Annotated in this window: 38 protein-coding genes and 3 tRNA genes (1 of these 41 running past the window's edge); 19 read left to right on the top strand and 22 right to left on the bottom strand. The window is 69.4% G+C overall.

The annotated features are described in order from the left end of the window. The 8 genes in view from AC1DYG_RS17805 to AC1DYG_RS17770 are tightly spaced (at most 31 nt apart) and all read right to left on the bottom strand, a layout consistent with a single transcriptional unit that may run on beyond the window. Positions 1-202 carry the beginning of a D-arabinono-1,4-lactone oxidase gene (locus AC1DYG_RS17805; RefSeq protein ID WP_477641201.1) on the bottom strand. The gene continues 1100 nt to the left of window position 1, outside the view, so 202 of the gene's 1302 nt are visible here — the first part of the coding sequence; the start codon lies at positions 200-202; its stop codon lies off the left edge, out of view. Beyond that, entirely contained in the window at positions 199-1266 is a 1068-nt protein-coding gene (locus AC1DYG_RS17800) for a LacI family DNA-binding transcriptional regulator (RefSeq protein ID WP_477641200.1), read from the bottom strand. The genes AC1DYG_RS17805 and AC1DYG_RS17800 overlap by 4 nt, the downstream gene beginning before the upstream one ends. 26 nt (positions 1267-1292) lie before the next feature. After that, the gene (gene xylB, locus AC1DYG_RS17795; RefSeq protein ID WP_477641199.1) at positions 1293-2744 is read right to left on the bottom strand and encodes a xylulokinase; all 1452 of its coding nucleotides are present in this window, start codon (positions 2742-2744) and stop codon (positions 1293-1295) included. 2 nt (positions 2745-2746) lie between these two features. Further along, the gene (xylA, locus tag AC1DYG_RS17790) at positions 2747-3925 is read right to left on the bottom strand and encodes a xylose isomerase (protein ID WP_477641198.1); all 1179 of its coding nucleotides are present in this window, start codon (positions 3923-3925) and stop codon (positions 2747-2749) included. A 15-nt stretch (positions 3926-3940) separates the two neighbouring features. Next, positions 3941-6265 carry a glycoside hydrolase family 3 N-terminal domain-containing protein gene (locus AC1DYG_RS17785; protein ID WP_477641197.1) on the bottom strand — a complete coding sequence of 775 codons (2325 nt, stop codon included), beginning with the start codon at positions 6263-6265 and terminating at the stop codon, positions 3941-3943. Between the two features lie 31 nt (positions 6266-6296). Beyond that, positions 6297-7124, bottom strand: coding sequence for a carbohydrate ABC transporter permease (locus tag AC1DYG_RS17780; RefSeq protein ID WP_477641196.1), 828 nt, complete (start codon positions 7122-7124; stop codon positions 6297-6299). A gap of 1 nt (position 7125) precedes the next feature. Further along, positions 7126-8037: a carbohydrate ABC transporter permease gene (locus AC1DYG_RS17775; RefSeq protein WP_477641195.1), complete on the bottom strand. Its 912-nt coding sequence runs from the start codon at positions 8035-8037 to the stop codon at positions 7126-7128. 2 nt (positions 8038-8039) lie between these two features. Continuing rightward, positions 8040-9350: an extracellular solute-binding protein gene (locus AC1DYG_RS17770; protein ID WP_477641194.1), complete on the bottom strand. Its 1311-nt coding sequence runs from the start codon at positions 9348-9350 to the stop codon at positions 8040-8042. 155 nt (positions 9351-9505) lie between these two features. Here AC1DYG_RS17770 and AC1DYG_RS17765 point away from each other — a divergent pair, with 155 nt between their 5' ends. Further along, on the top strand, positions 9506-10573 hold the full coding sequence (locus tag AC1DYG_RS17765) for a LacI family DNA-binding transcriptional regulator (RefSeq protein WP_477641193.1): 1068 nt from the start codon (positions 9506-9508) through the stop codon (positions 10571-10573). Positions 10574-10635: 62 nt separating this feature from the next. On the opposite strand, the gene AC1DYG_RS17760 is transcribed toward AC1DYG_RS17765, so the two are convergent. After that, a complete protein-coding gene (locus tag AC1DYG_RS17760) occupies positions 10636-11649 on the bottom strand; it encodes an aldose epimerase family protein (protein ID WP_477641238.1) in 1014 nt (337 codons plus the stop codon). A gap of 633 nt (positions 11650-12282) precedes the next feature. Further along, positions 12283-12355 (bottom strand) — tRNA-Arg (locus AC1DYG_RS17755). Positions 12356-12824: 469 nt separating this feature from the next. Here AC1DYG_RS17755 and AC1DYG_RS17750 point away from each other — a divergent pair. Then, complete coding sequence (locus AC1DYG_RS17750; protein ID WP_477641192.1) at positions 12825-14573, top strand: phosphoenolpyruvate carboxykinase (GTP); 1749 nt, start codon at positions 12825-12827, stop codon at positions 14571-14573. A 29-nt stretch (positions 14574-14602) separates the two neighbouring features. Here the strand turns inward: AC1DYG_RS17750 and AC1DYG_RS17745 are convergent, their stop codons facing one another. Then, complete coding sequence (locus AC1DYG_RS17745) at positions 14603-15394, bottom strand: DinB family protein (protein WP_477641191.1); 792 nt, start codon at positions 15392-15394, stop codon at positions 14603-14605. Beyond that, the gene (locus AC1DYG_RS17740) at positions 15391-15990 is read right to left on the bottom strand and encodes a mycothiol transferase (protein ID WP_477641190.1); all 600 of its coding nucleotides are present in this window, start codon (positions 15988-15990) and stop codon (positions 15391-15393) included. The genes AC1DYG_RS17745 and AC1DYG_RS17740 overlap by 4 nt, the downstream gene beginning before the upstream one ends. Before the next feature lie 61 nt (positions 15991-16051). Between AC1DYG_RS17740 and AC1DYG_RS17735 the strand changes: the two genes are divergently transcribed. The 7 genes from AC1DYG_RS17735 (at position 16052) to AC1DYG_RS17705 (ending at position 29162) form a co-directional block, all read left to right on the top strand. Then, positions 16052-17011: a helix-turn-helix transcriptional regulator gene (locus AC1DYG_RS17735; RefSeq protein ID WP_477641189.1), complete on the top strand. Its 960-nt coding sequence runs from the start codon at positions 16052-16054 to the stop codon at positions 17009-17011. Between the two features lie 134 nt (positions 17012-17145). Continuing rightward, a complete protein-coding gene (locus tag AC1DYG_RS17730) occupies positions 17146-20838 on the top strand; it encodes a DUF4132 domain-containing protein (RefSeq protein ID WP_477641188.1) in 3693 nt (1230 codons plus the stop codon). Further along, positions 20835-21932 carry an ATP-binding protein gene (locus tag AC1DYG_RS17725; protein WP_477641187.1) on the top strand — a complete coding sequence of 366 codons (1098 nt, stop codon included), beginning with the start codon at positions 20835-20837 and terminating at the stop codon, positions 21930-21932. The genes AC1DYG_RS17730 and AC1DYG_RS17725 overlap by 4 nt, the downstream gene beginning before the upstream one ends. Positions 21933-21934: 2 nt before the next feature. Then, the gene (locus AC1DYG_RS17720) at positions 21935-24388 is read left to right on the top strand and encodes a DUF5682 family protein (RefSeq protein ID WP_477641186.1); all 2454 of its coding nucleotides are present in this window, start codon (positions 21935-21937) and stop codon (positions 24386-24388) included. Beyond that, a complete protein-coding gene (locus AC1DYG_RS17715) occupies positions 24385-25509 on the top strand; it encodes a VWA domain-containing protein (RefSeq protein WP_477641185.1) in 1125 nt (374 codons plus the stop codon). The genes AC1DYG_RS17720 and AC1DYG_RS17715 overlap by 4 nt, the downstream gene beginning before the upstream one ends. Further along, positions 25506-27638, top strand: coding sequence for a hypothetical protein (locus AC1DYG_RS17710; protein WP_477641184.1), 2133 nt, complete (start codon positions 25506-25508; stop codon positions 27636-27638). Before AC1DYG_RS17715 ends, AC1DYG_RS17710 begins: the two co-directional genes overlap by 4 nt. Before the next feature lie 24 nt (positions 27639-27662). Beyond that, on the top strand, positions 27663-29162 hold the full coding sequence (locus AC1DYG_RS17705; RefSeq protein ID WP_477641183.1) for a hypothetical protein: 1500 nt from the start codon (positions 27663-27665) through the stop codon (positions 29160-29162). On the opposite strand, the gene AC1DYG_RS17700 is transcribed toward AC1DYG_RS17705, so the two are convergent. Beyond that, on the bottom strand, positions 29148-29549 hold the full coding sequence (locus tag AC1DYG_RS17700) for a hypothetical protein (protein WP_477641182.1): 402 nt from the start codon (positions 29547-29549) through the stop codon (positions 29148-29150). The genes AC1DYG_RS17705 and AC1DYG_RS17700 overlap by 15 nt on opposite strands. A 212-nt stretch (positions 29550-29761) precedes the next feature. Between AC1DYG_RS17700 and AC1DYG_RS17695 the strand changes: the two genes are divergently transcribed. The 4 genes from AC1DYG_RS17695 to AC1DYG_RS17680 all read left to right on the top strand — a co-directional run bounded on the left by AC1DYG_RS17695 (position 29762) and on the right by AC1DYG_RS17680 (position 35721). After that, on the top strand, positions 29762-30496 hold the full coding sequence (locus AC1DYG_RS17695) for a response regulator transcription factor (RefSeq protein ID WP_477641181.1): 735 nt from the start codon (positions 29762-29764) through the stop codon (positions 30494-30496). Then, the gene (locus tag AC1DYG_RS17690) at positions 30493-31959 is read left to right on the top strand and encodes a sensor histidine kinase (RefSeq protein WP_477641180.1); all 1467 of its coding nucleotides are present in this window, start codon (positions 30493-30495) and stop codon (positions 31957-31959) included. Before AC1DYG_RS17695 ends, AC1DYG_RS17690 begins: the two co-directional genes overlap by 4 nt. Before the next feature lie 328 nt (positions 31960-32287). Next, positions 32288-34399 (top strand): glycosyltransferase family 39 protein, encoded by a 2112-nt coding sequence (locus tag AC1DYG_RS17685; protein ID WP_477641179.1) that lies wholly within the window; start codon positions 32288-32290, stop codon positions 34397-34399. Positions 34400-34410: 11 nt separating this feature from the next. Continuing rightward, positions 34411-35721 carry a bifunctional glycosyltransferase family 2/GtrA family protein gene (locus AC1DYG_RS17680; protein ID WP_477641178.1) on the top strand — a complete coding sequence of 437 codons (1311 nt, stop codon included), beginning with the start codon at positions 34411-34413 and terminating at the stop codon, positions 35719-35721. Here the strand turns inward: AC1DYG_RS17680 and AC1DYG_RS17675 are convergent. Further along, positions 35616-36170 (bottom strand): hypothetical protein, encoded by a 555-nt coding sequence (locus AC1DYG_RS17675; protein ID WP_477641177.1) that lies wholly within the window; start codon positions 36168-36170, stop codon positions 35616-35618. The two genes, AC1DYG_RS17680 and AC1DYG_RS17675, sit on opposite strands and share 106 nt — an antisense overlap. A gap of 220 nt (positions 36171-36390) precedes the next feature. Here AC1DYG_RS17675 and AC1DYG_RS17670 point away from each other — a divergent pair. Further along, positions 36391-36483 (top strand) — tRNA-Ser (locus AC1DYG_RS17670). Positions 36484-36555: 72 nt separating this feature from the next. Here AC1DYG_RS17670 and AC1DYG_RS17665 read toward each other — a convergent pair. Then, positions 36556-38148: an LCP family protein gene (locus AC1DYG_RS17665; protein ID WP_477641176.1), complete on the bottom strand. Its 1593-nt coding sequence runs from the start codon at positions 38146-38148 to the stop codon at positions 36556-36558. 193 nt (positions 38149-38341) lie between these two features. Between AC1DYG_RS17665 and AC1DYG_RS17660 the strand changes: the two genes are divergently transcribed. Then, positions 38342-40210, top strand: coding sequence for a penicillin-binding transpeptidase domain-containing protein (locus AC1DYG_RS17660; protein WP_477641175.1), 1869 nt, complete (start codon positions 38342-38344; stop codon positions 40208-40210). 111 nt (positions 40211-40321) lie between these two features. Here the strand turns inward: AC1DYG_RS17660 and AC1DYG_RS17655 are convergent, their stop codons facing one another. From AC1DYG_RS17655 to folP, 3 genes are all read right to left on the bottom strand, one after another. Then, positions 40322-40525: a cold-shock protein gene (locus tag AC1DYG_RS17655; RefSeq protein ID WP_056915917.1), complete on the bottom strand. Its 204-nt coding sequence runs from the start codon at positions 40523-40525 to the stop codon at positions 40322-40324. A 360-nt stretch (positions 40526-40885) separates the two neighbouring features. Further along, positions 40886-47788: an OmpL47-type beta-barrel domain-containing protein gene (locus tag AC1DYG_RS17650; protein ID WP_477641174.1), complete on the bottom strand. Its 6903-nt coding sequence runs from the start codon at positions 47786-47788 to the stop codon at positions 40886-40888. A 354-nt stretch (positions 47789-48142) separates the two neighbouring features. Further along, the gene (gene folP / locus AC1DYG_RS17645) at positions 48143-49060 is read right to left on the bottom strand and encodes a dihydropteroate synthase (RefSeq protein WP_477641173.1); all 918 of its coding nucleotides are present in this window, start codon (positions 49058-49060) and stop codon (positions 48143-48145) included. 120 nt (positions 49061-49180) lie between these two features. Between folP and AC1DYG_RS17640 the strand changes: the two genes are divergently transcribed. Beyond that, the gene (locus AC1DYG_RS17640; RefSeq protein WP_477641172.1) at positions 49181-49936 is read left to right on the top strand and encodes a hypothetical protein; all 756 of its coding nucleotides are present in this window, start codon (positions 49181-49183) and stop codon (positions 49934-49936) included. Here AC1DYG_RS17640 and AC1DYG_RS17635 read toward each other — a convergent pair. Genes AC1DYG_RS17635 through AC1DYG_RS17625 form a run of 3 tightly spaced genes read right to left on the bottom strand, consistent with a single transcriptional unit; the run spans position 49933 to position 54166 of the window. Then, positions 49933-51300, bottom strand: a complete 1368-nt coding sequence (locus AC1DYG_RS17635; protein ID WP_477641171.1) for an NAD(P)/FAD-dependent oxidoreductase — start codon at positions 51298-51300, stop codon at positions 49933-49935. The genes AC1DYG_RS17640 and AC1DYG_RS17635 overlap by 4 nt on opposite strands. Positions 51301-51305: 5 nt before the next feature. Next, positions 51306-52676, bottom strand: coding sequence for an aminotransferase class III-fold pyridoxal phosphate-dependent enzyme (locus AC1DYG_RS17630; RefSeq protein ID WP_477641170.1), 1371 nt, complete (start codon positions 52674-52676; stop codon positions 51306-51308). Further along, on the bottom strand, positions 52676-54166 hold the full coding sequence (locus tag AC1DYG_RS17625; protein WP_477641169.1) for a CoA-acylating methylmalonate-semialdehyde dehydrogenase: 1491 nt from the start codon (positions 54164-54166) through the stop codon (positions 52676-52678). Before AC1DYG_RS17625 ends, AC1DYG_RS17630 begins: the two co-directional genes overlap by 1 nt. A gap of 59 nt (positions 54167-54225) precedes the next feature. On the opposite strand from AC1DYG_RS17625, the gene AC1DYG_RS17620 reads away from it, so the two are divergent. Then, positions 54226-55599, top strand: coding sequence for an aminotransferase-like domain-containing protein (locus AC1DYG_RS17620; protein ID WP_477641168.1), 1374 nt, complete (start codon positions 54226-54228; stop codon positions 55597-55599). Between the two features lie 464 nt (positions 55600-56063). Here the strand turns inward: AC1DYG_RS17620 and AC1DYG_RS17615 are convergent. Next, positions 56064-56153: transfer RNA gene (locus AC1DYG_RS17615), tRNA-Ser, on the bottom strand. Positions 56154-56293: 140 nt separating this feature from the next. Between AC1DYG_RS17615 and AC1DYG_RS17610 the strand changes: the two genes are divergently transcribed. Next, on the top strand, positions 56294-57253 hold the full coding sequence (locus AC1DYG_RS17610) for a phosphotransferase enzyme family protein (RefSeq protein ID WP_477641167.1): 960 nt from the start codon (positions 56294-56296) through the stop codon (positions 57251-57253). Positions 57254-57284: 31 nt separating this feature from the next. Beyond that, positions 57285-57617 carry a YtxH domain-containing protein gene (locus AC1DYG_RS17605; RefSeq protein WP_477641166.1) on the top strand — a complete coding sequence of 111 codons (333 nt, stop codon included), beginning with the start codon at positions 57285-57287 and terminating at the stop codon, positions 57615-57617. The last annotated feature ends 54 nt before the right edge of the window (positions 57618-57671 follow it).

Raw genomic sequence — 57671 nt, 5'->3', positions numbered from 1 at the left:
CCGTGGTATCGGCGATGTCCGTGAACGAGTGCCGCGTGCCCAGGGCTCGCACGCGCACAGCCTGGGCGATGATGTCCTGGAGCTCCTCCACCGTTTCTGGGCGCACGAGCCGCTCAGCGGCATACGTGTGGTTCCCGGCCCAGTTGGTCAGCGATGCGGCGCCCACTTGGCTCCCGCCGTTCGCAGGGTGCAATGTGCTCACGGCGCACTCACAGAAGACTGCTCGATAGTCACTCGTCGAGATGGACGGGCGAGGGGAACGCGGTTTGTCGCGTGCTGGCGTTTCGGAACCTGAGTTGTGCCGCGGATCACCAACTCCGTTGGGACGGTGAGGGTTGCCTTCGGGGTCGTGGGATTCTCGAGGCTCTGTACGAGCATCTCCGCGGCTCGCCGTCCCTGCGTGTGAAGGTCTTGGCGAACCGTGGTGAGGTCCATGACCTCGGACAACTCGTGGTCGTCGATTCCAATCACCGACAGGTCCTGCGGAACCCGGAGTCCCAACCTGCGTGCGGCTTGGACGACTCCCATAGCCATCTCGTCGGATGCTGCCAGGACTGCGGTCGGGCAGTCCGAGCCCAGGAGAAGGTGCGAGACCGCGCTGGCCGCCGAGAGGGCCGTCCACTGGGCGTCGACAATGAACGACGGCGGCGGCCGGAGCCCGTGGTCGGCCATGGTTTGCTCAAAGCTGTTCAGCCGCTGAAGCGGTGTTTCGGTGTGGGCGACGTGGTCCGGAACGGAGCCCACGTAGGCAATGCGCCGGTGGCCCAGCGCGATCAGATGTTCTGTTGCGCTGCGTATTGCCAGTGCGTCGTCGACTCGAACGACAGAGCGGCCCGGAACGGGTGTCCCGACAGCAACCAGGGGAAGGTTGAGCCGGTCGATCACCTCCAGCTCAGCCTCGTCCACGGGGATGTTGAGCGTGATGATCCCGTCGACGCGTTTGCGCAACATCGCCTGGGTGAGTCGGCGGCGACGGTCGTATGTGTCTTCTTCCAGGTCTACGAGGAGGACGTGGCGGTTGTGCTCGCGCAGCGTCCGGTCGATGACACTCAGGAGGGTCGTGAAGTACCAGCGGGTTCGAAACGGCGCCACGACGGCGATGAGCTGCGTGCGACCAGAGGCGAGTGAGGCTGCGGTGGGCGACGCCACGAATTCCAGCTCTGTGGCGACCCGCAGGATCCGGTCACGCGTCTCTGGATGCACGTGGTCCAGTCCTCGCAGGGCGCGGGAGACGGTGGCGACTGAGACATTTGCAGCGTTGGCCACGTCCCTGATGGTGCTTACGGACATGGCTAGGGACACCGATCCGCGACGAGGCGTGCGCATTCGTCGTATGCCACCTGTACTTCGGGTGCGGCAGGCGCGGAGAAAGTCCGGACTCCTCGGTGTGCCCACACGGGCGGCGTGGCCGAGCCGGTGAGCACCCAGGCTGCTTGGCGCGCGGCTCCATCCGCGACGTCCTCACCGGCGTCAGGGACCTCAACCTCCAGATCCCACATTGCGGGGGCGATGAGGCGAACTGCCTCGGAGCGGGCTCCGCCCCCGACGAGGGCGACACGGGTGATGGTCACGCCTTGAGCGCGCAGCCCGTTCATGGCCGCTCCGAGTAAGCCGAGTAAGCCTTCCACCGCTGCGCGGGCCAGGTTCGCGCGGGACAGGTTGCCGACAGTCATGCCGTGCAGCTCCCCGCGCGCTTGAGGCAGGTTCGGTGTGCGTTCGCCCTCGAGGTATGGCACGTAGACCAAGCCCTCCGCTCCCGGTTTGGCGCTCAACGCCAGTTGGGACAGCTGGTCGTGATCCACGCCGAGCACTCGGGCGGTGGCGTCGAGCACGCGAGCCCCGTTGAGGGTGCACGCCAGCGGAAGGAAGCGTCCTGTGGCGTCTGCGAATCCCGCGGCGGTGCCCGTCGGGTCGGTAGTGGGGTTGTCGGAAACCGAGGCTACGACCCCTGAGGTACCGATGGAAACGGTCGTCTGACCGGGCCCCAGCCCAAGTCCGAGGGCTGCACCAGCATTGTCGCCGCAGCCAGGGCCAAGGTCGAGGTGACCGAGACCTAGGGTGGCATCGCCAGTGCCGGCCCGCTGATTTGGGCCCAGTACCCGCGGAAGCTGTATGCGGCGGATGCTGACCTCGTCGCGCCGTAGCGCCAGCGCCAGCAAGTCGCGGCGGTACCTGTTGGTCACTGAGTCGAAGTATCCGGTGCCCGAGGCGTCTGAGCGGTCGGTGACAAGCGTGTCGAGAGATGCGGCTCCAGACAGTCGCCAGGTAAGCCAGTCGTGGGGAAGCGCGATGGCGGCGATGCGGGCCGCATTGTCGGGTTCGTGATCGGCCAGCCAGCGCAACTTCGCGATGGTGAAGGCAGCAAGCGGCACGGAGCCGACCGCTTTTGCCCACCATTCAGCACCCTGAGCCGTGTCCCCATACCCAAGCTCGGCGACGAGGCTCTCGGCGGCGCCGGCGGAGCGAGTGTCGTTCCACAGCAGCGCCGGGCGGATCACCCGGCCCGCGACGTCGAGGCAGACCATGCCGTGCTGCTGGCCTGCGACGGAAAGGGCGGCGACGTCATCCAGGCCGCCGGCGTCGGTGACTGCGGCCTGCAGCGCGCGCCACCAGTGTTCGGGGTCTACCTCGGTTCCCGCTGGGTGGGTCGCGAAGCCGCGTCGGATCAGCTGACCAGACGCAGCGTCGCGGATGACGACCTTGCAGGACTGGGTGGAGGAATCGACCCCGGCGACAAGAGGCACGGTTAGCCGATGAGGTGCTGGAGGGCCAGCTGCTGCAACTTGACGAAGCCGTAGTCGCGCTCGGCGGCGTTGTCTATGTCGAAGTCGTCATCACCGGCGAGGAGGTCCTGGACCGTCTCCCCGGAAGCCAGGGTCGGCTTCGCCAGGTCGTAGACGCCTGCGTACGCCATGGCTTCCTGAACACGGGGGTCGGCGCGGAACGCGCGGGCCTTGTCGGCGAGCATCAGGTAGGTGGACATGCACGCCTTGGCGGACTCCCACACCCCATCCATGTACTCGGTGCGGGACGGCTTGTAGTCGAAGTGCCGGGGCCCCGTGTAGCGCGGTCCGTCGGGGTAGCCGGGGAACCCGTTCTCGACCAGGTCGACAGTGAAGAACGCGGACATCAGGTCGCCGTGCCCGAACACGAGGTCCTGGTCGTACTTCAGCCCGCGCTGACCGTTGAGGTCGATGTGGAACAGCTTGCCGCTCCACAGCGCTTGGCCCAGTCCGTGGGTGTAGTTCAAGTTGGCCATCTGCTCGTGCCCGGTCTCGGGGTTGAGGCCGACGATGTCGCCGTGCTCGAGCTCGGCGATGAAGGCGAGTGCGTGTCCGGCTGTGGGCAGGAAGATGTCGCCCCGTGGCTCGTTCGGCTTGGGTTCCAAGGCGATTCGCAGGTCGTAACCCTGTGACTTGATGTAGCCAGCGATGGTGTCGATGCCCTCCCGGTAGCGTTCCATGGCCGCGAACACGTCCTTGGAGCCGTCATATTCGCTGCCCTCGCGTCCGCCCCACATCACGAACGTCGTGGCGCCCATGTCATTGGCCAGGTCGACCGCGCGCAGCACCTTGCGCAGGCCGAACCGCCGAATACCGCGGTCGTTGGACGTGAGGCCGCCGTCCTTGAACACGGGGTGGCTGAACGTGTTCGTGGTGACCATCTCGATGACGAGTCCGGCCGCGTCGGCGGCCTTCTTGAACCGACCGACGATCTTCTCCTTCGTCGCCTCGTCTGCATCAAAGGGGAACACGTCGTTGTCATGGAAGGTCACGCCCCATGCGCCCAGTTCGGCGAGTTTCTCGGCGTATTCCCACGGGTCCAGGGCAGGGCGGGATGCAGACCCGAACGGGTCGACGCCGGTCCAACCGACGGTCCAGAGGCCGAACGAGAATCTGTCTTCCTTGGTGGGCTGGCGAAGCATGACGTGTCCTCGATTTCAGCTGGCGAAAGGGGTTGAGAGGGAAGAGATCTGAGCTGGTGTAGTGAGCACGCGGGCCTCGCCAACGACTCGTCGCCTGCCCACGAGCCGGAACGACTCCCGCAGCGGGAGATCCTCGCTTGACGATCCGACCATCACGGTGATCTCGCCCGGCTCGACGATCCGCTTGAGATCGAGGCCGGTGAAGGACGTGCGGTCCGCGTGGAGTTCGAACGTGACCCGCCTGCTCTCCCCTGGGTCGAGCAGCACCTTGGCGTATGCCGTGAGCTGCTTGAGCGGTCGGGTGACCTCTGCGACTGGGTCTCCGAGGTAGAGCTGGACGACATCCGCCCCAGCGCGGTCGCCAGTGTTGGTCACGGTCGCGGAGATCTCCACCGACCCATCCACCGGAACTTCGGTAGCAGACAGCGAGAGAGAGGTCACGGCAAACGTCGTGAACGACCGACCATGGCCGAAGGGGAAGAGCGGCCGAGGGTCGAGGTTCGACACGCCCTCGCTGTACCACCCGAGCGGCGCAGCGAGGTACGTGCCCGGCTGCCCTCCGACATGGTTCGGGATGCCCACAGGCAGCTTGCCACTCGGGTTGAGTCGACCTGACAGGACACCCGAGATCGCCTGACCACCCTCCACGCCCGGCATGAACGCCTGAACCATCGCGGCACACCGTCCTGCGAACGCGCCGAGCGCGTACGGGCGACCGGAGATCACCACGAGCACTGTCGGCGTACCGGTTTCGAGCACCGCTTCGACGAGCTGGGCTTGGATGCCGGGCAGGGTGAGGTCGACGGCGTCGCAACCCTCCCCGGACGTGCCCTGCCCGAAGAGCCCGGCGAGGTCACCGACGGCGACGATGGCCACGTCGGCGGCGCGGGCGACTTCAACTGCCGCGCTGATTCCGGAGCGATCCGGCTCAAGAATCGGGACACCCCTCTCGTGGGACACGCGCTGCGGGCCGAGCTCGGCCCGTAAGGCAGAGACCAGGTCGTCCATCTGGAGTCCCAGGCCGAGCTCGGGATATCGCGGTAGGACGTGGTTCGGGTAGGAGTAGCAGCCCAGGAACGTGCGTGCGTCGTCGGCGCACGGCCCCACGACAGCAACCTTGGTGCCGTCCGTGAGCGGAAGCGTGCCGTTGTTGGCCAGGAGAGTGACGCTCTCTTCGGCAAGTCGGCGCGCGATGTCCCGGTTGCGTGGACTGTCGAGGTCTACCGCCTCGCCGTCGTGCGTCACGTCGTGACCCTCGTCGAGCAGGCCCAGCTCGATCTTCTGTCGGAGCACCCGGCGCGTGGCACGGTCCACGTGGGACTCAGCCAGCGCCTCGGATTCCACGGCTTCAACCAGATGTCCGAAGGTCTGGGTGTTCGGCAGCTCGACGTCGATGCCGGCCCGAAGGGCGGTGGCACCGGCCTGGAGAGCGTCTTCGGCAACCCGGTGCATCGACTCGAGGAAGGTGACCGCCCAGTAGTCGGACACCACGGTCCCCTGGAAGCCCCAGCGATCGCGAAGCACGGTCGTGAGGAGCTCGACGCTGGCTCCCGCGGGGACGCCGTCCACATCCGAGTAGGAGTTCATGACGGAGCCCGCACCGCCCTCGCGAATGGCCATTTCGAACGGTGGCAGGATCATGTCTTCGAGCTCGCGACGTCCCATGGGGGCGGGTGCATGGTTGCGGCCTGCCTTCGACGCCGAGTACCCGGCGAAGTGCTTGAGGGTGGCGATGACCCCCGCTTGCTGCATGCCCTGGACGTAGGCGGAGCCGAGCGTGCCGACCAGGTAGGGATCTTCTCCCAAGGTCTCCTCCACGCGCCCCCAGCGGTAGTCGCGGACGACGTCCATCACCGGGGCAAGGCCTTGGTGCACACCCAGTGCACTCATGTCCCGTGCGATCGCGTCCCCCATCTCACGGATGAGCTCGGCATTGAAGGTCGCGCCCCAGGCTATGGACGCGGGGTACACGGTCGCCCCCATCGATGTGAAACCGGTCAGGCATTCCTCATGAGTGATCGCCGGGATGCCCAGTCGTGACCGTGCCACTACGGCGCGTTGGTACTCGCGCAGCTCTGCCACCCCGTTCTCCGCGCTCACCGGCTCCGTCCCGAAGGGTCGGGTCAGGTGGCCAAGCCCATGCCTGATGGATTCCTCCCAAGGGGCACCGTCCCCCATGGCGTTCGCCATGGGGGCCACGTCGCCCGACAGGCTGGAGGCAGTCCTCGGCGTGGGCCAATAACTACCAAGCTGGCCCACCTTCTCCTCCAGCGTGAGCTCCGCGAGGAGGGCCTCGACGCGCTCCTGCACCGGTGCCGAGGGGTCGTTCCAGACGTTCATCAGTGCCTTTCGATCGTGGAGGAAACGCCGTTCACTTGCTGAATCCGGCCGTGAGCCCTGAGACGAGTTGCCGTCGGCCGACCATGTAGGCCGCCAGCAGAGGCAGTACGGACAGCACGACCGCCGCGAGCACGGCGGGAATGTTGACGGAGAAGGAGCCCTGGAATGACCAGAGGGACAGAGGCAGGACACGCTTTGATGCGCTCTGGGTGAGGATCAGCGGGAACAGGAAGCCGTTCCAGACGTTGAGGGCGTCGTAGATGGCCACTGTGACGATGGCTGGCTTGCTCAAAGGCGCCACCAGGCGCCACAGGATGGTCCAGTCGCTCGCGCCGTCCATGTGCATCGACTCGAAGAGTTCGTTCGGCAGGTCGCGCAGGAAGTTCACCAGGATCAGCACCGAGATCGGGATGGCGAAGGCGATGCCGGGCAGGATGATTGCGCGAAGCGTGTCATAGAGGCCGAGCTGGACGATGAGGTAGTAGACCGGGATGATCACGCCCTGGATCGGGATGGCGATCCCCAGCAGGAACACGTCGAACAGGCGACGCGAGAACAGGCCTCTGTTCCGCACGACGACGTATGCCGTCAGCAGCGACAGGAAGACGGTGACCGCGACCGTCGTCAGGGTGACGAAGAGCGAGTTGAGGAAGTAGTGGGAGAAGTCTGCGGCGAAGACTTCCCGGTAGGCCTGGAGCGTTGGCGCATGAGGCAGCGAAAGCGGATTGGCCGAGTAGTACTCGGCCCGAGGCCGCAGGCTGGTCACCAGGATGTAGTAGATAGGCAGAATCACCAGGACCAGCCAGATCCAGCCGAACAGGCCCCCGATGGGATTGCGGTTGGCGACACGGCTGCGCATGTCAGGCCCCTTCCATCTGGCTGTCCATCTTGTTGGACCCGGACAGGCGGTTGAGCAGGTAGGACACGAGCAGTCCCGCTGCGACGAGGAGCACTCCGACCACGCTCGCCCCTCCCATGTCGTAGGCGCGGAAGCCACGGAGGTACATGTCGAGCGGCAGGATCCGCGTCGCGTTGCCGGGGCCGCCGTTCGTCATGACGAAGATCAGGTCGAAGTAGGTGAGCGAGCCCACGATCATCAGGGTCGAGGACGTGATGATCGTGTTGCGCAGCTGCGGGACGGTGATGTTGAGGAAGGTCTTCACCCGGCCCGCACCGTCGATCCGCGCCGCCTCGTACATCGTCTGCGGGATCTGTCGCACCGCACCCTGGTAGAGCAGCGAGTGGAACGGGATGAAGCACCAACCGATGACGAACACGATGGCCGGCATGGCCAACCCGGGATTCCCGAGCCAGTCCTTGGAGAGCCAGTCGACTCCGACTGCGCTGCCGAGCCCGAAGTTGGGGTCGAGGAGCGCCTTGAAGGCGATGCCGACGGCGGCGGAGGAGAACAGCAGGGGCAGGAAGTACAAGACGCTGAGCACCGCGCGGTAGCGCTCCTGCCCCGCCATGAACACCCCGAGCAGCAAGCAGATCGGGAACTGCGTGATCCACGTGGCAGCGGTCAGCAACAGGCTGAGCCACATGGCGTGGCGCACGACCGGCTCGCCCAGCATTCGCGACCAGTTGGCTGCACCGGCCCACTGAGGGGTGCCCAGTCCGTCCCAGGTCATGAAGGACAAGGCCACCACTCCCACCAACGGCACGATGGCGAAACCGATGAAGAACACCAGTGAGGGGACTGCCAGCCAGGCCGACGGCCCGGTGCGCGACGACCGCGGCGCACCGGGCTGCTGGCGAGCCTTGAGGCTCATGGTCACTTCGCCGAATTCATGGCAGCGGCGAACTTCTCGGGGCTCAGCTGGCCCAGGAAGACCTGGCTGAGACTGCTGAGGAGTGCCTGCGCCTGGCCGGAGCTGAGCGCCTGGTCCCAGGAGAGCTGGAAGTGGGGGGCCTGCTGGACCATGTCGTAGACCGACGTGAGGAACGGCGCTTGGTCCGACTTGGCCAGCTTGTCCTTGGCGTTCGTCGTCACTGGGACGTTGCCACCCTTGATGAGCTCGTCGACGTACGAGTCGTCGAACATCGCGTCGTTGAGGTACTTCAGCGCCGCTTCCTGCTGGGTCTTGGTAGCAGCGGCCGAGATGGACCAGAAGTTGGCGGGGTTGCCGACGATGTTCTTGGGGTCGCCCTGACCGCCGGCGACCGCCGGGAAGGTGCCCCAGCCGAGCTTTCCGGCGGCGACGAACTTGGGCGCGTCGGTCAGGAAGGTGGAGTAGACCCATGCGCCTTGGAGCAGCATGCCCGCTTTGCCGGTGTGGAGGAGCGCGGCGTCGGCGTTGGCGTCTGCCACGACGGAGCCGAACTTTGAGCCGAACGCTCCGGCCCTGACGAGCTGCTGGATCATGTCGAGCGCCTGGAGCATCGCCGGGCTGGACCAGGCGTTGGGCTTGCCGTCGATCACGTCTTGGAAGGTCTGCGGTCCGCCGACGCGGTCGGCGAGGTACTCGATCCACATCAGCTCCGGCCACTGGCTCTGGCCAGCGAGGGCGATGGGGGTCGAGACACCTGCAGCCTTGAGCTTGGCGACGTCACTGAGCAGTTCGTCGAACGTCTGCGGCGGCGCAGGGATGCCGGCCTTGGCCAGCACGTCCTTGTTGAAGTAGAGGACGACCGGCTGCGTGTTGTTGTTAGGAACGGCGTAGAGCTTGTCGCCCACCTTGCCGGTGTCCAGGATCGACGGAATGAGCCTCTGCTGCAGCTGCGCGGTGCTGGAGGTGAGGTCCAGGACCTTGTTCGACTTCACGTAGTCGTTGAGGGCTCCGCCGCTCCAGCTGTAGATGAGGGTGGGGGCGTTGCCCGAGCCGACAGCAGTCCGGACCTTCTCCTTGTATGCGTCGTTGGCGAAGTACTCCGCGTTGACCTGCTGCTTGGGGTTGGCCTTGTTCCACTGCTCGAAGGAAGAACGGAAAGCGGACTCCGAGCCTCCCGTGAGGGTCCAGACAGAGAAACCGCCTGCTGGTGCAGAGCCTCCGCCAGGCTGGCTGCCGCCCCCGCAAGCGGCGAGGATGAGGGCGGTCGCCGCCGAGACCGCGGTGAGGACGACGGTGCGTCGGGTGAGCTTCATTGCACTCCCTATCTTGTCCGAAACATTTCGATATTGTTTCGATGTGTCCGCACGATAGGTCCGTGCGAGGCCGCCTGGCAACCCCTAGTGCCGGAAAATTTCGAGGCGTGAACGGCAAAGTGGACGAAACATTTCGAATCGCCTAGCCTCATGCTGTGACCAAGACGGAAGCGACGCTCGAGGATGTGGCTGCTCAGGCCGGCGTCTCCAAGGCAACTGCGTCAAAGGTCTTCAACGGGCGTGCCGACGTCTCCGCCGCGACTCGAACCCGGGTGACCGCCGTGGCGGAGGAACTCGGCTACGTGTCGCCTCGTCGGGTGGCCGACGCCAGGCAAACCCAGGTCTGGGTGGTCTTCGACATGCTGGCCAGCCACTACGCGGGTCATGTGCTGGACGGCCTGCTTACCGAGTCCCGCGTCCATGACGCAGTGGTAGTTGTTGCGCAGTGGCGGCAGGCAGAAAGCCAAGACCCACCCCCCGGCTCCGCGGCTTGGATTCGTCAAGGGATAGCCAAGGGCGCGAATGCTTTCGTCCTCATCACGACGCCGGTAGGCGCCGACCATGTCCGGGCGTGCGCGGTGGGCGGCGTCCCGCTCATGATTGTGGATCCCGCGAGCCAAGCGCCTCAAGAGGTGCTGAGCGTTGGCGCGACGAACTGGCGAGGCGGAGTACAGGCGACCGAGCACCTCATCGGTCTTGGTCACCGCAGGATTGCATTCGTCGGAGCGCTCCCTTCATCAACCGCAGGACGGGAACGCCTGGCTGGATACCGCTCGGCCATGGAGTCAGCTGGACTCGTCGTAGACCCCAAACACTTGGTCCTGGGTCACTTCAGGACCGAGGACGGCATGGCATGCCGCGACATCCTCCGCGATGGCGGTCGTCCGACCGCCATCTTTGCGGCCAACGACGCGGTCGCCCTCGGCGTGCTTCAGGCCGCCCACGAGGTCGGGCTGCGCGTCCCAGAGGACTTGTCCGTGATTGGGTTTGACGACAGTCACGCCGCGGTCGGAGCGACTCCGCAACTCACCACGGTGCGCCAGCCATTGTTCGACATGGGGCGGATGGCGATGCGTTCTACCATGTCAGTCGTTCGCGGGGATCCGAAGATCACGCCGCACATCGAACTGGCGACAACGCTGGTGGAGCGGGAGTCGACGGGGCCGGCGTCCATGCTGATGAGCAACCCACGACTGGCTGCTGGGGACGTCGCGGGCCCGTAGCTGACGGCGGCGGCCGTGTCACCGCAGGGTGGCAGATGTCCGAAGCACGGCGTTGGACTGGCTCAGGGAAGCTCGTCGAATCGCCAGGAGCAATTCCAGTCGTACCGCTCCCCTGGCCGGAGGACCGCGCTGCCGAAGTCAGGGCGGTTCGGGGTGTCGGGGAAGAGTTGTGGTTCGAGGGCGATTCCCGCGTTCTGCCGGTACCAGCCTCCGTGCAACGACGGCAGGCTGCCGTCTAGGGAGTTGCCGGTGTAGACCTGTAGCCCGGGCTGGTCGGTGGACAGGGTTAGAGCCGTTCGAGTGCGTGCTGAACTTAGTCGCGCCACCTCGCGCCTTCCTTGGCCGTTGAGCACAAAGTTATGGTCGAGGCCTCGTGCGAGAGCTATCTGTTCGTGCCCTTCTCGGATCACGTCTCCGATCCGGCGCGGTTCACGAAGGTCAAACGGTGTGCCGTCGACGCGCCGCGGAGCTCCAACCGGGATCCCCGTCGGGTCGATTGGAGTAAACAGGTTGGCAGCAACCCAGAGTTCGTGGTCGTCGACCGTTCCCGCGGCCTCACCATTCAGGTTCACGTATGCGTGCTGGGTCAGGTTGACAACGGTCGGGGCGCGCGTGGTCGCAGTCATGTGGAGATTGACCGCGTCTGTCGTGACCGCAAATGTCGCTCGCACGACAAGCTCGCCGGGGAAGCCCTGGTCACCGGCAGGGCTGACTAGGTTGAGGACGAGCATGGACGACGACTGTTCCACGACATCCCAGATTCGGCGGTCGAATCCGTCGTGGCCACCGTGCAACGAGTTGCCGTCGCGGTTCCGGTCGACGTCCACCCAGTGCCCATCCAGCTCAAACCGACCTCCGCGGATCCGGTTCGCGTACCTGCCGACCGTGGCACCGACATAAGCGTCCGAGGCCAGATAGTCGGCGACGGTCGGATGTCCTAGAGCGACGTCACGCCGCACCCCGTCACCGCAGGTGACGATCAGACGGTGGACGGTCGCGCCGAGGTCGAGCACATGTAGCTCAATCCCTGTCCTATCGCCCAGCACCAGACTGCGCACTGGTCGACCGCTGGGCATCCTTCCGAATTCGCTGGTGTGTGTCACGCCTGGGCAACCGTCCCCACAAATGAGAGAAGCTTGGCGCTTGGGGCAGTTGCTCTCAAGACTTCATCGCGTCGTTTCCCGACGGGAGTATCCACGGCTGCAATCGTAAGGAACACCGTCGAGGTGATCCAACCAATCGAGATGATCAAGAACAGGGCAGGGCGAGCGCTGCCCTGACGGGGTCTGGTCTTGAAGATGCGCACGAGATGTCGCACGGCCGGCGAAAAGTACTCTCTGACCTGCGCATATGCGTATATCTGAAAGCGGAAGGTCGACGGTCCGAACAGGACCCTAGGGGGCGCGACCGCACCGAGCGGTTTCTGGTCCTCGCCCCCGCTTGAGCAACCATCTACCCCCGCGCTTGCTGACGAGTCTTTCGGGTCATGGTCGTCAGGATGTCAGCGCAGTCACGGGGAGTCGCGTCATGTCGTCCCACCGTCGAGGGGTCAGGTGGTTAGCCATACGACAGGAAACGACTACCGGCGACCCCCCACACCGTGGGCCCAAGAATGGGCCCAACAAGTCGGCTCCCGGGGGACGCAGGCAGCCCCGGCCGTGTAAAGCGGCGCGGGGCTGTGACCTGCTGGTTTCTGTCTCAACACAGAGTGCGCCCGAAGGGATTCGAACCCCTAACCTTCTGATCCGTAGTCAGATGCTCTATCCGTTGAGCTACGGGCGCGAATGTCGCCCTGAGATTCCTTGTGGGATCGCCCAGAGCAACGACGGGAAAGACTACCGGCTCGACCCCGTGCCCACGAAATCGGTATGCCGCCAGCCCCGGGCGCGCACGCGGCATACCGACGCGTCCTGGTCGAAAGGGGGGCCGGGACGGCGCCTTGGGCAGGGTCGACGGCGGCCGACACCGCCGTGAGCTGCCATCTCGAAAGGCAAGAAACGCAACGGATTTCGAGGGTTTCTTGCAACGCTTGCAAGAAGTCCGCAAGCGGCGAGGACCTACCCGTCGGTTGTGAGGCTTTTCACGAGCGATCTACGACCCTCGCGGTATCTACTGGCGCGTAGCCGGGCGTACGGTGACCAGATCAGAAGCGTTCACCATGTGGACACGGCGTCGTCGGACCCGGGTCGGTGGACGCATCACCTCATTGATCCGGGTGGCACACACCCGGGCGAAAGGGATGGCCGATCACATGACGACCGAGGCGACGCAGACTGACCAGCGCGCAGGCGGCACCACGCACGCCCGCCTGCAGGCATGGGTCGACGAGGTGGCCGCGCTGACCACCCCTGACCACATCGAGTGGGTCACCGGCTCCGACGCCGAGTGGACCCGACTGACCGAGAAGCTCGTCGAGGCCGGCACCTTCGTGCGCCTCAACGAGGAGAAGAAGGCCAACAGCTTCTACGCAGCCTCCGACCCGACCGACGTCGCCCGGGTCGAGGACCGCACCTACATCTGCTCCGTGGACGAGAAGGACTCCGGGCCCACCAACAACTGGATGGACCCGAACGAGATGAAGGACCTCATGCGCGGGCTCTACGCCGGCTGCATGAAGGGCCGCACGATGTACGTCATCCCGTTCGTGATGGGCCACGTCGAGGCGCAGAACCCGATGTTCGGGGTCGAGATCACCGACTCCGAGTACGTCGTGGTCTCCATGCGCGTGATGGCCCGCACCGGCGTCAACGTGCTGCGCCGCATCGAGGAGCTCGGCGAGAACGCCAAGTACGTCCCTGCCCTGCACTCCGTCGGCGCCCCGCTCGAGCCCGGCCAGCAGGACGTCAAGTGGCCCTGCAACCCCGAGAAGTACATCGTCCAGTTCCCCGAGGAGCGGATGATCTGGAGCTTCGGTTCCGGCTACGGCGGCAACGCGCTCCTGGGCAAGAAGTGCTACTCGCTGCGCATCGCCAGCGTCATGGCGCGCGACGAGGGCTGGCTGGCCGAGCACATGCTCATCCTCAAGCTCATCTCGCCCGAGCAGCAGGTCTACTACATCGCCGCGGCCTTCCCGAGCGCCTGTGGCAAGACCAACCTCGCCATGCTCGCGCCGACCATCCCGGGCTGGAAGGTCGAGACCCTCGGCGACGACATCGCCTGGATGCGCTTCGGCGAGGACGGCCGGCTGTATGCCGTGAACCCCGAGTTCGGGTTCTTCGGAGTCGCCCCCGGCACCAACGAGCACACCAACCCCAACGCGATGAAGACCATCAACAAGGGCAACTCGGTCTTCACCAACGTGGCGCTCACCGACGACCAGGACATCTGGTGGGAGGGCCTGGAGAACACCCCGGCCCACGCCACCAGCTGGAAGGGCCAGGACTGGACCCCCGACTCCGACGAGTTGTCCAGCCACGCCAACAGCCGCTACTGCACGCCCATCGAGCAGTGCGACATCCTCGCCGACGAGTACTACGACCCCAAGGGCGTGCCGATCTCGGCGATCTTCTTCGGTGGCCGCCGCAAGACGACCGTGCCGCTGGTGACCGAGTCGCGGGACTGGATCCACGGCACGTTCATGGGCGCCACGCTCTCGTCCGAGACGACCGCTGCCGCGACCGGTGCGGTGGGCGTCGTCCGCCGCGACCCGATGGCGATGCTGCCGTTCATCGGCTACAACGCGGGTGACTACTTCCAGCACTGGGTCAACCTGGGCAAGGACGCCGACGCCTCCAAGCTGCCGAAGATCTTCTACGTCAACTGGTTCCGCCGTGACGAGGACGGCGGCTTCCTGTGGCCGGGCTTCGGCGAGAACAGCCGCGTCCTCAAGTGGGCGATCGAGCGCATCGAGGGCAAGGCTGCCGCCGTCGAGACCCCCATCGGCCACGTGCCGACCCCCGAGTCGCTCGACACCTCCGGCCTCGACATGAGTGACGCCGACATCGCCGCGGCGCTCAAGGTCGACCCCGAGGAGTGGAAGGCCGAGATCCCCGCAACCTGAGCACCCCAGGGGGCGCTCAGGTTGCGGGGTCAGCCGGTCCGCTGCTCGAGGACGGTGAGGTCACGGATGGCGTACTGGTGGTGGTACCACTCCTCGTTGACGATGCAGCCCACCACGTCGGACACCGGGAAGTCCGCCGGCTCGGGATAGCCCGGCTCGGTGACCGGAGTGGTCCGAGCCGCGAGCTTCTCGTCCGTGAGCCCGTCCACCACGGTGCGCATGCTGGCCATCCGGTCGCGCCGCAGCTCCAGCACCTCGTCGAGCGACGGTCGCGCCGACTGGTCACGAGGCACCGCGGGGATGTCGCCCATGTCGTCGTGGGGCAGGTCCAGCGGACTCCACGGCGACGGGTCGCCGAGCAGGGCGCGGCGGATCCAGGCGTCCGTGGCGAACACGAGGTGGCGCAGCGTCTCGATGAAGGACCACTCCTCGTCGACCCGCTCGTGCAGCAGCCCGGGGTCGAGTCGGCGAGCCCGCTCGACCGTCTCGGCCCACCGGCGTTCGATGATGTCCCACGCCTCGCGGAACTCCGCGGGCGTGTGCGGCCGCATCTTCGCGCGGTCGGGCTCCAGGCGGTCGAGCTCGGCCTCGACGAACCCGGTGACGTCGACGCCATTGACCGTGAGCCGCTCCACCTCCCCGCTGATCTCCACGTCGACGAGCTGCGACCCCCTGATCCTCGCGCCCTTCAGGGCGACGTTCTTGAACCGCGCGTTGGTCAGGTAGGTGTCGTCGAAGACTGCCTCGCTGAAGTCGAACCTCCGGAACGTCGCCCCCCGGTGGGAGCTGTCGAACCCGGGCTTCTCGTCGTGGTCGGTCATCGCGTCGGCCAGGTCCAGGCACCCGACACCGGCTGCCAGCCGGGCGGTGGATCCTCGCCCACCCGGCCGTCGACGGCCTCGCGCAGCAGGTCTGCGTGACCGGTGTGGCGGCCGTACTCCTCGACCATGTCGAACAGCAGGCGACGCAGGTTGGCGTGGTTCCCCTCGTCGTCGTGTGCCTCGACCAACCGGCCCACCCCACCGTCGGCCAAGGCCCCGGCCACCCTCGACCTGGCCCGCGCGACCGCACCGTCGTAGAGCGCGTAGAGGACCTCAGGTGAGTCGCTGGCCGCCGACTCGAACTCCCAGTCGTCGCTGCCGTCCCAGCCGTTGTCGTCCCACGCAGGGTCCATCGGAGCGCCGGTCAGCTGCACCGTGAACTTGTAGTCCTCGTTGGAGGCGAGATGCTTGAGCAGCCCGCCGAGAGTGAGCGTCGAGGCGCCGATGCGTCCGCCCAGGCCTGCGGAGTCGAGCCCGTCCACCTTGAAGCGGAACGTCGCGCGGAGCCGGTCGAGGGCACCCAGCAGCGCATCGGTCTCGGTGCCGGCCAGCGGCGGCTCCCAAGGGGTGTCGGTCGCGGGGGCTGTCGTTCCCATGCCTGCACGGTAGGACTGGTTCCGGACATTCGGCTACCGCATCCAGCCCTACCCTGTCCTCATGTCGCCGTCCGACACCAGCCCGACCGCCCGGGCCCTGCTCACCCTCGAGCTCGTCCAGGGCAGTCCCGGCATCACCGCCGGGCGCCTCGCGGAGCGTCTGGGAGTGACCGAACGCGCGGCTCGCCGCTACGTCGCGATCCTGCGGGAGGCCGGCATACCCCTGGAGTCCGAACGCGGCCCCTATGGGGGCTATCGCGTTGGCCGCGGACTGCGGCTGCCCCCGCTGATGTTCGAGGCGAGTGAGGCGCTGGCCCTGGTCATGGCGGTGCTGGACGGCCACCACCAGGCCGCGGACCCCTCCGATCCCGCGGGGAGTGCGCTCGGCAAGATCATCAGGGCCCTCCCGGAACCCGTCGCCGCCCAGGCGGAGGCGGTCCGCCGCGCGACGGCGCCCGCCCCGGACCGCTCCGCCGCCCGGCCGAACCCCCAGACGACCACCGCCCTCGTGCAGGCCAGCATCGACCGGGTGCGGGTGCGGATCGGCTACCGGACCGAGGCGGGGCGCGAGTGGTCACAGGACGTCGACCCGTGGGCAGTGGTGGTCCGCCACGGCCGCTGGTACCTGCTCTGCTGGAGCCACGCGGCGACGGCCCTGCGGGCCTTCCGGATCGACCGGGTCACGGCCGTCGCCACCCTCGTGGAGAGGTTCGTGCCACCGCCGGACCTCGACCCGGTCGCCGAGCTCGAGGCCCACCTGTCGGCCGGCTGGGAGTACGCCACCGACGTCGTCGTGGAGGCGCCGCTCGAGACCGTGAGCCACATCCTCCCCCGCGGGCTCGGCCGGCTCGAGGAGACCTCCGAGGGCGGCACCCGGCTGGTGGGGAGCACGAGCAACCCCACCTGGTATGCCGAGCAGCTGGCTGTGCTGCCCGCTCCCTTCCGCATCGTGAATGGTCCCGAGCTGCGCGCTGCCGCGCAGCAGATCGCCCGGCGGATGGCAGACGCCGCCCGCGACTGACCATCGCGGCAGCGTCGGAACGGGCGCAGGCAGCACCTTCGTCCGACCTGATCGCGAACACGGCACCTCGGTCGGTGCGGTCGACTATCTTCGTGCCGTCCGCGCACGGGGCGCGTGTCGAGGAGGGGGCGCGGATGGCCGCGTGGTTCAGGAAGAAGGAGTCGGGAGTCGCGGCGGGCGTCCCGAAGGCCTGGAGCGCTGCACTGAACGAGGTGCTCAAGGGGTTGTCCAAGGGACACGAGGACCTCCCCGCCGAGGTCCGCTCCTACGTGCTCACCGGCGAACCGGCCAGCTGCCTCGGCAGGGTGGCCACCTGTCAGGACGCCCCCCACGTCCTCGGTGGGGTTCCTTGGGGGGCTATCGCGTCGGAGACGGCCAACGGCAGGCTGTATGCCGCCCTGCCGATGGTGCCGACGGAGGTGCTGCTGCGCTGGGCACGGGTGCTCGAGACCGCGGTCGTGGCCAACCTGTGGCACGTCCAGCTCGAGGAGATCAACGGTCGTCGCACGATCGAGGCGCTCCTGAGGGCGGTGGCCACGACCAACCGCGTGGCGGCCGACAGACACGTCCGCGAGGCCCTGACCCATGGGATCCTCGAGGACCTGCTCGAGGCGGACGGCAGCCCGCGTTCGGCCCTCCTGGCGCGGGCCTTCGGTCCCAGCCCGGCGACCTACCAGTCCGGCCTCGGCGATGTCCGCACCCTGCTCATGGTCCTGCCCGACTACGACGAGGCTGTGCAGCGGCACGCCGACGAGGTCCGGGCGGCGATCGGGCGGGCCAAGGCTGCCACCGTCCTGATGGTGGTGGAGCTGCTCGCAGCCCTCTCGCCCCAGACCCGTGAACTGTTCGCCGACGAGATCACCGACCTCGCCACGGCGACCAGTGCCCGGGTCCGCGACGCCGCCACCCCGATGGTCGCGAGCGGCGGTCCGGCCTTCACCGGGCCACTGCGGCAGCGGGCGACCGCGGGCAGACCGGAACAGCGACTGCATGCCCTGCGCCTGCTTCGCAGCCTCGCCACCACTGCCGAGGACCGCGCATGGACGGAGGCGACCGCAGCCGCCGACCGGGCGCCCAGCGTCCTGGCCCTCGTCGAGGAGTGGTCCAGTGCGCCCGCCCCCGACGACGCTCCTGAGGTCGTGCCCGACACCGAGCCGCGTCCGGTGATCGACTGGACGGTGTCGCTCACCCCCGCCCTCCGCGACGTGTTCGAGACCTTCCGACGGCAGACGAACGAGGCGATCGACAAGTCCAACGCCCAGATGGTGCGCCAGGCCGAGGCCTTCAAGGCCCACCACGGGACCGCACCCACCTGGCTGCAGTCGCGCCCTCACCTGGCGCGGGGCGAGGTCGACGACCTCCTGGGACGCATCGCGTCGGGCCGACCCCCGCGGACGGACGGCAAGGGCAGCGGCGGACCCCGCTCCAACACCGGTGCGGCGTTCATGCCAGAGCTGGCCCGGCACCCCGACGTCACCCTTGCCGTGCTGGCGCACGTGCTTCATCACTTCGGGCTGCTCGTCCAGCACGACGGGACGATGGACACCCAGTCCGCGGCGTGCTTCAACGCCCGCCACGCCGCCCTCGGCACTCCCACTCTCAACGAGCTGGCCGCCCTTTACGACGACATGGGTCTCGACGGAGCCCGCGCCGTCCTGCGTCGCCACTGCGCCAGCTGGGGCGAGGTCCTCGGCCGCGACTGGCCGCGGGAGGCAGTGGCCCCGTTCGTTGCGGACCACCTCGACGAGCTGTCGGCCTCCCTCGGCCGCCAGAACGACTGGTACATCGACGATGCCGCCACCTACCGGGCCATCGCGACCCTGTCCACGCTGCCCCGCGCCCTCGTGGAGCGGCTCTTCCCCGTCGCCCTGACCGGGCCCAAGGCGCACCGATCGCTGGCGCAGGAGGCCCTCGCCCGACTGCCCGAGCGCGACCAGCGCGTCACCACCGCCCTCGCCGACGGGAAGGCTGAGGTCCGGGTCGAGGCGGCCCGCTGGATCGGCCGCGTCGGCATCGCGACCGCGGTCCCCGCCCTCGAGCAGGCCCTCGCCAAGGAGAAGCAGGACGTCGCCAAGGGCGCCATCCTCGACGCCCTGGAAGCGCTGGGCCAGCCGGTGGAGAACTACCTCGACCGCGACACCCTCGCGATCGAGTCCGAGAAGGCGGTCGCCAGGGGCCTGCCCAAGGACCTCGACTGGTTCCCGTGGGGCGCCCTGCCGCAGGTGCGGTGGGCCGACAGCGGCGAACAGGTGGCCCTGACCACCCTGCAGTCGTTGTTCGCGCAGGCGGTGAAGGCGAAGTCCCCAGAGCCCAACGCGATCCTGCGTCGGTACTGCTCGATGCTCGCGCCCACCGACCGCGTGCGCCTCGGCCAGTTCGTCCTCGACACCTGGATCGCCAGGGACCTGGCGCCCGTGGACCGAGAGACCGCGGAGGCTGCCGCCCACACCCAGGCCGGGTGGACCCACCGGTGGATGCAGAACAACCCCGCCCACTTCCAGGACGACCCGCTGCTGGGCCTGACGGTGGAGCAGATCGCAGCGCACTACCTGCCGGCCCAGCTGCGCCAACCGCGGGGTTCGGCGACCACCACCAAGGGCCTGCTGGCCGTCGCGGCCGCCTGCGCTGGCGAGGGGGCTGCGGCGTCTGCCTCGCGCTACCTCCAGGAGTGGTACGGCATGCGCGCCGCCCAGGGCAAGGCGTTGATCGGGATGCTGGCCTGGGTCGACCATCCGAGCGCCACCCAGCTGATGCTGTCGGTCGGGTCCCGGTTCCGCACCAAGTCCTTCCAGGACGAGGCCACGCGTCAGGCCGAGGCGATGGCCGAACGCAAGGGCTGGACATTGAACGAGCTGGCCGACCGCACCATCCCCACGGCGGGGCTCGACGAGTCGGGAGTGCTGCAGCTGAGCTACGGCGAGCGGGTGTTCACCGCGTCCCTCCTGCCCGACCTGACCCTCGAGCTGCGCAACCCCGAGGGCACCAAGGTCGCCGCACTCCCGACCCCCCGCAAGACCGATGACGAGGAGCGGGTCAAGGAGTCCAAGAAGGCGCTGGCCACGGGGCGCAAGGAGGTCAAGGCGGTCGTCAAGCTGCAGAGTGAGCGGCTCTACGAGGCCCTGTGCACCGACCGTGACTGGGCATTCGAGGACTGGGACCGCTATCTCAACCGGCACCCGCTCATGCACCTGCTCGTCCAGCGCCTCGTCTGGGCGGCCACCGACGAGGCCGGCGAAGCCGTGCTGTTCCGACCGCTGGACGACTTCACCCTGACCGACCTCGCCGACGACGAGGTCACCCTCGCCTCGGGCGATCGCGTGCGACTGGCTCACGACACCAACCTCACCGCCGACGTCGTGGCCGCCTGGCAGGAGCACCTCGCCGACTACGAGGTCACGCCCCTCTTCCAGCAGTTCGGCAAGGGGACGTTCACGATCGGGGATGCCCGGCGCAAGGACAAGGAGATCACCGACTTCCGCGGCTGCCTCATCGAGGCGTTCAAGCTGCGAGGGCGGGCCACCCGACTGGGTTACGCCCGGGGGAGCGCCGAGGACGGCGGCTGGTTCTACTCCTACGAGAAGCGCTTCCCGACGCTCGGCATGAGCACCCGGATCGAGTTCTCCGGCAACGGCCTCCCCGAGGAGAACCGCACGGTCGCCCTGACCGGACTCGGTTTCCAGCGCCACTCCGAGAACGGGCACACCTCCGCCATGTCTCTCGGCGAGGTCCCCGCGGTGCTGCTCTCCGAGGCCTACAACGACGTGCGGGTCCTCGCCGGCGAAGGCTCTGGACCCGACCCCGACTGGGATAAGAAGGTACTCATGTGACCACCTCACCCACCATCCTGCGGGCCCCGGCCGAGCAGGTGTATGCCGGTGAGCTCGCCGGGCTCGCGGAGCGCGACCGCGGTCCGCGGCCCGAGGGCTGGAACCTCTCGCCACGCTCCGTGCGGACGTTCATCCTCGGTGACGACAAGGCTGGCGTCACGAAGAAGTACTACGGCGACGACGCCTTGGTCGACCGCTGTGTCGTGACGCTGATGAGCAACCGCGGTCTCCTGCTCGTGGGCGAACCCGGCACGGCCAAGTCGATGCTGTCCGAGCTGCTGGCCGCCGCCATCACCGGCGACTCGACGTGCACGGTGCAGGGCGCCTCGGGCACCACGAGTGACCAGATCACCTACTCCTGGAACTACGCCCTGCTGCTGGCCGAGGGACCCACTCAAAGGGCCCTCGTCAAGGGTCCGGTCTACGAGGCCATGGCAGGCGGGCGGATCTGCCGGTTCGAGGAGGTCACCCGCGTCCAGCCCGAGATCCAGGACGTCCTCATCGGCCTGATGTCCGACAAGGTCCTGCACGTTCCCGAGCTCGAGGGCGACGACGCCACGGTGTTCGCCCAGCGCGGCTTCAACCTGCTGGCCACGGCGAACCTGCGGGACCGCGGTGTCCACGAGATGTCGAGCGCCCTCAAGCGGCGGTTCAACTTCGAGACGGTCAAGCCGATCTCGGACCGCCGACTCGAAGCCCGACTGGTCCGTGAGCAGACCGACGCCCTGCTCGGCGTGGCCGGTGTGAGCACTCGCCTCGACGGCCAGGTGGTCGAGCTGCTCGTGACGGCGTTCCACGACCTCCGCGACGGAGTCACGGCCGAAGGCGTGGTGGTCGAGAAGCCCAGTGCGGTCATGTCCTCCGCGGAGGCCGTCGCCGTCGGCTACGCCTCTGCGCTCGACGCGCACTACTTCGGCGATGGCGAGGTCGGCGGCGAGCACGTGGCTAGACAGCTCATCGGCACCGTGCTCAAGGACAACCCCGAGGACGGCAAGAAGCTGCGCCACTACTTCGACGTCGTGGTCAAGGAACGCGCCCGTCGCGACCGGCAGTGGAAGCGCGTCCTCGATGCCCGTCGTGAGCTCGACCGCTGACGGTGGGTGCTGACCCGGTGGTCGACGCGGGGCTCGTGACGAGCGGGGAGGTCGACAACCTCGCGGGGTCCTTGGTGTCCGACGAGCTGGTCGTGATGCCCGTGCGCCACCACAGCCCCGCGTGCGCCCTCCAGGTCCGGCGAGCGATCGCCGACCTGGCGCCGTCGGCGGTGCTCATCGAAGGTCCCCGGGGGATGACCCCCCTCATTCCGCTGCTCGCCCACCCCCAGGCGGTCATGCCGCTGGCGATCTACACGTATGCCGTGCGCAAGACCGGCGGGGAAGCCCATCGCTGGAGCGCCTACTACCCGTTCTGCGACTACTCCCCGGAGTACGTCGCCATCGCCGACGCCGCGGCTCGCGGCATCCCCACGTCGTTCATCGACCTCGACTTCGCCGAGCAGGCCATCCTCGAGTCTGACCGCGCCACCGCGACGGCACCGACACCCGGGGGTGACTCGCTGCTCGACGAGCGGCACTACCGCCACAGCGCCCGGCTCCAGGCGCTTGCCGAACGGCTCGGCTGCCGAGACCACGAGGACCTCTGGGAGCACCTGTTCGAAGCCGACGCCGAGACCACGTCGCGAGGCGAGCACGTCGCCCGCGTCACGGCATACTGCCTGCTCGCCCGACGGGACCACACGCTGCGCGAGCTGACGGCTGACGGGACCACGGAGCGCGAGGCCGAGATGGCCTGGCACATCAAGGAGGCCCTCGACGCTCGAGATGCCGGTGCGGGTCCGGTGCTCGTCGTGGTGGGCGGGTTCCACGCCGTTGCCCTGCCGGGACTCCTCGCCGGTCCCCCGGCGCGGCCGTCGGTGCCGATGACCGGGGTGACGGCCGACTCCGCGATCATCCGCTACACCTTCGAGCGGCTGGAACGGCTGAACGGCTACGCGTCGGGCATGACGTCCCCCGCGTGGCACCAGCACCTGTGGAGCCTGATGGCCGACGGGACGCGAGCGCCGCGCACGACCGCAGCCCTGACGGCACTGCTCGACATCACGGCCGAACTCCGCCGTCGCCACCACATGCCCGTGCCCACTCCGGCCGTCGCGGCAGCCTACGAGCAGACCCTTCGGCTCGCGGAGCTCCGCGACCGGCCCGCGCCGCTGCGCAGCGACCTGCTCGACGCCGTCACGAGCTGCTTCGTGAAGGGCGACGTCGACGTCGAGGGAGCACTGGTCCGGGCGGCTGCTCGGCACGTCCTCACCGGCTCGGCCGTCGGCACCGTCCCTCCTGGCGCGGGGACCCCACCGCTCGTCAGTGACACGCTCGAACGCCTCGGACGGGCTCGGCTCGACCTCGACGGCCTCGAGCGTCGGGTCACGGCCCTCGACATCTACCGCAGACCCGAGCACCGCACCACCAGTCGGATGCTGCACGGGCTGGCGCTGCTGGCAGTGCCGTTCGCGCACCGCGTGGCCGGACCTGACTTCGCTGCCGGGGTGGGGCTCGACCGGCTCCAGGAGAAGTGGGAGTACCTCTGGTCGCCTGCGACGGAGGGGTCGCTGGTGGAGGCCTCTGCCTACGGACCCACCCTGCCAGAGGCGGTGGTCGCCCGTTTCGAGGAACACCTTGCGGCGCAACGGGATTCGGGGGCGCGACGAGACGCCCGCCAGGCGACGGGCCTCCTTGCCCAGGCCTGCGTGCTCGGCCTCCATGGTCAGGCCACCGCCATCCTCCACCTGGTGGCGGAGGCCATCGCGACCGACGCGGCCTTCGACGGGCTGGTTCACGCGACCGTGCAGCTGGCGCTGCTGTCGGAGTCGCGCGAGCCGCTGGAAGCGCGCCACCTGACCAGCCTGCCCGACGTGCTGCGCGCGACCTACGAACGAGCCATCTACCTGGGCCGTGAGCTCACCGGCGCCCAGTGCGAGCCGGCCGCGGCCGCGCAGGCCCTGGTGTCACTCCGTGAGCTGCTCGTCGGCGTCGCAGGCGAGTCCCTGGACGCCGACCTGTACTGGCAGATGGTCGAGCGGCTCCGGGCCGGGCACGACCGTCCGCTGGTGCGCGGTGCGGCCGCGGGCCTGTGCTACTCCGCGGGGCGACTCGACTCGGCCGGGCTGGCGCAGGCGGTCGCCGGGCACCTCGCCGGCACCTCGTCGGCCGCCGATGCGGTGGGGTTCCTGCGCGGCCTGCTCATCACGGCCCGCGAGTCGGCCTGGCAGGAGCTGGGCCTCCTCGAGAGGGTCGACGAGCAGCTCGCGGGATGGGATGCCGACACGTTCATCGCCCACCTGCCCGAGCTGCGGCTCGCCTTCGCGGGCATGACGCCCGCCGAGACCGACCGCATCGCGACTCTCGTGGGAAAGCTCCACGGGCTCGCTGACCTCGGCAGCCTGCTCACCCGCGACACCGACGACGAGACGGTCCGCACCCACCTCGTCGTGTCGGCAGCGGCCGTGGGCCTGCTGGAGCGCGACGGCCTGGCGGCCTGGGTGGGTGGCGCGTGAGCGGCGTGGAGCGGTGGCGCCTGGTCCTCGGCCGGTATGCCGGGCGGCGCCTCGGTCACGCCGCCCCCGGTTCGGAGGACGCCCGGATGGAGGCGGCCCTCGACTACCTGTACGGACGGGAGTACGAGGGCCGGGGTGTCAGACCGGACGGCGATCACCTCGGGGCGGGGTCCCTCGACGACTCCCACCCCACCCTGGTGACCTGGCTGGGCGAGGTGCGTGAGCTGTTCCCCCGCGAGAGCGCCGAGGTGCTCGAGCAGCACGCGCTCGACCGCTACGGCCTCACCGAGCTCGTGACCGATCCACAGACCCTCGAGCGGCTCGAGCCCAGTGAGCACCTGCTCAAGACCCTGCTCGCGCTCAAGGGACACCTGAACGGCGAGGTCCTCGAGATCGCTCGACGGATCATCCGGCAGGTCGTGGAGGAGCTGCGGGCCAGGCTGGAGCTCGACCTGCGACGGGCGATGGCCGGACGGCTCAACCAGCACCGGCACTCGCCCCTGGCGGTCGGGGCCAACTTCGACGCGCTCGGCACGATCCGCCGCAACCTCAAGCACTACGACGCCCAGCGTCAGCAGCTGGTCCTGCAGGAGCTGTTGTTCTTCGAGCGCAACACCAGGCGCCTTCCGTGGGACGTCATCGTCTGCGTCGACCAGAGCGGGAGCATGGTCGGCTCGGTGATCCACAGCGCCGTCATGGCCGGCATCCTCACCGGGCTGCCTGCCTTCCGGGTGCGGCTGGTCGTCTTCGACACCAATGTCGTCGACCTCACCAGCCAGGCGGACGATCCCGTCGAGGTGCTCATGCGCGTGCAGCTCGGCGGGGGCACCGACATCGCCAAGGCCGTGCGGTACTGCTCCCAGCTGGTGGAACACCCCGAGCGAACCGTCCTCGTGCTCGTCACCGACTTCTGCGAGGGAGCCCCACCCGGAGAGCTCGTGCGCGCCGTGCGGGGTCTCGCCGAGGCGCGCGTCACCCTCCTCGGGCTGGCGGCGCTCGACGGTGAGGCCAGCCCCTTCTACGACCGTGCGATGGCCCAGCGCCTCGTGGACTGTGGCATGAAGGTTGCCGCCCTCACCCCCTCCCAGCTGGCTACCTGGCTCGTCGAGGTGACGTCGTGAGCGCCCTTGCCCGCTTGCTCGAGCAGCTGACGCGCTACGACGACGACGCCTGGGCAGCCCTCGCCAACCGTGGCCTCGTGCGGCGCGCCCGCAAGGACCTCGAGGGGACCGCGCCCACCCTCACCGACACCGGTGACCTCGTGGTCGTGCGGCTGGGCGCCAACACCGTCACCTTCGACGCCGCAGGCCCCCAGCACGCCAGGTGCAGCTGCCCCAGTGCGGTCGCCTGCCAGCACCTCTTGGCGGCGGGCATCTGGCTGGCTCAGCAAGCTCAGCACGGCACACCGTCGGCGTCCCCCGGGGTCGGACCGTCCAGCGACGACCACGACGCCGCCTCCACGGGGGACGCACCCCAACCCTTGGTCGACGAGGACAGCCTGCATGCCGAGCTGATGGCACTCACCACGGCGGAGCTGGTGGGGCACGCCGGCAAGGCCGGCCACCGGTGGGCCCACCAGTACGCCGCTGACGCTGACCTGGTCGACGAAGTCCGCATCACCACCGGCCAGCGGACCCTGGTCGCCCTCAGCAGCCCGAGGGTGACCTTCCGCTACATGGGTGGGGGCGTCAGCAGCCTGGTGCCCGACGCGCGGCTGCCGGCACTGGAGAAGTACCAGGTCGCCGTCGTGCTCCTCTACCAACGAGCCCATGGGGTGGAGCCGCAGGCCCCGGCACCCCTGCCGGGCCGCCACACCACGGACGACTCGCTGGGCGACAGCCGGGCTCGCCTGCGCGCCACGACGTCACGGCTCCTGGCCGATGTCGTGCGCCTCGGCCTGGCCCATCTCTCGCCAGGCGTCCACGAGCGGTTCGAGACCGTGGCGGTCTGGGCCCAGGGAGCGTCCTACCCACGGCTCGCGCTCCTGCTGCGACGCCTGGCCAACCATGTCGAGCTGCTCCTGGCCCGGTCGGCCGAAGCCGACGAGCAGAGGCTGCTCGACGAGGTGGCGCTGGCCTTCGCCCTGGTGCACGCGCTCGACGTCGCCGCCGACCAGGGTGCGGCGCCGGCGCACCTCGTGGGGACTGCACGCAACCGCTACGACGCCGTCCGACGGCTCGACCTCGTGGGCCTCGGGTCTCTCCCCTGGCGCAGCGGCTCGGGCTACCACGGGCTGACGACGCTGTTCTGGTGGCCGGAGGAGCAGCGCTTCGTCTCACTCACCGACGCACGGCCCGACAACCTGCGCGGTTGGGACCCCCGGGCACGCCACTCTGCTTCCGGACCGTGGCAGGGGCTGGTGTCTCCCGCCGCGGCCGCCGGGGCGCGGCTGACGCTGACCAACGCACAGCTCAGCGCCTCTGGACGGTTGTCCGGCGTCGAGTCGACCCAGGCCGTCGTGACCGCCCTCGACGGGGCTGACCTGGTGGGATCACTACCCGTGGTCACGCAGTGGCAGTCCCTGGAGAGGCCGTTGCGTGAGCGGTCTGGCCTGCTGTCCACCCCTGACCCGCTCCGGGACTGGGTCGTCCTGCGTCCCGCGGCGTTCGACGCGACCGACTTCGACCCAGTGAGCCAGCGGCTCACCTGGACGCTGCGCGACTCCACCGGCGACACGGTGACGGTGAGGACCGGCTACACGGCATACACGGCCCCGGTCATCCGGCGGCTCGAGGCGCTCACCCTGGCCGACCTCGACGACGCGCTGGTGGTCTGCCGGCTGGGTCTGTCCCGCGACGGCCTGGTGGGCGAGCCGCTCAGCCTGGTTCGCCCCCGCCGGTTGGCACCCGAGCACCCGGTCGAGTCCCTGTACTTCACCGAGACGTCCACGTCGTCGGACGCGCGGGCGTCGAAGGGGCCGGCGTCGAAGGGGCCGGCGTCGAAGGGGCCGCCAGCGTCACCCGACAGGGCTCACGCCCCCTCAGCGCCCCCTGCTGCTGCCGGCCTGCTGCCCCCCGAGCTCCTCGATCTGCGCGGTTGGGTGGTCGCCACGGCCGAGCGCGGCACGGGTGCGACGACTGGCGCCGGGGTCGTCGCCACACTCGAGCAGCACCATGCCCGGCTCCGCGCCGTCGGTCTCTCCGCCTACCCGGCGACGCTGGCCGACACCGACGGAGTCGACCAGCTCCTGCGGTCGCACTTCCTCACCATGCAGGTCAGCGCCCTGCTCACGGGCCGCTCGGAGGAGTGACCCACGACGCGGCATACTCGCCGCATGGCGCACAGTGGTCCACAACGCAGTGACTCCCACCAACCGCACGGAGTGGTCTTTCCCGAGGTGAACGGCAAGCGCAGCACCTCCGCGCTCGGGCGATCCGTCGTCGCGGACGCGCTGCGCGGGGTGGACCCGGTCGGGGCACAGGCTGCAGAGCGTGAGACCAACTGGCGCCAGGGATACCTGACCCACTTCAAGCGCCTGGTCGAGGCAGGGCTCCTGCGCGACGGCGAGGCGGCGGTCGACGTCGCGCGCGCCGGGCTGGACTCCCTGCGCGCCCGGATGCGGGCCACCACCGCGAGCGGGGAGGTGCCCCTCGACGGGGCCTTCGCCGCGGAACGGGGCGCAGCCCTCGGCACGGCGACCGTGCGAGGCACGGGCGAGCGCGCGACCGAGCTGAGCCTCCCGATGCACGGCGAGCGGCTGCGGGGCGACGCCCTGCGCAGGCAGCTCGACGACTGGACCACGCGCGGCATCATCGAACCCTCTGCGGCCGAGGCGGTCCGGACCGTGATGGCCAACCCGGAGTGGCTCGACCTGAGCGACCAGCGGGTCGTCGTGCTCGGAGCGGGTGCCGAGATGGGTCCCCTGCGCTCGATCCTGTCGTGGGGTGGTGAGGTCGTCGGCGTCGACCTGCCCCGTCCGGAGATCTGGAAGCGCGTCCTCGACGTCGCAGCGTCGTCGGCCGGAACCCTGCACCTGCCGGTGCCGGCCGGGGCCCACTGGTCGGCCGGCGACCTCGCCACCCACGCCGGGGCCGACCTGCTGCACGGGCTGCCCGCCATCGCCGACTGGCTCACCGAGGTGGACGGACCCATGGTGCTGGGCAACTACGTCTACGCCGACGGTGCCACCAACGTCCGGGTCTCCACGGCTGTCGACGCCCTCAGCACCGAGCTGATGTCCCGTCGGGCCGATGTCGCCCTGGCCTTCCTGGCCACCCCGACCGATGTCTTCGCCGTGCCCGGCGAGGCCGTCGAGCACTCCACCCGGAGCTATCGCGGACCGTCCACACCGATGCGGCTGGTCCGCCCGGCGCTGCGGACGGTGAGCGGCGGCCGACTGTTGCGACGCAACTACGCGCCGGGCACCGCCCCGGGGCTCAACGACAGCCTCGTCCCGCAGCAGGGACCGAACTACGCCCTGGCCAAACGACTCCAGCGGTGGCGGGCCACCGTTGCCCGCCGGGACGGCCGCACCGTGTCGCTCAACGTCGCGCCTCCCACCCGGACCCGTTCGGTGCTGAAGAACCGCGCCCTGGCCAGCGCCTACGCCGGTGCGCACCGGTTCGGGATCGAGGTCTTCGAACCCGCCACGAGCAACACGCTCATGGCCGCCCTCCTCGTCCACGACCTGCGGACCGCGCCCCAGGTGCCGACCACCCCCTGGCGCGAGGAAGCTGCTGGGGCCGTGCACGGCGGGCTGTGGCGTACTGCCTACGACCCGCGCAGCGCCCTCGGGATCGCTGTCGTCCTCGGCCTGGGCTCAGCCAGGACCTGAGCCCTGGGCCCCGGGGACCTGCTGCCTGAGCCCGGGGCCACCCTGACCGACGCCGCCCTGACCGACGCCGCCCTGACCGAAGCCCGGTCGCTGACCGCCCCCGGGGCCGAAGCCGCCCTGCTGGACCTGGCCACCACCCAGCTGGGTGCCCGGCGGCACGGCGGCGGCAGCGGCTACCGCTCCCATCGACGAGATACCGATGGCTAGCGCCGCGGCGATCGCCGTCTTGCGACCGGTCCAGGTGGGCGGGTTGAGTGCCGGCGCCGTGGTCGGCGATGCCGCGCTGGGAGTCGCGGTCGGCGCGGAGGCCGGCGGCGCGGCATACGGGATGGTCTGGGTCTGGGCCCATGGGAGCTCGGTGGTTTCGTCCGTGCGCGGGGTCGTCATCGGGGTCTCCGAACGTCGATGGGTGAAGGTGATCGACTCCGAGACTCGGCCGGTCGGCTGTGGCGATCCTGTGTGTCGGGTGTCGAAGGACTGAGCCTTCGGAACAGGGGTCGCCTTGCGCGATGGAGCGACCGCACCCGGCACAGAGGGCTCACAGGATTCGCACAGGAGTTACGGGGGCGTCGCACATGGTTCCGGTGTTTCCTAGAGCCATGAACACGAAGCAGTCCGCCTCCGCCAAGCTCCAGCGCCTCGACGGCTCCCCCGTCCGCGTTCTCGTCGTCGACGACGAGAACAACCTGACCGAGCTGCTGAGCATGGCCCTGCGCTACGAGGGCTGGGAGGTCCGCACCGCGGCCACCGGCGTCGCGGCCGTCCGGGCGGCCCGCGAGTTCCAGCCCGACGCAGTCGCCCTCGACATGATGCTGCCGGACTTCGACGGACTCGAGGTGCTGCGTCGGATGCGCGGCGACAACCCCAACGTGCCGGTGCTCTTCCTGACCGCCAAGGACGCGGTCGAGGACCGCGTGGCCGGCCTGACCGCCGGCGGCGACGACTACGTCACCAAGCCGTTCAGCCTCGAGGAGGTCGTCGCCCGGTTGCGCGCCCTGATGCGGCGCACTGCCGTCGTGACCGACGACTCCGCCTCGGTGCTGGCCGTCGGCGACCTCACGATGGACGAGGACAGCCACGAGGTGATGCGCGGGGGTGAGCAGATCAACCTCACCGCCACGGAGTTCGAGCTGCTGAGGTACCTCATGCGCAACCCCAAGCGAGTGCTCTCCAAGGCCCAGATCCTCGACCGGGTCTGGAACTACGACTTCGGCGGCCAGGCCAACGTGGTCGAGCTCTACATCTCCTACCTGCGCAAGAAGGTCGACGCCGGTCGCGAGCCGATGATCCACACGATGCGCGGCGTCGGATACGTCCTCAAGCCCGCCACATGAGCCCCGCCGCTGCCGTCGGTGCGGCCCGGTCGCACCTCAACCCGGCCACCTGGACACTCAGCAGGAAGCTGATCGCCACGGTCGTCGGGCTGTTCCTCGCCATCACGCTGGTCACGTCCTCGCTGACCGTCCTGCTGCTGCACGACTTCCTCGTCGGCCGCCTGGACCAGGACCTCCAGTCGACCCTGGTCCGGGCCGGCGGTCCGCGGTCCAACGATGGCCGGGGACCCGGCCCCAGCGGTGCGGGCGGCCCCCTCCCCGGTGGCGGTGGCCAGTCCCTCGTCCTGGTGGTCCGTGACGGCATCGCCACCGTCAACAGGGTCGAGCACGACGAGACCACCGGCACACTCACCGACGCGCAGGTCAACTCGCTGCAGGCCGCGGGGATCGGCACCACCCCCAAGACCGTCGAGATCGAGGGGCTGGGCGCCTATCGCGTGGCCTCTGCTCGTGAAGCGGACGGCGACACGGTCATCTCGGGGCTTCCCACAGGGGGCGTCACGGAGACCATCAACAAGGTGATCACCCTCATGGTGGGTGGCACCATCGTCGGGTTCATCCTCGTCTCGGCCGGCGGGCTCTGGCTGGTGCGCCGCAACCTCGCTCCCCTCCAGCGCGTCGCCCACACCGCGACGAAGGTCTCCAACCTCAAGCTCGACTCCGGAGACGTCGCGCTCGCCGAGCGCCTCGCGGAGGCCGACACCGACCCTCGCACCGAGGTCGGCCAGGTCGGGCTCGCCCTCAACAACATGCTCGACAACGTCGAGGGAGCCCTCCAGTCCCGGCACGAGAGCGAGCAGCGCGTGCGTCAGTTCGTCGCCGATGCCTCGCACGAGCTGCGGACGCCGTTGGCGTCCATCCGCGGGTATGCCGAGCTGTCCCGTCGCGAGCGCGAGCCGGTGCCCGCTTCGGTCACGCACGCCTTGTCGCGCGTCGAGTCCGAAGCCTTGCGGATGCAGGGACTCGTCGAGGACCTGCTGCTGCTGGCCCGGCTCGACGCCGGTCGGCCGCTCGACCGCGAACCGGTCGACCTGTCGCTGCTGGCCATGGACGCGGTGAGCGATGCGCACGCTGCCTCTCCCGACCACCGCTGGGAGCTGGACCTGCCCGACCAGCCGGTCGAGGTGACCGGTGACCACGCGCGGTTGCACCAGGTCGTGGCCAACCTGCTCGCCAACGCCCGCACCCACACCCCCGCCGGCACGCGGGTCGTCACCTCGATCAAGCCGGATGGCCAGTGGATCCGGGTGAGCGTCTCGGACGACGGGCCAGGCGTGCCGAAGTCGTTGCAGGGCAACGTCTTCAACCGGTTCACCCGAGGGGACGACTCCCGCAACCGAGCGGCTGGGTCCACCGGGCTCGGCCTGTCCATCGTCGACGCGGTGGCCAAGTCGCACGGTGGCAACGTCGAGCTCTCCTCGACCCCCGGCGACACGACCTTCACGGTCCTGCTCCCCGCCTGACCCGGCCGACTTGTTGCGCGCTCCTTGTCACCGGGGGCCTGATTCGGGCACCGGGTGACGATCTGTCGGCAACAAGTCCGGAGCGCCTCCGACTTGTTGCGCGCTCCTTGTCACCGGGGGCCTGATTCGGGCACCGGGTGACGATCTGCGGGCAACGACTCCGGAGCGCCTCCGACTTGTTGCGCGCTCCTTGTCACCGGGGGCCTGATTCGGGCACCGGGTGACGATCTGCGGGCAACAAGACCGGAGTGTCTGGGGGGTTAAGGCTCATCACCCGGCCTCAGGAGTGCCACAGGAACCGCACAGCGGCCCACTCGACTGTAGGGACATGGACACCATGACCCTCCACCCCGACACGGTCGATGCGACCGGCGCGGCCGGCACGACCCGCGTGCCGCGCACCACGACCCCAGTGCAGGCGGACCCCGCCGCGCCGACGACGCCCAGCCGGATCCAGCGCCTGTGGCGTGGCCCGGAGGGCGACCCGACGTGGGCGCGGCCCGCGCTCCTCGGCCTGCTCCTCGCAACGGCCCTCTTCTACTTCTCCAACCTCACCTCGAGCGGCTACGCGAACTCGTTCTACTCCGCCGCGGTCCAGGCCGGCAGCGACAGCTGGAAGGCGTTCTTCTTCGGCTCCTCCGACGCCGGCAACTCGATCACCGTCGACAAGCCCCCGGCATCGCTGTGGGCGATGGCCCTGTCCGTGCGGCTGTTCGGGTTGAGCTCGTTCAGCATCCTGATGCCCGAGGTGCTGATGGGCGTCGCCACCGTCGGTGTGGTCTACACGACCGTCCGGCGCCACTTCGGCGCCGCGGCCGGGATGGTCGGCGGGGCCGTGATGGCGCTGACCCCCGTGGCCGTCCTGATGTTCCGGTTCAACAACCCCGACGCCCTCCTCGTGCTGCTCATGGCCCTGGGCGCCTGGGCCACGATGAAGTCGATCGAACAGGGCTCGGCCAAGTGGTTCGCCATCGTGGGCGTCTTCATCGGCCTCGGCTTCCTCACCAAGGCGCTCCAGGTCCTCCTCGTCGTGCCCGCGTTCGGCCTCGCCTACGTGCTCTTCGCCAACACGACCTTGCGCAGGAGGATCACCGGCGCGCTCGTCGGCGCTGCCGCCATGGTCCTGTCGGCCGGCTGGTGGGTCGCGATCGTCGAACTGGTGCCGGCCAGCATGCGCCCCTACATCGGCGGCTCGCAGGACAACTCGTTCCTCTCGGTCACCTTCGGCTACAACGGACTCGGCCGGATCAGCGGCAACGAGACCGGCTCCGTCGGTGGCGGGAACGGTTGGGGCACCACGGGACTCGGGCGCATGTTCAGCTCGAGCATCGGTGGCCAGATCTCTTGGCTGATCCCCTCCGCCCTCATCCTGCTCGCCGTAGGACTGTTCCTGCGCGGCCGCGCGCCACGCACCGACGTCCGTCGCGCGGCATACGTCGTCTGGGGTGGCTGGCTGCTCGTCACCATGGTGACGTTCTCACTGATGGCCGGCATCTTCCACGAGTACTACACCGTCGCCCTCGCCCCGGCCATCGCGGCCCTGGTCGGCATGGGTGCCGCAGAGGCCTGGGAGCACCGCGCCAAGGCCATCGGCTCGATCACGCTCTCGGCCGCCACGGCCGCCGCCGCCACCTGGTCGTTCGTCCTCCTGTCGCGGACCGACTGGCAGAACTGGCTGCGCCTCGGCGTCCTCGTCCTCGGCCTGGCGAGCGCCCTCCTGCTCCTCGCGATCAGCCAGCTGCACCGCCGCTTCGTGCCCGTCGTCATCGCCGGTGCCCTCGTGGCGGCGCTCGCCGGCCCCGCGGCCTACAGCGTCCAGACCGTGAGCACGGCCCACACCGGCTCGATCGTGACCGCGGGTCCGGCCACCGCGGGCGGTGGTCCCGGCGGTGGCGGTATGCCGGGCGGTGGGCGCGGCACGATGGGCGCACCTCCCCAGCTGGGCACCACTGGCGCCACCGGCGCCACCGGCGCCCCGGGCGGCACCCGCACCGGCGGTGGGATCGGTGGCCTGCTCAACACCTCCACCCCCGACACCGAGGTGGTCTCGGCCCTGTCGGCCGACGCGACCGGCTACCGATGGGTGGCCGCCGCCGTCGGGTCGCAGAACGCAGCGGGGCTGCAGCTCGGGACCGGGCTGCCCGTCATGGCCATCGGTGGCTTCAACGGCAGCGACCCCAGCCCGACGCTGGCGCAGTTCCAGCAGTACGTCGCCGGCGGTGACATCCACTACTTCGTCGGCAGCGCCAGCGGAAACGGCGGCGGGGCGGGTGGACCCGGCGGTGGGATGGGCGGCTCGGGAACGGGCGCGCAGATCTCGGAGTGGGTGGCGGCGAACTTCACCCAGGTCACGATCAGCGGATCGACGTTCTACGACCTGACCCAGCCGCTGTCGTCCGCCACCGGCACCACGGGCTCGGCCACGACCCAGACCACCTGAGGAGCGCCGCGATGACCACCCCCGTGCTCGACATCGTGATCCCCGTCCACAACGAGCAGCACACGGTCGCAGCCAGCGTTCGACGGCTGCACCACCACCTGGTCCAGACGTTCCCCTATCCGTTCCGGATCACGGTGGCCGACAACGCCAGCACCGACGCGACGGCAGCCGTCGCGTCGGGGCTGGTGGACGAGCTGCCGGGCGTGGCCCTCGTGGAACTGCCCCAGAAGGGCCGGGGCCGGGCGCTGAAGCAGGTGTGGTCGGCCTCGGACGCGCCGATCCTCGCCTACATGGACGTCGACCTCTCCACCGATCTCGACGCCCTGTGGCCCCTCGTGGCTCCGCTCATGTCCGGGCACTCGGACGTCGCCATCGGTTCGCGCCTCGCGCGCGGCGCGCGGGTCGTCCGCGGGGCCAGGCGCGAGGTCATCTCGCGCTGCTACAACCTGGTCCTGCGGGGCGCGTTGGGCGCCCGGTTCACCGACGCGCAGTGCGGATTCAAGGCGATCCGGGCGGATGTCGCCGCCGAGCTGCTGCCCATGGTGGAGGACCACACCTGGTTCTTCGACACCGAGCTGCTCGTCCTGGCCCAGCGTTGCGGTCTGCGGATCCACGAGGTGCCGGTCGACTGGTTCGACGACCCCGACTCCCGGGTCGACGTGGTCGCGACGGCGCTGGACGACCTGCGCGGAGTCGTCAGGCTCCGGCGCGCGCTGGCCACAGGTGGCCTCCCCGTCGCCGAGGTGGCCGCTCGCATCGGGCGGCGCTCTCCGGGACTGGCGGGCACGTGGCACCAGCTGACGCGGTTCGCCGCGGTCGGTGTCGCGTCCACGGTCCTGCACCTCGGTCTCTTCGCGGCGCTCGTGCCGGCCGTGGGATCGACCCAGGCCGCCAACCTGGTGGCCCTGCTCGTCGCCACCGTCGCCAACACGGCGCTCAACCGCCGCTGGACCTTCGGGGTGCAGGGCGCCGGCGCGGTCCGGCACCACCTGCAGGGCCTGTCGATCTTCGCGCTCACCTGGCTGCTGACCGCCGGTGCCCTGGCGATGCTGCACGCCGTCGTCGCCGCCCCCAGCACCACGGTGGCCACGGTCGTCGTCGCGAGCGCCACGGCAGCCTCGACTGCGTTGCGTTTCGTGGCCATGCGCAGCTGGATGTTCCCGAACCGGTCCTCGTCCGATGGACCGCAGCACAGCCGGTCCAGCTCCGGAGGCCCTCAGTACTCCGTCACGATGAACGAGCCCGCGTCATCCTCGAACACGACGACACCCGTCCAGTCCCAGCCGTCCACCGAACCGTGGCAGACCGTGACCAGCCCCTGACCCACCTGGGATCGCGCGGGGCACTCCAGCTCGTCGACAGACCCTCCGTCGTCCTCGATGACCTGACCCAGCGCCTCCTCGAGAGGCAGGTCTGTCACCCCCTTGTCGATCGGTGTCACCGTGCCGGAGAGCACCCAGCTCCCCGACCCGCCAGGCCCGAGGAACAGGAACGCGGCCATGGCCAGGACGCTCAGGAGCGCCAGGCCGCTGAGCACCATGGCGGTGATGGCCAGGCCGTTGCTCTGTCTCGGGGCGGGGGTGAACGGCTGGGGCGCCCACATCGGCCCGGACGCGGCATACCCGTCCTGCGGTGCGGCATAGGCGTGCTGCGGCGCGGGCTGGGCGGCCGGACCCGCGACGGGCTGGGCGGCCGGACCCGGGACGGGCGGCACATACGTGCCCTGCGAGGGGGGCGGCTGCGGGCCGGGCGGGGCGAACGGGTTGGACATCGACACTCCTTCAGAACGGTCGGGCCACAGGATCGCGCACGCGCTGGCCTCCCGCACCGCAAACGGGCCATGGGCACCCGAACCGTGACCCACGGCATACCGAGACGGCACCGGTGACCCAGTGAACCGGGGTATGCCGCGCGCACGGGCGAGCCACTTTGCTCCGGTCCGAGGGGTGCGGATACTCTGTGCGGGCTCGGTTGCTCAGTCAGTCGGGCGAGGAGGCGTCGCCTAGCCCGGTTTATGGCGCCGCACTGCTAATGCGGTTTGGGTTTAACACCCATCGAGGGTTCAAATCCCTCCGCCTCCGCCACACGAAGAAGGACTCGACCAGCTTTCGGTCGGGTCCTTCTTCGTGTTGTAAGCGGGCCCGTCGGCGCGGCGGTCAGGTGCAGATGTCCTGGGCCGCGGTGCGGGCCTTCACGGTCTCGGTGGAGCTGGGCGCGCTGGTTGCGGTGACCGTCGGCTTCGGCAGGGGCTTGGTGCCGAGACGGTTCGGGATCTCCACCGCCTTCGGCGAGGCGGTGCCCATGCTCAGCTCGATGGTCGAGCCGAGCAGGGCATCCTCGCGGAGCTCAGCGCCCGGGTAGACCGCCGCGACGGTGCGGGCAGCCTCCTTCATGTTCGGGCCGTACCGGACCACCACACCTTCGGTCGGCGTTCCGGTGCCGGTGACGTACGACGCGATCGTGAAGCCCTGCACCTCGAGTTCGCCGGCCGCCTGCTTGGCCAGGCCGGCCACCCCCGAGTTGTTGGTGACCCGCACCTTGATGTCGCCGGGGCTCACGGTCAGAGCTGGCGCGGTGGTCGGCGACGCGGTCGCCGTGGTGGTGGACGACGGCACCTTCGTGCCGGGCAGGGGTTCGTCCTTGCGGATCGCCTTCCAGATGGTCTCGGCTCCCGAGGCCCACTGGACGCGGTTGGGGTCGGGCGCGTAGGCCTCGGTCGGGAGCTTCACGAACCGAATCTGGTCCGTGCCGATCCTGGAGACGCTCCCGGCAATGTCCTTCATCTCCCCGACGTCGAGGGCCTTGTCGGTGGTCATCGCCGAGGTCGTGGCGTTGAGGAAGCGGAACAGCTTGTCCGGGCGCAGCAGGAGCGAGGACTTGGTGGCCTCCTGGATCACCGAGGAGAGGAAGGCCTGCTGGCGGTCGATCCGGCCCAGGTCGGATCCGTCGCCGATGTTGTGGCGCAACCGCACGTAGGCGAGGGCGTTCTTGCCATTGACCTTGGTCCGGCCGGCGGGGAGGTCGAGGTGGCTCTGGCGATCCTTGACGGCTTCGGGCAGGCAGACGGTCACACCGCCCAGGGCGTTGACCATGTCCTGGAACCCGCGGAAGTCGATCACCACGAAGTGGTCGATGAAGACCCCGGTCAGGCCCTCGAACGTGCGGATGGTGCAGGCCGGTCCACCCAGGGTGAAGTTCTGGTTCCACTGCCGGATGACGCCGTTCTGCACCTTGTCTGACTTGTTCTTGCAGTCCCGCGGCGCCATCGTCATGGAGTCCCGGGGGATCGACACGACGATCGCCGACTTCCGGTCCGCGGACAGGTGCACGATCAGGTTGGTGTCGGAGCGGCTGCCTTCCATGCCGTACTCCGTCTGCCCACTGCCGAGGTTGGTGCCCTCCCGGCTGTCCGAGCCCATCACGAAGATGTTGAGCGGAGCCAGGTTGGTCTGGGCGTCCGTCGTGGCCTCCTGCTTCGGACGATCGCCCAGCGCGCTACTGATGTCGAGCCGCGTGATGTTGCCGTTGAGCTTCACGTAGGCCGCGACGCCGAGGACCAGGGCCACGACCAGCACCCCGGCCACCCCGAAGGCGGCTCGTCGCATCCACGGATGGCGATGGGTCTTGCCCACGTGGCGGTCGGACCGACGGGCCGATCTGGTGTTCTGCTGCGTGCCGTCCCCCGAGGCACCCGTGCTCTGGCCGGATGCGTCATCGTCCCGCGCAGAGCCGTTGGTGGGCTCGCTCACGTGTACCTCTCTGATTCCGAAAAGCCACGCCGTGCTGGTGGCTCGGGCGACGGATCGCCTCCGTGAGTGTAAGGGCGCATCCTGAGTGTTCTGCCCGATGCGCCTCCCACCTCCCGACGCCGCAGGCGGCCCCAAGGTTGGCTCCGGACGACAAATGGGATGAACCCTGCCACGAGTGGGGTTGGATGGTCCCATGACGAAACGCGCAGTCGTGGGGGGAGTCGTCGCGGCCGTTCTCATTGCCGGAGCAGCCGGCGGGGGGTTGTGGTGGCGGCACGCTCAGCAGGAGAAGGAGCTCGACGCCGCCGCCCGGGATGAGGTGGCCGCTTTTGCCACGTCGTGGGCGAGACGCTCGTTCAGCACGCCCGGGATCCTCTTCACCGGCTCCAACAGTGACGTTGTCCAGGCCGAGTTCGTCAAGGCGACGGCCGGGCTGGGCTCGGGCCCGGTGAAGGTCACGGCCGAGGGGGTTCGACGTACGGGCGAGCGGGCCACGGCCACTGCGCACGTCACCTGGACCCTCGCCGGGGGCGTCGTCTGGTCGTATGACGTGCCGGTCACCGTCGAGCGGGCGGAGACCGGCGGGAGCCGGTGGGCCGTCACGCTCCCGAAGGACCACTCGCCGTGGCACCCCGACCTCAAGACCGGCGCCACCCTGACGGCCACCCGCACGTGGGGCGACCGAGGCACGCTGCTCGACCGCGACGGCGGCGCCCTCACGCCGATCGGCAAGGTCTACCCGGTGCAGATCGACCCGGCCCGGGTCACCGCTGCCACCGTCAGCCGGCTGGAGAAGGTCGTCGACGAGCCTGCCGGTTCCCTCGTGGCCAAGCTCGCCGCAGCCACCAAGTCCGGGAGCAAGGCACCGATCCCCGTCATCACCTACCGGCAGGCCGACTTCGACGAACGCAAGGCGGCGCTCGATGCGCTCAAGGGCGTGATCTACCCGGCCCGCGAACAGCCCCTGGCCAAGTCGCGCACGTTCGCGCAGCCGCTGCTCGGGTCGTTCGGCGCCGTCAGCGCCGAGCTCGTCGCCAAGAGCAAGGGCCGGTATGCCGCGGGCGACTACGCCGGGGTGAGTGGCCTCCAGGGGCAGTACGACGCAGTGCTCGGTGGCACGGCAGGGGTCCAGGTCACCTCGAGTGCGGCGCCGGACACGCCCTTGTTCTCCGAGGACGCGGTCGCCGGCAAGGACGTGTCGACGACCCTGTCGCCGCAGGTCCAGGACGCCGCGGAGAGCGCCCTCAAGGCCACCGGTGCGGTGCCGTCCGCCCTCGTGGCGGTCGACGTCAGGACCGGTGACGTGCTGGCTTCGGCGAACTCACCCGCGCTGGGCTTCGACCGTGCGATGACCGGCCACTACCCACCGGGGTCGGCGTTCAAGATCGCGACGACGTATGCGCTGCTCACGTCGGGCACGGTGACCCCGACGACGTCGGTGTCCTGTCCCAAGACCTTCGTGGTCGACGGCCGGTCCTACAAGAACTACGAGGGAGAGTCGCTCGGCACCCCGGACTTCACCACCGACTTCGCGCACTCCTGCAACACGGCCTTCGTCCAGCTCTCGACCCGCCTCGGCGACGACGACCTGTCCAAGGCGGCAGCCGCGCTGGGTCTGACCGGGTGGGCCAAGGACCTCGGCGTGACGAACGCCTTCGACGCGAGCGTCCCGGTCAACAACGGCAAGACCGACAAGGCGGCCGCCGCCATCGGGCAGGGCCGCAACGTCACCTCACCGCTGGCCCTGGCGGTACTCGCGGCCAACGTCGCGCGCGGCTCTGCCATTGCTCCCGCCCTGGTCACCGAGCCTGCGGTGGCAGGAGCCGACCGCACTCCGAAGCCGTTGGACACCAAGGTCATCGGCCAGCTGCGGACCCTCATGGGCGAGGTGGTCAGCCAAGGCACCGCCACGGTGCTCAGGGGCACACCGGGCGGCCCGGTCCGGGGCAAGACCGGCACGGCGGAGTTCGGCACGAAGAACCCGCCGGAGACGCATGCGTGGTTCGTCGGCTACCAGGGCGACCTCGCGTTCGGAGTTAGCGCCGCGTGGCTCCGGCGCTAACTCGCCTTTTGCATGAGTCTGCGACGGGACGGCATACCGGGAAACGCGACGAGGCCCCCACCGCGTGCGGTGAGGGCCTCGTCGGAAGACTTTTGGTCGAGCAGTCCTCGGTCAGATCGGGCGAACGGCGTCAGCCTGGGGACCCTTGGGTCCCTGGGTGACCTCGAACTCCACGCGCTGCGCCTCGTCCAGCGAGCGGTAGCCCGAGGAGTCGATCGCCGAATAGTGGACGAACACGTCCGGGCCGCCGCCGTCCTGGGCGATGAAGCCGAAGCCCTTTTCAGCGTTGAACCACTTAACGGTTCCCTGTGCCATGGGGTAACTCTTTCTTTCGTAGCCATTGGGAATCCGCACTTTGCGAAGCCCCAGGCTGCCGTACACACCCCCACCGACGAGCCATGCCCGCCCTCGGATGACCTGCCTTCGTCGGAAAACCAGCTTCGTCAGAAAACAAATGCCCGCTCTGATGGTGCTAGGGCGGGCACTTCATCGAACTTGCGAGGAACTGCTTGTTGCAACCGTGAGAAACGCTAGCACGCAGGATGCGAAACGTGGAGGTCGAGATTGTCAAAATTCCGGTATGCCGTGCGGGCACCGGCCCCCGCGGGTTCAACCCCGCGAGGGCCGGCTTCGGGGCGGCCCCTCTGCAGCCGCCCCGAGCCCCCACAAGCACCCTCAGCGCAGGGCGATGTTGACGTAGTACGTCTGCCCGTCGTCGAGGGTCACCCCGACCCTCCAGTACGAGCCCGCCTGGGACTTCTCCGTCTTCCAGTTGTACTGGTACTGCGAGGGGCTCCACGAGTAGGTGCCGCCCACGCTCGGGGTGTCGGTGTAGGCCGACTCGTTGACGGCCGCCGTGGTCGCCGACCCCTTGACCGGGGTCAGCCACTTGGGCGCGGAGCCGGCCTGGACGACCTGCCCGCTGGAGTTCCTGAGCTGGAACTTCATCGGGATGGTCTGCCCGGCATTGAAGACGCTGGTCGCCACCCCGGTCTGGTGCGCGGTGTCGTTGACCGGCTGGAGGAACAGCGTGGTGCCGAACCCGTAGACCACCTGGTAGCTGACGGTGGCCGTGCCCACGTTGCCGGCCTTGTCCGTGGCTGTGGCGCTGTACGTGAACGTGCCCACGCCGTTCACGGTGCCGCCGCTGCGCACCCCGCCGGCCGAGCCGTCGACCTTGCTCGTGGCGTCGGTCGCCGAAGCCGTGGGCGTGGGAACCGCACCCAGGGTGTAGGTCGCACCATCAGTGACTCCGCCGATCGTCACCACCGGCGCGACCGTGTCGATGTTGATGCCGCTCAACGTCGCCGACGCCGTGTTGCCCGCGTTGTCCACGGCAGTGCCCGTGACGCTGTTCGCGCCCTGGGCCGCCACCGTGGCGTCCGACTGGCAGCTGGCGATCCCGCTCACCCCGTCGGCGCACGTGAAGTGCACGGTGACGGGGGTCCGGTACCAGCCGTAGCCGTTCGGGCTCGTCGTGGCTGCACCGCTGATGCTCGGGGCGCCCTTGTCGATGAGGACCGTGACGGTCTGGCTGGCTTCGGCGTTTCCGGCCTCGTCGACGCTCCAGTAGGCCACCTGGTGGGTGCCCTCGGTGGAGACGGTGATCTCCTTGCCGACGTGCGAGGGGCCGCCGTCCAGCGAGTAGAACGTGCTGGTGACGCCTGACAGGTTGTCCGTGGCGGTGAGCGTCACCGTCACGTCCGAGTTCCGCCAGCCGCTCGGAGCGGTCGCCGTCGTGGAGGGGTCGTGGCGGTCGATCTTGATGCCGCCCACCGTGACAGCCTTGGTGTTGCCGGCGAGGTCATTGACGGAGGCGCCAGCCGAGAGTGCGCCGCCCTCGCCGGTGATGGTCGAGTCGGCAGGAACGTCGCCGTCCAGTCCGGAGAGCGCGTCACCGGCAGTCCACTTCACCGTGACATCGCCCTTGTACCAACCGTTGGCGTTGGGAGCCGTCGTCGCCGCCCCGCTCAGCGTGGGGTCGGTCTTGTCGACGTTGACGCCCGTGATGGCGAACGCGCCGCTGACGTTGTCCGCACCGTCGGTGGCGGCGCCCCCTGCACCCTGGTCCTTGCCTTCACCGAAGGTCTTGGCCGCGGGGCAGGACAGAACACCCGAGAGACCCATCTGGTCGGAGCAGGTGAACGTCGCAGTGACGTCAGCCTTGTACCAGCCGTGGGGGTTGGCGTCTGCGGAGAGGCCGCCGGTGACGGTGGGCTTGGTCTTGTCGATGCTGACCGCGGCAGCGTCGCTGGCCGTGTTTCCGGCGTTGTCCGTCGCCTTGCCCATGACCGCCTGGTTGAGGCCCTCGGTGGTGAGCCCCTGCGGGGTCGTGCAGGAGGCGATGCCGGAGCCGCTGTCGGTGCACGTGAACGTCACGGTGACGTCGGTGTTGTTCCAGCTGCGCACGTTGGGCGCGGGCGCCTGGGTGTGGGCGATCCCCGGAGCGGTCTTGTCGATCTTCACCTCGAGGTTCTTCTGCGCCTCGACGTTGCCGGCGAGGTCCACGCTCCACACCTGAAGCGTGTGCACGCCTTCGGTGTTGATCGTGACGCTGGTGCCGTGGGCCGCCGGGTCGGTGTCGAGCTGGTAGTACGTCCCTGCCACACCGGAGAGGGTGTCGTCCGCCTCCAGGATGACGGTGACGGCAGCGTTGCTCCAGTCCGAGATATGCGACACCGTGGTGACCGGCGCGGTCTGGTCGATCTTCACCGGGGCCGTCTCGGCCGAGGTCTGGTTGCCCGCCAGGTCGCGCACTGCTGCGCTGGCCGTGAGTCCCCTCCCCTCGCCACTGATCGTGCCGTCCGCGGGGGCCGAGCCGTCGAGCCCGGAGAGGGCGTCGCCGGCGGTCCACTCCACCGTCACGTCACCCCGGTACCAGCCGGCCGCATTCGGGCCAGTGGTCGGCGTACCGCTCAGCGTGGGAGCCGTCTTGTCGACGTTGATCGGTGCCACGGTGACGTCGTCGCTGTTTCCGGCGGTGTCGGTGGCCGAGCCCTTGGCGGACTGCGCCTCGCCCTCGCCCAGGCTGACCGGCGAGCTGCAGGCGGCGATCCCCGAGAGCGCGTCGTCGCAGGTGAAGCTGACGGTGACGTCTCCGGCATACCAGTGGTTGGTGTTGGGGTCGCGGTCAGGCGCACCCGTGATCGTCGGCTTCACCGTGTCGATGCTGACCTTGGCGTTGTCCGTCTGGGTGTTGCCGGCGTTGTCGACCGCAGTGCCGGGCACCGCCCGGTCCGCGCCGTCGAGGCTGACCGGGGCGTCCGGGGAGCAGCTGGCCACGCCGGACAGGGCATCGGCGCACTGGTAGGCGACGGTGACAGGGGTCTTGTTCCACCCGCTGGCGTTCGGGGCCGGGGTGACCGTGTGACCGATGGTGGGCTTGGTGAGGTCGATCTTCACCGTGGCGCTCTGCTGCGCCTGGGTGTTGCCGGCCTGGTCCACGCTCCAGTAGTGCAGCGTGTGCACCCCCTCGGTCGCGATGGTGAGGGTGGTGCCTTGGTGCTGTGTGCCACCGTCGACGGTGTAGTAGGTGGCGTCGACGCCGGACAGGCCGTCAGTCGGGTCGAGGCTGACGGTCACGGCGGTGTTGTTCCACCCGCCCGGTGCGTTGGCTCCGGTGGTCGGTGCCGTCCGGTCGATCTTGACCGCCTTGCTGTCGGCCGTGGTGCTGTTGCCGGCCTTGTCCAGGACCGTCGCGGTCTCCCTCAGGCCTTCACCCTCGCCGGTGATCGGGCTGTTGCCAGGTGTGGCGACCACACCTGAGCGGTCGTCGTCGGCAGTCCAGCCGATGACGACGTCGCCGTTGTACCAGCCATTGGCGTTGGGGGCCGTGGTCGCCTTGCCCGTCAGGGTGGGTGCGGTCTCGTCGACATTGATCCCGCCGACCGTGGTGCTGTCCGAGTTGCCGGCCAGGTCCACCGCTGTTCCGGTCAGCGACTGGGCGGTGCCCTCACCGAAGGTCTTGTCGGCGGTGACATCGTCGATGCCGGATCCACCGACGTTGTCGATCGCGTCGAAGTGCACCGTCACGTCGCTGTTGTTCCATCCGTGGCCGTTGGCCGCTGGAGCGCGGCTGCCCGTGATGGTCGGCGCCGTCTTGTCCAGGTTCACCGTCGCGTGGTCCGTGCCGATGTTCCCGGCGTTGTCCGTGGCCGTGCCGTTGACGACTCGACCGGTGACCTCCTCGGTGACGTCCACCGGAGGCGTGCAGGACTCGAGCCCTGACAGCCCCGGCTGGTCAGCGCAGGTGAAGGTCACGGTGACGTCGGAGTTGTTCCAGCTGTTGGCGTTGGGCAGCGGCGAGAGCGTGTGCGTGATGGTCGGCGCGCTCTTGTCGATCTTCACGACGAAGTTCTTCATCGCCCCGACGTTGCCGGCGCGGTCGACGGAGTAGTAGGTGACGTCGTGCGTCCCCTCCGCGCTCAGCGGCACCGTGGTCCCGGTCTGCTCGGCGCCACCGTCGACGCTGAAGTGCGTCACGTCGACACCCGACAGCACGTCGTGCGACTCGAGGACGATGTCCACGGATCCGTTGACCCATCCGGCGGGAACCGTGGCGTCGGTGGTCGGCGGCGTCCTGTCGAGGTTGACCGGTGCGCTGGTCGCAGAGGTCTCGTTGCCTGCCTGGTCGGAGACACTGGCGGCAGCGGTCCGGCCGATCCCTTCCGACGAGATGACCGAGGGTGCGGGGATCGGACCCTCGAGTCCGGACAGCACGTCGTCGGCCGCCCAGGTCTGGGTGACGGGGGCGTTGTACCAGCCGTAGTCGTTGGGCGCGGTCGTGGGTGCCGCACTCAGGTTGGGCGCCGTCTTGTCCACGTTGATGCCGTTGACCGTCGTGGACGCGGAGTTGCCCGCGTTGTCGAGGGCGGTGCCGTCTGCGTGCTGGTCGGCACCTTCGGCGAGGTGCTTCGGTCCGGTGACCGTGTCGATCCCGGAGAGCGCGTCGCTGCCGGAGAAGGAGACGGTGACGTCGTCGTCGTACCAGCCCGCGGCGTTCGCAGCGCGGTCAGGCGCACCGGTGATCGTCGGGGCGGCCTTGTCGATGTTGACAGTGGCGGAGCCGGTGACGCTGTTGCCGGCGTTGTCCGTCGCGGTGCCGGTGACCTGCTGAGCGAGGCCGTCCGACGTCACCGTCTTCGGCGCGGTGCAGTTCTTGAGACCGGACAGCTGGGTCTGGTCCTCGCAGGCGAAGCTCACGACCACGTCGGTGTTGTTCCACCCGTTGCCGTTCTGGGCCGGGGACTGGCTGGCGAGGATGCTCGGCGAGGACAGGTCGATCCTGACCGTGAAGCTCTTGGCGTCCTCGGCGTTGCCGGCGTTGTCGACCGACCAGTACCGCACGGTGTGCACGCCTTCGGCCCCGACGGTCACCGTGTTGCCATGGGTGCCTGTCACGGCGCCGTCGATGGCGTAGTAGGTGCTGTCGATGTCCGAGAGGTTGTCACTCGCGCTCAGGCCGACCGTGACGGGGGCGTTGACCCAGCTGCCGGGTACGCCGGTGGCCGACGTCGAGGGCTTGCTGCGGTCGATCTTGATGCCATCCACCGTCGCCGTCGCCGTGTGACCGGCCTTGTCGGTGACGCTGGCACTGGCCGAGCGGTCGGAACCCTCCCCGGTGACGACCGAGTCGGCCGGGCACGCCACGACTCCTGACAGGTTGTCGTCGCAGGTCCAGTGGACCGTGACGTCGCCGCTGAACCAGCCGTTCCCGTTGGGGGTGCTGACGACGGCGCCGGTGATGGAGGGAGCGGTCTTGTCCACGTTGATGGTCGGGGTGGTGACCGAGGCACTGTTGCCCGCCGCGTCCGTGGCCGTGGCCGTGTCGGACTGGTTGGCACCCTCACCGAAGGTGTGCGCCGTGTCCTGGGTCTTGACGCCCGAGAGCGCGTCTCCAGCGGTGTAGGTCGCGGTGACGTCGTCGCCGTACCAGCCGTTCGCATTCGGAGCGGGCAGCGGGTCGACCGTGATGACCGGCTTGGTCTTGTCGATGCTCACCGTCGCCGGGTCGCTGGCGGTGTTGCCCGCGTTGTCGAGGACCGTGCCGGTCACCGCCTGGCTCAGGCCCTCGGTGCTCACCGTCTGCGGGCCCGTGCAGGTCGCCACGCCCGACAACGCGTCCGAGCAGCTGAAGGTCACGGTGACGCTGGTGTTGTTCCAGCCGTCCGCGTTGGCGGCAGGCGACTGGGTGTGGCCGATGGTGGGCGACGTCTTGTCGATGCCGAACGACACCGTGTGCGGCGCCTCGACGTTGCCGGCCAGGTCCGTGCTCCAGAACGTCAGGGTGTGGTTGCCCTCAGCGGTGACCGGAACGCTGGTGCCGACCGTCTGGGTGCCACCATCGAGCTGGTAGAAGGTCTTGTCGACCCCCGACAGGCCGTCGTGGGGCACCAGCGTGAGGGTGACGTCGTTCTTGTTCCACGCCGGTGGGGCGGTGACGGTGGTGTTGGGAGCCGTGCGGTCGATCTTGACCGCGGGCGTGCTCTGCACCGAGCCGCTCGTGTTCCCGGCCCTGTCGGTGACGCTGGCCGTGGCGGTCAGCCCCGTGCCCTCCCCGCCGATCGTGCTGTTGGCGGGGTTCGTGGTGCCGGACAACGCGTCGGCGGCGGTCCAGGCGACGGTGACGTCGGACTTGTACCAGCCCGCGGCGTTGGCGCTGGTGGTCGGCGCTCCAGACAACGTCGGTGCGACCTTGTCGATGTTCACACCGCCGACCGTCGCGCTCGACGAGTTGTCGGCGTTGTCGACGGCGGTGCCGGTGACCGACTGGTTCGCGGCACTGGTCGCCAGCGTCGTCGGGCCGCTCGTGGACTTGATTCCGGCGGTCGCATCGCTGCTCGTGAACGAGACCGTGACATCGGTGTTGTTCCAACCGTTCGCGTTGGCGGCGGGCGTGCGCGAGCCGACGATCGTCGGGGCCGTCTTGTCGAGCCGGACGGTGACCGGCGCACTGGTGGCGCTGTTGCCGACGTTGTCGGTCACGGTCGTCGTCCGGGTGACGGTGCCGTCCGTGGAGACCGTCGCGGTCGAGGGTGACACGGAGGCGACGCCGGACCCTCCGGCATCGGCGCCGGTCCACGCGAGGCTGACGTCGGTCTTGTTCCACCCGGCAGCATTGGGGAGGGGGGTCAGCGTGGCCGTGGCCGTCGGGGCGGTGTTGTCGAGGGTGTAGCTGGCGGCCTGGATCCCGAAGGTCTCCCCGCCGTTCGCGGTGCACTTGCCGTTGCCGTTGACGCCCTTCCACGCCTTGGTGGTGAAGGTGACGAGCCCGGAGCCGGTGCCCGCTGTCAGCCACGAGTAGGCAGCTCCGGCGAACACCCACTGGGTCTTCGGGTTCTTGTCGGAGGACTGGGTCGCGATGGTTGTGCCCGACGCATTGATGACGTCGACACACTCCGTGTTCGCGTCGGTGGTGACCGTGAGCGTCAGGGCTGCGCCCTGCTTCGCGTACACGGTGCCACCGCCGGACGTGTACGTGCCGGCCCCTCCGGTGAACACCGCGCTCGTCACCGAGGCCGCCCACGCGACGGGCGAGACGCCCGCCAGCACCAGCGCCGACACCCCCAGGACCGCCACTACACGACCGCGGCGGCCCGTCGCACGGAATCGCACAGAGAATTGACCAACCATGACGCACACCCCTGACAGCGCAGAACAAACCCCTTGGCGAAGAACTCGCAGGTCACGGACCGTATGGCCGCTACCAACCGGTACGCGGACAATTGGGCAAAAGATCCTAAAGTCCTAGGAACTTGCTGACCGATCGGCTGATGCACAAAACGGGCACATGGCATCAGTGATGGAGCTCGACTGCGTTCAGGGGTCCTGAACACGGCCCTTCGCTGGCATCAGGATGTCCGCTTTGCGAAGCGTCGCGTTGCCTGCGACGTCGTCGAGGACCCTCTCGATGAGGACGGGAGGTCGTGGTTGCTACAGCCCGCGGACGACGCGAACCGGCGGGCGGTCACCGCGGATGGTGGCCACCATGTCGACCACGCGCCGGGTGGCGCGAACGTCGTGGGCGCGGAACACCGTGGCGCCGAGCCAGGCCGCGATGGCCGTCGAGGCGAGGGTCCCCTCGAGCCGGTCGTCCGCCTCGAGCCCGAGGGACTCGCCCACGAAGTCCTTGCGTGACAGCGCCTGCAGGATCGGGAATCCCAGGGCTGCCACGTCGGCCGTGTGTCGCAGCACCTCCAACGAGTGGATCGTGGTCTTGCCGAAGTCCAGCGTCGGGTCGACGAGGATCCGGTCCTCGGGTATGCCGGCCTGCTCGGCCGCGCGGGCACCCTCGGCCAGGGTGCGCAGCACGTCGCGGACGACGTCGAGCGGGTCCGGCCCGTAGGTCACCTTGACCGGGTCCGTGCGCGGCGGGAGGCCACCGGTGTGGGAACAGACCACTCCCGCCCCGATGCGGGCGGCGACGTGGACGAGCTCGGGGTCGTGGCCGGCCCAGGTGTCGTTGACGAGGTCCAGGCCGTGACGCCCCGCCTCCGTCGCCACCTCCGAGCGCCAGGTGTCGAGACTGAGGGCGAGGTCCGGATAGGACGCGCGGGCATGCGCGAGGAACGGGACGACGCGGTCGATCTCCTCCTCGGGGCCGACGACCTCCCCCTCCTGTCCCGCACGGACCCCGCCGATGTCGACGATGTCGGCGCCTGCGGTCACCGCGGCGTCCAGGGCCCGCTTGGCCGACTCGAGGTCGGCGTGCCGGTTGCCGGCGAAGAAGGAGTCGTTGGTGCGGTTGATGATTCCCATCACCGCGGGCGTGGATGCGTCGAAGGTCCGACCACGCAGCCGCAGTGGTGGGGTGCGTGGCAGATCGAGGGCGCGCGGCTCTGGGAGGCTCACCGCGCCATCCTGTCATTCCCGGGAACCATCGGGAGGGCGGGCCGGGAACCATCCGTGCGGGCCATGAGACCTGGGTCAAAGTACTCAGGCGCCGGCGGCCACGGCGGGTCAGGATGAACCATGACCACCCTGAGCACGGCACCGGTCCGCCGGTGGATCGTCCGCATCACGATCGGCTCCTTCTCCGTCGCGGCCCTGATGGGCATCGCGGCCCTCCTGGCAGGGGGCGACTTCGGTGAGACGGAGGGCCAGGTCCTGATGACCACCCTGCTCGTCGGGGTCGTCAGCATCGCCGTGCTCTGCTACCTCGCAACGGCCGGACGCGGGTCCCAGCCAGCCGGCATCGCGGGCGGCGTCGCCGTCCTGGTCCCACTCGTCACCGGACTCGTCCTGATCTGGATCGACTTCGACAGCGGCCTCGACGAGACAGTGGTCAGGACCTTCGGCGTCGGGGCCATCGTGGCGGCGACCCTGGCCCAGGCGAGCCTGCTGCTCACCCTGGGGGACAAGAGGAACCTCCGCGCCCGCCGCCTCCTGCTGGGCACGATCGTGCTGGCGGCAGTCCTGGCCGTGATGACCAGCATCCTCGTGCTCGGCTACAACCCCTCAGGCGACGGCTACTACCGGGTGCTCGGGGTGATCGCCATCCTCGACGTGCTCGGCACGGTGGTCGGTGCCGCCCTGATGAAGTTCGGGTCCAGTGGGTCCGGCGAGCGGGTCGGGGACGCCGCCGCCATCACCCTGCCGACTGACGTGGCCGAGGCCCTGGCCGAGCACGCAGCCAGGACCGGCCGGTCCCGCGACGAGGTGGCGGCAGACGTGCTGCGGGAGTACCTCGAGCAGGCAGGTCGGACCGCGAGTGCGCGGCAGCCCTAGGAGTCGAAGCCGAGCCCGGCGCGGTCCAAGCCCCTCAGCCACAGGTTGCGACGTCCGTCCCGCTGATCGGCGCGCGCCAGCGACCATCTCGTGAGCTGGATCCCGGTGTAGGCCAACGGTTCCGGCGGAAACGGCATGGGCTTCTCACGCACCATCTTCAGTGAGGTGCGTTCGGCGTCGCGGCCGTCGAGCAGGTCGAGCATGACCTGCGCGCCGAAGCGGGTGGCGCCGACGCCCAGCCCGGTGAACCCGACCGCATAGGCGACGCGACCGCGGTGGGCGGTGCCGTAGAACGCGCAGAACCGCGTGCACGTGTCGATCGCTCCGCCCCACTGGTGGCTGAACCGCAGGCCCTCGAGCTGGGGGAAGGTGTCGAAGAAGTGGCTGGCCAGCCGTTCGAAGGTCGCGGGTCGCTGGTCCAGGCTGGGCGTGAGCCGCCGGCCGTAGTGGTAGATCGCGTCGTACCCACCCCAGAGGATCCGGTTGTCCGCGGACAACCGGTAGTAGTGGAACTGGTTGGCCAGGTCGCCCACCCCAGCCCGACTGGCCCAGCCCAGGGAGTCGAGCTGGTCATCGGTCAGTGGCTCGGTCATCAGCGCGTAGTCGTAGACGGGCACGGTGTGCAGTCGCGTTCGACGGACCAGCGACGGAAATGCGTTGGTGCCCAAGGCAACTCGGCCAGCACGGATGACGGCAGCGTCGGCCGTGGTGACATCGACTCCCGAGCCTGACGTCGACAGCCCCGCGACCCGCACGCCCTCGGCGATGCGCACGCCCAGCGACTCGGCCGCCCGGGCCAGCCCCCAGGCCAGCCTCGCGGGGTCCACCATCGCCGTCTCGTCGGGCTCGTAGACCCCGGCCAGGTAGGTGGGCGAGGCCAGGTGCACCCGCACCGCGTCGCGGTCGAGGAACTCCCCCGGCTCCTCCGCCAGCCACTCCACCTGGTGCGCCTCGGTCGCCACCGTCAGCGAACCGGATCGCCGGAAGTCGCACTCGATCCCGTACTTCCGCACGGTCGCCTCGATCTCGTCGAGGTTCTCGCGCCCGAGGCGACGCAAGGCGGCATACTCCTGCGGCCAGCGCGCCATCCCGTTGGGTTCGCCGTGGGTCAGGCTCGCTGCGCAGAACCCGCCATTGCGCCCCGAAGCCGCCCACCCGACCGAACCCGCCTCGAGGACGAGGACGTCACGCGAGGGATCGGCCTCCTTGGCGAGCAGCGCGGTCCAGAGCCCGGAGTAGCCCGCGCCGACCACCACGAGGTCTGCCGAGCGCACGCCGTCCAGACCCGGGCGGCCGGCGGGCCGGTCGGGCTGGTCCAGCCAGAAGACGGCGGGCGCGGCGTCGGCGAGCGCAGGATGGCCCACCGACGTCAGGCGTCGGCGCCGGTGTAGAAGCCGTCGGCGACGGTGAGCGCCTCGTCGAGGATCGCCAGCCCCTCGCGCACCTCGTCGGCCGAGGTGGTGCAGGGCGGCACGACGTGGGTGCGGTTGAAGTGGATGAACGGCCAGAGCCCGCCCTGCTTGCAGGCCGCGGCGAAGTCGTTCATCGGCTTGGCATCCGCGCCGCCGGCGTTGAACGGCACCAACGGCTCGCGGGTCTGCCGGTCGCGCACCAGCTCGAGCGCCCAGAAGACTCCCAGCCCGCGCACCTCCCCGATGCTCGGGTGCCGCTCGGCCAGCTCTCGCAGGCCTGGCCCGATGACGTCCTCACCGAGGTCGCGGGCGTGCTCGACGATGCCCTCCTCCTTGAAGATGTTGATCGAGGCGACGGCCGACGCGCACGCGAGCGGGTGACCCGAGTAGGTCAGTCCGCCCGGGAAGGGCCGCTGGTCGAAGGTGGCCGCGATGCGCTCGGAGATGACGACGCCACCCAGGGGGACGTAACCGCTGTTGACACCCTTGGCGAAGGTGATGAGGTCGGGTGCCACGCCCCAGTGGTCGACGGCGAACCACTCGCCACACCGCGCGAACCCGGCCATCACCTCGTCGGCGATCATCACGATGCCGAACTCGTCGCAGAGGTCGCGGACGCCCTGGAGGTAGCCCGGCGGCGGGACGAGGATGCCGTTGGTGCCCACCACGCTCTCGAGGATGATCGCGGCAATCGTCGCAGGCCCCTCGACCATGATGAGGTCGCGCAGGTGCTGCAGCGCGCGGACCCCCTCCTCCTGCTCGTTCTCCGCGTGGAAGGCCGAGCGGTAGGGGTAGGGCCCCCAGTAGCGCACGATGCCCGGCATACCCGGCTCCGAGGGCCAGCGGCGTGGATCACCAGTCAGGGCAATGGCTCCCGCGGTCGCACCGTGGTAGCTGCGGTAGGCCGCCATCACCTTGTGGCGGCCCGTGTGCAGGCGCGCCATCCGCAGGGCGTTCTCGGTGGCCTCGGCGCCGCCGTTGGTGAAGAACACCTTGGTGAGGTCGCCCGGGGCCAGCTCGGTGATGAGCCGGGCCGCCTCGGAGCGAGCGTCGTTGGCGAAGGCCGGGCTGATCGTCGTGAGCCGCGCAGCCTGCTCCTGGATCGCGGCGACCAGCTTGGGGTGCTGGTAGCCGATGTTGACGTTGACCAGCTGGCTGGAGAAGTCGAGGTAGCGCTTGCCGGCGTAGTCGGTGAAGTAGGAGCCCTGGGCCGACGCGATCGGCAGCGGGTCGATGAGGGCCTGCGCCGACCAGGAGTGGAAGACGTGGGCGCGGTCGTCGCGCCGCACCTGGTCCTCGGTGGCGGCGGTCACGCCGTCCGGCGCCATCAGCGGGTCCTGGGGAAGCCGAGGTCGACCGACGACGTGGCCGGGTCGGGCCAGCGCTGGGTGACCACCTTGCCGCGGGTGTAGAAGTTCACGCCCTCGGGGCCGTACATGTGGGTGTCACCGAAGAGCGAGTCCTTCCAGCCGCCGAAGGAGTAGTAGGCGACGGGGACCGGGATCGGGACGTTGATGCCGACCATGCCGACCTCGACGTCGTACTGGAACTGGCGGGCCACGCCACCGTCGCGGGTGAAGATCGCGGTGCCGTTGGCGTACTGGTTGGAGTTGATGAGCGCGATGCCGTCCTCGTAGGTGTCGACGCGGACGACCGACAGGACCGGGCCGAAGATCTCGTCGGTGTAGACCGTCATCTCGGGGGTCACGTGGTCGAGCAGTGTGGTGCCGAGGAAGAACCCCTCCGTGGGGAGCTCACCGGTCCGGCCGTCGACGACGACGGCTGCGCCCGCGGCCTCGCCAGCGTCGACGTAGCCAGCGACCTTGTCCCGGTGCTCGGCAGTGATGAGCGGACCCATGTCGGTGTCGGGGTCGGCGCCGTTGCCCACCGTGAGCTTGGGCAGCCGGGCGGCGATGGCGTCGACGAGCGGCTGGGCGACCTCACCGACGGCGACCGCGACGGACAGGGCCATGCAGCGCTCGCCGGCCGCGCCGTAGGCGGCGGAGACCACGGCGTCGGCAGCCATGTCGATGTCGGCGTCGGGGAGGACGAGGGCGTGGTTCTTGGCGCCACCGAGGGCCTGGACCCGCTTGCCGTTGGCGGTGCCGCGCTCGTAGATGTACTTCGCGATCGGCGTCGAGCCCACGAAGCTCACCGCGGCGATGTCCGGGTGGTCGAGGATCGCGTCGACGGCGACCTTGTCACCGTGCACCACGGTGAAGACGCCGTCGGGCAGACCGGCCTCCTTCCACAGCTGCGCGAGGAAGAGCGCAGCGGACGGGTCCTTCTCGCTGGGCTTGAGGATGAAGGCGTTGCCACAGGCGACGGCGTTGGCGCACATCCACAGGGGCACCATCACCGGGAAGTTGAACGGCGTGATGCCCGCGACCACCCCGAGCGGCTGGCGGATGTTGTAGACGTCCACGCCAGTCGAGACCTGCTCGCTGAAGCCGCCCTTGAGCAGGTTCGGAACGCCGGTGGCGAACTCGACGTTCTCCAGGCCGCGGGCGATCTCGCCGCCGGCGTCCGAGAGGACCTTGCCGTGCTCGGCGGTGATGATCGCGGCCAGCTCGGGAGCGCGCGTGTGCAGCAGCTCCCGGAACGCGAACAACACAGCCGCCCGCCGGGACAGCGACGAGTGCCGCCACTCGCGGGCGGCCTCGGCGGCGCTCGCCACCGCTGCGTCCAGCTCCTCGACCGAAGCGAGGTCGACCTCGCCGGTCACCTGACCCGTGGCGGGGTTGTGCACGGGGGCAGAGCGTCCAGAGGTGCCCTCGCGGGTGCGGCCGTCGATCCAGTGGGAGATGCGCGTCGTCATGCCCACACCATACGATCCACCCACTAGTAACACAATACGAGTATTGCTATGGTACAAACATGACTGCCACTCTCTCCGCCCTGGAGCAGCGCCTCGACCAGCCCACCGCGAAGGGGCTGGCCCACGCGGTCTCCGCGGCGATCCGCGACGGCATCCTCGTCGCGGGAGACCGGCTGCCCCCCATCCGCACCGTCGCGGCGCAGCTCGCCCTGTCCCCCACGACGGTCAGCGCCGCCTGGGGGCTGCTCGCCCGCTCGGGCGCGGTCAGCACCGACGGCCGGCGCGGCACCACGGTCCGCGACCAGCGTGGGCCGACGGGCGGCCGGTACCGACAGGCCCTGCGCCACGAGTCCGACTTCGCCCTCGACCTGTCCACCGGCGTGCCGGACCCCCACCTGCTCCCCTCGCTCGGGCCCGTCCTGGCGCAGCTGACCTCTGCACCGACCACCGGCAGCTATCTCGACGACCCGGTCCTGCCCGCCCTCGCCGACGCGCTCCGGGCCGACTGGCCGGATGCCGCGTCCGACCTTGCCGTCGTCGACGGCGCCATGGACGCGATGGATCTCATCGTGCGCACCTCGCTGCGCTTCGGCGACCGCGTGGTGGTCGAGGACCCCGGCTTCCCACCGCTGGTCGACCTCCTCGAGTCCGTGGGCGTGCAGCTCGTGGGGGTGCCGGTGGACGACGAGGGGCTCGACCTCGCCGCGCTGGAGTCAGCCCTGACCGAGCCGGTCGCCGCGATCTTCCTGCAGCCCCGAGCCCAGAATCCCGTCGGCGTCACCATGACTTCGAGCCGCGCGCAGGCCATCGCCAACCTCCTCGAGGGCTCCGAAACCCTTGTGGTGGAGGACGATTCGGCTGCCGGCCTGTCCTCAGCCCCGCTGGCGAGCATCGGTCGGTGGCGACCCGACCACACGGCATACATCAGGTCGTTCTCGAAGTCGCACGGACCGGACCTGCGCCTCGCCGCGATCAGCGCGCCCCCGGACCTGCACCGGGCGATCACGGCCCGCCGCGAGCTCGGTCAGGGATGGTCCAGCCGGTTGCTCCAACAGGTGCTCCTGGGCCTGCTCACCAGTGACGCTGCCCGGGCCGAGGTCGCCAAGGCCACCGTCACGTATGCCGCGCGGCGGGCCCACGTGGTCGACGCGCTGGCCGGGCGGGGCATCACGGTGCCGGGGACCGAGGGCATCAACATCTGGGTGCCGGTGCACGACGAGACGGCCGCAGTCGTGCGGTTGGCCAGCCAGGGGATCGGTGTCGCGCCGGGTGCGCCGTTCCGGCTCGGCCCTCCGGACGGCACCGCGGAGGGAGGCGGACACCTGCGGGTGACCGTGGGCGCCGCGGGGGACGATCCCGACAGCCTTGACGGCTTGGCTCAGGCGCTCGCCGAGGCGGCTCTCGCAGGTGGGCGACCGGCTCGGGCCCGCTGACGCGATCTGGTCGGCACGAGAACGGCACGAAGGCCGGGCTGCAGGGTTGCCCGGCCTCCGGCCCGCCGCCCGAAGGCGGACGCCTCATACCCCCGACCACACACGCTAACGGCCGGTCCTACTCCTCAGGATCGTTCAATTCGCGTATGAGTGCACCCGAATTGATGAAGTCGCGATGGTAATTTTCCAGCTTTTCAAGGCATTTCACACCGGGCACTGCGGGGCGACCTCGACGTTCTCGGCGTGTCGCCCTCGGGCGATTTCCGGCGAGACCGGCAACCAGCCACCACGATGGTTGCCTTTCGAACGTAGCGACCCACCGGGGCAGCGGAGATCACCCCAAGCGCGCACCACCCCTACGCCAAATCCACCGGCCGACCTGACCTCTTGTGGCTAGTCAGCGCGAGGTCCAAGTCGATGGAAACGCACGCAGTGCGCGGAGGGCGTGGGACTCCGCGGACTCTTGGCGGAGGGCGTGGGATTCGAACCCACGATGGGTGTAACCCCATAGCGGTTTTCAAGACCGCCGCACTAGGCCACTATGCGAGCCCTCCTCGGCCACGCGGCATACCCGCAAGGCCAGGGGACACGGTATCGCCCGCCGCCTCGCAGCACCGCACGACCACCGCGTGATCCGGGAGGCAGACCCCATCCAGCAGTCGCCTCCTCGTCGATCGCGTGCTCGAATGGCCGGGTGGATGCGGGCGACCTGGCGCGACGCTTCGCCCTGGGGGGCGCTGCGAGGCTGTCCGACGGCCCTGTCGCGCGCGGCAAGCAAGGCGTCGTGTGGCGGCTCGAGACGGCCGACGGCCGCTGGGCCGTGAAGCTGCCGTTCCGCCCGTCCACCGAGGACGAGGTGCGGCTGGCGACGGCGTTCCAGGAGGCGGCCCATGCCGCCGGCGTCCCGACACCGCAGGTGCGCCGAACGACGGACGGAGAGGTGTTCGCCCCGGTGGAGGGCCGACAGGCACGGGTGTACGAGTGGGTCGACCTGTGTCCACCCGACACCCAGCTCGATCCCGCGCGGGTCGGGGCGGTCGTGGCCGCCATTCACCTCGTCTCAGTCGCTGACCAAGGACCGGTCGACCCTTGGTACCGCGAGCCAGTAGGGGCAGACCGTTGGGACCGACTGGTCGAACAGCTCCGGGATGCGGGAGCGCCGTTTGCTCGCCGGCTGGCCGACCTGCGGGATGAGCTCGTCGCCCTGGAATCCTGGATCGAACCACCGCAGACGATCGTGACCTGCCACCGCGACCTGTGGGCCGACAACGTCCTGCCGACTGACGACGGCGGAGTGTGTGTCATCGACTGGGAGAACAGTGGACCGGCCGATCCGAGCCAGGAGCTCGGGTGCGTGCTCTTCGAGTTCGGCCGGTCCGACCCCGGTCGGGCGCGGGCGCTGGTCACCGCCTACAGCGAGGCCGGCGGGCCTGCGTCCGTCAGCCGACGCGGCCACTTCTCCATGCTGATCGCGCAGCTCGGCCACATCACGCAGCTGGCCGCCACCGACTGGCTGCAGCCCAACCCTCGGTCGCCGGACCGCGCGGACTCAGCCGCGTGGATCGGGGAGGTGCTGGACGAGCCGCACGCGCGCGACCTGCTCGAATCCTTGTTGGCTTCCACCGGGCAGGCCGCTGACCAGCGTCTTTGTTAGGGTCGAGGGAACCGACCAAAGGATGCGAACCATGGCAAAGCTCACCTTCCTCGCCGGTCTCGCTGCGGGCTACGTGCTCGGGGCCAAGGCCGGTCAGAAGCGCTACCAGCAGATCAAGACCCAGACCGACCGCGTGTGGGGCAGTGCCCCGGTGCAGTCCCGCGTCTACACGGTCAAGCAGGTCGTCAAGGACCAGGCACCCGTGGTGGCGGCCAAGATCGGTGACGTCGCGAAGACCGCCGGCGCCAGCGCCAAGGAACGCTTCACGGGCGAGGAGCTCCCGGAGACCCTGCACCGCGGCACCGACGGGCGGCTGCACGCCGACACCACCGGCTTCGGCCCGGGGCCGGGCAAGCTGCCCTGACCTACGGGCGAAAGCCCACCACGCGGGCTCGCGCCTCAGGCACACACAGGAAGC

The sequence above is a fragment of the Pedococcus sp. P1_H8 genome, from assembly GCF_056405175.1.
Note: the sequence above shows the minus strand (reverse complement) of the source record. Positions and strands in the feature narration are given on the sequence as shown.

Coding starts and splice junctions, on each gene's coding strand:
- AC1DYG_RS17745 (WP_477641191.1), bottom strand. CDS start 15,394: ATGACCGACCACGACGAGAAGCCCGGGTTCGACAGCTCCCACCGGGGG.
- AC1DYG_RS17690 (WP_477641180.1), top strand. CDS start 30,493: ATGAGCCCCGCCGCTGCCGTCGGTGCGGCCCGGTCGCACCTCAACCCG.
- AC1DYG_RS17770 (WP_477641194.1), bottom strand. CDS start 9,350: ATGAAGCTCACCCGACGCACCGTCGTCCTCACCGCGGTCTCGGCGGCG.
- AC1DYG_RS17780 (WP_477641196.1), bottom strand. CDS start 7,124: ATGCGCAGCCGTGTCGCCAACCGCAATCCCATCGGGGGCCTGTTCGGC.
- AC1DYG_RS17775 (WP_477641195.1), bottom strand. CDS start 8,037: ATGAGCCTCAAGGCTCGCCAGCAGCCCGGTGCGCCGCGGTCGTCGCGC.
- AC1DYG_RS17675 (WP_477641177.1), bottom strand. CDS start 36,170: ATGTCCAACCCGTTCGCCCCGCCCGGCCCGCAGCCGCCCCCCTCGCAG.
- AC1DYG_RS17625 (WP_477641169.1), bottom strand. CDS start 54,166: ATGACGACGCGCATCTCCCACTGGATCGACGGCCGCACCCGCGAGGGC.
- AC1DYG_RS17705 (WP_477641183.1), top strand. CDS start 27,663: ATGGCGCACAGTGGTCCACAACGCAGTGACTCCCACCAACCGCACGGA.
- AC1DYG_RS17730 (WP_477641188.1), top strand. CDS start 17,146: ATGGCCGCGTGGTTCAGGAAGAAGGAGTCGGGAGTCGCGGCGGGCGTC.
- AC1DYG_RS17620 (WP_477641168.1), top strand. CDS start 54,226: ATGACTGCCACTCTCTCCGCCCTGGAGCAGCGCCTCGACCAGCCCACC.
- AC1DYG_RS17605 (WP_477641166.1), top strand. CDS start 57,285: ATGGCAAAGCTCACCTTCCTCGCCGGTCTCGCTGCGGGCTACGTGCTC.
- xylA (WP_477641198.1), bottom strand. CDS start 3,925: ATGCTTCGCCAGCCCACCAAGGAAGACAGATTCTCGTTCGGCCTCTGG.
- AC1DYG_RS17740 (WP_477641190.1), bottom strand. CDS start 15,990: ATGGGAACGACAGCCCCCGCGACCGACACCCCTTGGGAGCCGCCGCTG.
- AC1DYG_RS17700 (WP_477641182.1), bottom strand. CDS start 29,549: ATGACGACCCCGCGCACGGACGAAACCACCGAGCTCCCATGGGCCCAG.
- AC1DYG_RS17680 (WP_477641178.1), top strand. CDS start 34,411: ATGACCACCCCCGTGCTCGACATCGTGATCCCCGTCCACAACGAGCAG.
- AC1DYG_RS17695 (WP_477641181.1), top strand. CDS start 29,762: ATGAACACGAAGCAGTCCGCCTCCGCCAAGCTCCAGCGCCTCGACGGC.
- AC1DYG_RS17640 (WP_477641172.1), top strand. CDS start 49,181: ATGACCACCCTGAGCACGGCACCGGTCCGCCGGTGGATCGTCCGCATC.
- AC1DYG_RS17735 (WP_477641189.1), top strand. CDS start 16,052: ATGTCGCCGTCCGACACCAGCCCGACCGCCCGGGCCCTGCTCACCCTC.
- AC1DYG_RS17655 (WP_056915917.1), bottom strand. CDS start 40,525: ATGGCACAGGGAACCGTTAAGTGGTTCAACGCTGAAAAGGGCTTCGGC.
- AC1DYG_RS17785 (WP_477641197.1), bottom strand. CDS start 6,265: ATGAACGTCTGGAACGACCCCTCGGCACCGGTGCAGGAGCGCGTCGAG.
- AC1DYG_RS17660 (WP_477641175.1), top strand. CDS start 38,342: ATGACGAAACGCGCAGTCGTGGGGGGAGTCGTCGCGGCCGTTCTCATT.
- AC1DYG_RS17760 (WP_477641238.1), bottom strand. CDS start 11,649: ATGCCCAGCGGTCGACCAGTGCGCAGTCTGGTGCTGGGCGATAGGACA.
- AC1DYG_RS17630 (WP_477641170.1), bottom strand. CDS start 52,676: ATGGCGCCGGACGGCGTGACCGCCGCCACCGAGGACCAGGTGCGGCGC.
- AC1DYG_RS17685 (WP_477641179.1), top strand. CDS start 32,288: ATGGACACCATGACCCTCCACCCCGACACGGTCGATGCGACCGGCGCG.
- AC1DYG_RS17750 (WP_477641192.1), top strand. CDS start 12,825: ATGACGACCGAGGCGACGCAGACTGACCAGCGCGCAGGCGGCACCACG.